The sequence below is a fragment of the Mycobacterium neumannii genome (assembly GCF_002245615.1).
GTDB classification, from domain to species: Bacteria; Actinomycetota; Actinomycetes; order Mycobacteriales; family Mycobacteriaceae; genus Mycobacterium; species Mycobacterium neumannii_A.
In genome coordinates, this window is record NZ_NKCO01000030.1 from 1 (window position 1) to 56,208 (window position 56,208).

Genomic DNA, 56,208 nt, shown 5'->3' on the forward strand with positions numbered 1-56,208 from the left:
TGGGCCTCGCCTGCGGGGCAGACAACCGCAGCGTCAACGAGGACGGCGGCTGGACCACCCGAATGAACGAGCGCTGCGAGGTCGAATGGCTTCCGCCGCCCGAACTGGACACCGGCCAGGCGCGGCTGAACTACTACCACCGCCCCGAACGGCTCCTGCGACCCGACGACCAACTCTCGACGCCCTCCACCGACCCGGCCGACACCCCGGATCAAGACACGGCATCGGACGCCCAGCCCGCCGACGAAGACCAAGTGGTCGACGACGAGGGGCATGCGGTAGCACCCGGCGACGACAACGAGATAGCCGACGAAGTCGCAAACCCGCACTCGAATGCTGAGCCCGCCGACGACAACCAGGTCACCGAAGCCGAATCGGGCGCCGCGGTGTCAACTGCCGGATCCACTGAGCCCGGCGGACCGGCACCCCCAGGAGACCAGGCCGCCTGACGGCCAAAGCGAGAAAGCCCCAGCATGCGCCTCGGATCATCAGAGGGCGCGAAATGAAGATGCCTCTGATGCAGGCCAAGGAACGACGAAACCCGCCCCGGCCAATGGCCGAAGCGGGCTTTCAATCGAGTGGAGCTAAGGGGACTCGAACCCCTGACCCCCACACTGCCAGTGTGGTGCGCTACCAGCTGCGCCATAGCCCCTGAAGTCGTGCCCATCGAAGTTACACCACCTGCCGGAAGCGCTCAAAATCGCTGGTTACGGCACTTCCCCGCCAGCCTCGGGGCCGATTGCCCGCGCCGGCGTGTGCTCGGCGGGCCGGGGCCGCGTCTCCGGCGCGAACACCCATCCCAGCGCGGCCAGCCCCAGGATCGCCCCGCTGACCACGAACGCCGCGCCGAACGAGGTCTGCTCGGCGATCTGGCCCACCACAAGCGATCCGATGATCGAACCCAGGTCGGCCATCATCTGGAAGACCGCGACCGCGGTACCCCCACGCGCCTTGTTCCCCACGATGTCGGCCACCGCGGCCTGCTGCGGCGAGACGAAGATGCCCGTCGCCGCACCCGTGATGTACGCCGCGACCAGGAAGATCGGCAGCGACGTCGTGAAGCCCACGAGAATCGTCGACACCGCCGACACCGTCAGCCCGACGATCAGCAGCTTGCGCCTGCCGATCCGGTCGGACAGATACCCGCTGGGAATTACCACTGAGACGTTGCCGATCGCGAACGTCGCCAGCGCCAGGCCCGCCGCACCCGCCCCGTGGCCGAGGCCCTCGACCACAAACAGTGGCACCAGCGCGATGCGCAACCCGAACGCCGCCCACCCCGTGCTGAAGTTCGAGAACAACGCCGCGCGGTAGGCGCGGTGGCGCAGCACCTGACGTATCGAGACCGCCGCCTCCGCCGTCTGCTCCGGCGCCGCCAGCGTGCTGCCGCGTAGGCTGACGAACACCACGCCCGCCGCGACCATCAGCGCCGCACCGTAAATCACAAACGGCGCCGCCAACCCGAAACCCGCTGTGAGGCTGCCCAGCACCGGACCGCCGACCGAGCCGACCAAAAACCCCGTCGAGAACAGGCCCGCCACCCGTCCGCGCGCGTTCTCCGGTGAGATCCGGATCATCAGCCCCAGCGACGACACCGTGAACATCGCCGAGCCCAATCCGCCCAGCGAGCGGAACGCCAGCAGCTGCCAGTACGTCTGCGCGAACGCGCACGCCCCGGTCGACAACGCGACGATGATCAGGCCGCTGATGTAGACCCGACGCTCCCCCAGCCGCTGCACGAGCAAGCCGGCGGGCGGCGCGGCGATCAACCGCATCAACGCGAATGCCGTGATGACGAACGTGGCCGCGCTGATGCTCACCCCGAAGTGACGGGCGTACTGCGGCAGCACGGGCGCCACCACCCCGTAACCGAGCGCCACCACGACGTTGGCGCCGACGAGCAGCCAGACCTCGCGCGGGAGCTTCGGCTTGGCCTCCGTCTCGTTGGCCCCAGCCTGGTTGGCCCCAGCCTGGTCGGCCCCCGCCGCATCGGGCCCCGTCGAGCTGTCGCCCTCGGGTTCAGAACTCACCCGATGACCCTATTGACCACCTCGCGCGCCGCTTCCTGCACCTCCGCCAGATGCTCGGGCCCCTTGAACGACTCGGCGTAGATTTTGTAGACGTCCTCGGTGCCCGACGGCCGCGCCGCGAACCACGCGTTCTCCGTCGTCACCTTCAACCCGCCCAGCGGTGCCCCGTTGCCCGGCGCCGTCGTCAACTTCGCGGTGATCGGTTCACCGGCCAGCTCGGTCGCCGAGACCTGCTCCGCCGACAGCTTGGACAGCCGCGCCTTCTGCTCACGGTCGGCCGGCGCGTCGACGCGCGCATACGTTGGGGCGCCGTACTTCTCGGCTAGCTTGCCGTAGCGCTGCGACGGCGTCTCACCCGTCACCGCCAAGATCTCCGAAGCCAGCAGCGCCAGGATGATGCCGTCCTTGTCGGTCGTCCACACCGACCCGTCGTGGCGCAGAAACGACGCCCCCGCGCTCTCCTCACCGCCGAAACCGATTGTCCCGCTCAGCAACCCGTCGACGAACCACTTGAAACCGACCGGTACCTCGACCAGTTCGCGACCCAGCCCGGCGACCACCCGGTCGATGATCGACGAACTGACCACCGTCTTGCCGACCGCGGTCGACGCCGGCCATGACGGCCGGTGCGAGAACAGGTAATCGATCGCGACCGCCAGGTAGTGGTTGGGGTTGAGCAGCCCACCGTCTGGGGTGACGATTCCGTGCCGGTCGGAGTCCGCGTCGTTTCCGGTCCCGATTTGGTACCGGTCTCGGTGGGCGATCAGCGATGCCATCGCGTTCGGCGAGCTGCAGTCCATCCGGATCTTGCCGTCGGTGTCCAGCGTCATGAACCGCCACGTCGCGTCGACCAGCGGGTTGACCACCGTCAGATCGAGGTTGTGGCGTTCGGCGATCGCGCCCCAGTATTCGACGCTCGCGCCGCCGAGCGGGTCGGCGCCGATGCGGATCTTCTCGGCGCTGATCGCGTGCAGGTCGACGACGTTGGGAAGATCCGCGACGTAGGCGTCGAGGTAGTCGTGGCGCTGCGCGCTCTGCAGCGCCCGCGCCAGCGGCACCCGCTTGACCCCTTTGAGCCCGTCACGCAGCAGTTCGTTGGCCCGTTTGGCGATCGCACCCGTGGCGTCGGTGTCGGCGGGCCCGCCGTGGGGCGGGTTGTACTTGAATCCGCCATCCCGAGGCGGGTTGTGCGACGGCGTGACGACGATCCCGTCGGCCAGGCCACCCTCGCGACCCCGGTTGAACGTGAGGATCGCGTGGCTGACCGCCGGTGTCGGCGTGTACCGATCGGCCGAATCGATCATCGCCACAACGTCATTGGCTGCCAGCACCTCCAACGCCGACGCCCAGGCCGGTTCGGACAGCGCATGGGTGTCGCGGCCGATGAACAGCGGACCGGTGGTGCCCTGTGCGGCGCGGTACTCGACGATCGCCTGCGTCGTGGCCACGATGTGCGCCTCGTTGAACGCCGCATCAAGGCTGGAACCTCGATGCCCGGACGTGCCGAACGCCACCTGCTGATCGACGTTCTCGGGGTCCGGTTCTCGGGTGTAGTACGCCGTCACCACCGAAGCGATGTCGATGAGGTCCTCGGGCTGGGCCGGCTTTCCGGCTCGGGGGTGGGGCGCCATGTACCCGATTCTGCTCCTTGTCGCCATGCGGCGTGCTCGGGTGCGGCCATACTTTGGCTTGTGCTTGGTTACGACGGCCGCGAGGTGCTCGCCGTGTTCGTCGGCGGTGCGCTGGGCACCCTGGCCCGTGCCGCGATCGAGACGCTCCTTACGCCCGAACCCGGGCACTGGCCCTGGCCGACGTTCGCCGTCAACATCGTCGGCGCGTTCGTCCTGGGATACGTGGCCACGCGACTCCCAGACGACAGCTACCGCCGCCCACTGCTGGGCACCGGTTTCTGCGGCGGACTGACCACCTTCTCGACCATGCAGGTCGAGATCCTCAGGATGATCGAGCGCGATCATTTCGTGCTGGCGGCCGGATATGCGTCGGCCAGCATCGTCGCCGGTCTCGCCGCGGCCTGGGTGGCATCGGAATGGGCACGACGATGACGGTCGCGGTGTGGCTGGGCGTCGCGGTCCTCGGCGGGGTCGGAGCGGTGCTGCGCTTCCTCGTCGATCGCACGGTGTCACACCGGCTGAGCGGGGCATTCCCATCGGGCATTTTCGTGGTCAACATCTCCGGCGCGCTGGTGCTCGGCCTGCTCGCCGGCCCCGAACTGGGCCCTACCGCCGCACTGCTGGCCGGTGTCGCGCTCCTAGGCGCGTACACGACGTTCTCGACCTGGATGCTGCAGACCCTTGAACTCGGCGCGGACCGCCGCATCGGACTCGCGATCGCGAACATCGTCGTCAGCCTGGCGCTGGGCATCGCGGCCGCGGCGTTGGGAATGTGGATCGGGACAAGGCTGTGAGATTGTCCGCGAGCAGCGCGGGTAAGCCTAGCCTTACCTGATCCGACGTAGTACCGTCGCGTGCCGTGAACCCGTCTACTCCAGAAGCCGTCAGCGTCGCGCTGGCCGAGATCCTGCGCGACGACATGAACGTCGACGTCCGACGAGTCACCCGCGACTCCCGCCTGATCGACGACGTCGGCCTCGACTCGGTCGCGTTCGCGGTGGGGATGGTGGCCATCGAAGACCGGCTGGGCGTGGCGCTGAGCGAAGAGGACCTGCTCAGCTGCGACACGGTCGGCGATCTGGAAGCGGCCATCCTGGCCAAATCGGCTGCCGCATCCACGAACTCGTGACTGAGCTCTCCGCAGCCCTGTCGGCGGCGATGTCGGGGGCCTCGACGACGTTGTCCGTCCTCGACGCGGAAGCCGGCTCGTGGGCACACCATCCGTGGCAGGAGGTCCACGCGCGTGCCGAGAACGTGGCCGAGCGGATCGCCGACGACGAAGCGACAGCCGTCGGCCTGGTCGGTGAACCCACCGTCGAGTTCGTCGCAGCCATTCCCGGCGCGTTCTTCGCCGGCGCCGGGTTGTCGATCCTGCCCGGGCCCATCCGGCGCGCCGACCCCGAACAGTGGGCGCAGACCACGCTGGACCGGTTCGCCTCCATCGGCGTGACGTCGGTGTTCAGCCACGGTGACGAACTGGCGCTGTTGAGCAAGCACGCGGACACGATCGCCGTTCACGACCTCCTCGAGGTCGGCCACCCGCACCGCTCCACGTCCTTTCGCGGCCCGGACACCGCAGACGTCGCGATCCTGCAGGGGACCGCGGGGTCGACGGGAACGCCTCGCACGGCACAGATTTCGCCCGCCGCGTCGCTGGCCAACCTGCGCGGGCTGATCGAGAGGGTCAACGTCAACGACCGGTCCCGACTGCACAGTTGGTTGCCGATCTACCACGACATGGGGTTGGCCTTCCTGCTGACCGCGACGCTCGGGCAGGCCGACCTGTGGCAGGCGCCCACGTCGGCATTCGCCGCTTCCCCGTTCAACTGGCTTCAGTGGCTGATGGAAACCAAAGCCACGATGACCGCGGCGCCGAACATGGCCTTCAACCTCATCGGCAAGTACGCGGGCCTCGTCAAGGACCTCGACCTCAGTCACCTCGGTTTCACGCTCAACGGCGGAGAACCGGTGGACTGCGCAGGCTACCAACGCTTCGCCGACGAAATGGCACGCTTCGGGTTCAACCCCAATTCCCTCGCCCCGTCCTACGGGCTGGCCGAATCCACTTGTGCGGTCAGCGTTCCCCAACCGTTCACCGGCCTTCGCGTCGACGACGTACAGGTCATCAGCGACGGCAGCGAGACCACGCGCCGCTTCGCGATCCTCGGTCACGCTATCCCGGGCATGGAGATCCGCATCAACATCGACGCCGAGCACACCACCGAGGTGACCGGTCGCGAGGTCGGTGAGGTCGAGGTCCGCGGCACGTCGCTGATGACGGGATACGTCGGCGAGCCCCCGATCGACCGGAACTCGTGGCTGCCCACCGGAGATCTCGGCTATCTCACCGACGACGGGCTGGTCGTCTGTGGCCGGGCCAAGGAGCTCATCACGGTGGCCGGTCGCAACGTGTTCCCCAATGAGATCGAGCGCATCGCCGCCGAGATCGACGGTGTCCGTGACGGTTGCGTGGTGGCCGTCGGAACCGGCGAGTCCTCGGCGCGGCCAGGGTTGGTGATCGCCGCGGAGTTCAAGGGCGACGACGAGCCCGGTGCCCGCAGCCAGATCGTGGCCCGCGTCGCGTCGCACTGCGGCGTGGTGCCCGCCGATGTGGTGTTCCTCAAACCCGGTGCGCTGCCCCGCACCTCGTCGGGCAAGCTTCGCCGGCTCGAAGTCAAGCGCACGTTGGAGGGAGCAAGCCGATGACGGCCACCGCCGACGCACCGGACGCACCGCCGCTCGAAGACTACCGCGACCTGCTCGAGCGGGTCTTCGACAATCGCGTCACCGCGTGGACGGCGGAAGCCGAAGAGACGGAACGGTTCCCGCGCAAACTCATCGAGTATCTCGGCGAGTCGGACGTGTTCGCCGCCAAGTGGCCGCCGGGACAACAGTATCCCGACGTCGCGAAGGTCATCGAGCTCGCCCGCAAGCTGGGTTGGCTGGGCTCGGCGGGCATCGGGGTCGGCGTGGGACTGCACGATTCCGCGATCGCGATCCTGCGTCGCTTCGGCAAGTCGGATTACCTGAAGGAGATCGCCGAGCAGGCGATCCGCGGCGAGGCCGTGCTGTGCATCGGCGCCTCCGAGCAGTCGGGCGGATCCGACCTGCAGATCGTCGGCACCGAAGTGCGTTCTGTCCGCGACGGTTTCGAGGTCAAGGGCATCAAGAAGTTCGTCTCGCTGTCCCCGATCGCCGACCACGTCATGTGCGTGGCCCGCAACGTCGACCACGATCCCAACAGCAAGCACGGCAGCGTCGTGGTGATCGCGGTGCCGCTGGCCCAGTGCGAGATCCAGACGCCGTACCGCAAGGTCGGCGCCGGTCCCCTCGACACGGCCGCCGTGCACATCGACACCTGGGTGCCCGCCGACGCTCTGGTCGCCCGCGCCGGCATCGGCCTGGCCGCCATCTCCTGGGGGCTGGCCCAGGAGCGGATGTCGGTGGCGGGGCTGGTGTCGACGTCAGTACAGCGGGTCATCGGAATCACGCAGGCGCGCATGATGGTTCGCAAGCAGTTCGGCAACAGCCTGTGGGAGCATCAGGCGCTGCGGCTGCGGATGGCCGACCTGCAGGCACGCGTCGACATGCTGCGCTACGCACTTGACGGGGTCGCCGCGACCGGAAAGCTCGACCTTCGCACCGCCGCCGCGATGAAGGTCAACGCCGCCCGCCTCGGCGAAGAGGTGATGAATGAGTGCATGCACCTCTTCGGCGGGTCCGGCTATCTCCTCGAGGAGACTCCGCTCGGAAGATGGTGGCGGGACATGAAACTGGCGCGCGTCGGCGGGGGCACCGACGAGGTGCTGTGGGAGTTGGTCGCGGCCGGGATGAAGCCCGACCACGACGGCTACGCCGAGTTCAACCAGCTGCCCTGAAACCGCTCGGGCGGGCGACCGTCGGCGCTACGCGCGCGGCAGTGCGTACAGCGCCATGCGCCGGTTCGACATGTCGTGCTCCCCGAGGAACTCGCAGCCGGCGTGTTCGCAGACATCGCGTGCGCCCTTGTTCCGGTGGTCCGGATCGAACATGATGCGGCGGCACTGCGGGTCGAGCTCGAAGATGTTGGCGGTCAACCGCGGTAACAGGATCGGCGCGATACCGCGGTTGACGAAGCGCAATTCCGCGATCGCCGCGTGCATCCCGATGTCGTGAGGTTCGGCGTCATATCGCCGAGCGATCGAATCCTTGGCGGCCCGGTACAACTCGACGTAGACGAAGGGTTGCCCTCGGAACGAGCCGACGAACGGCCTGGAGTACTCGCCTGCCAACTGTGCGCTCAGATACCGGTGCCACCGCTCGGGGGGCCAGTCGTACTCCCAGGCCTCGACAAGGTGCGGGCGGTTCATCCACTCCGAGATCATCTCCGCATCCGCGTCCGGATCGGCCAGCCGGACGAAGTACGGCTCGGCGAGCACCGGCGTGGGTGGTGCCGCGACCTCACGTACCGCATCGGAAACGTCGGTCAGCTCCCGCGGAAGGACGGGCGTGGGTGCATCGTCGATCTCGGTCATCGCCCGCCGAGCCTACCGGAACGACTAAGGCAAGACTTACCTTCCCCGCCTGGACTTCTGCCCCTCAGTTGAAGAGGTCGTCGAGGGCCCGCTGTTCGAGTTCGGTCCACCGGTGCACGTTGTCCCGGACCTCGGCGACGGCTTCCTCGTCGAGATGCCGGGCCCCGTCCGGCGTGATCCGGCAGAGGTCCATCGGCCCACCGACGCTCGGGGACGTCGCGTCCAGCGCGTCGAGCACCCGCAACGCGGCCACCAGGCCGTAGTCCACGCTGCGTTCGCCCATCTCGAAGTGCGCCAGAAGCGCATGGGCCTGCTGAGCCATCGGCGATCCGCTGCCCACCGCGTGGAAACCGATCTCCTCGTAGCGGCCGATCAACCCGTGTGGATCGATGTCGACGATGAACGGGTCTCCGTTCGCGTAGCCTGCGGCGAGAACGTAGGTGGCCGGGGTTGCGCCGGGCTTACCCGCAGGCACGTCTTCGATGAAGTTCGCGTAGTGGTGCTTGAGCACCGGCAGGACTCGACCTTGCAGGGCATGGCCGATGTCGGGCGCTTCCACGATCGCGTCCGGTTCGTTGTCGAAGATCTGCTCGAGGTCGTAAAGCACCGCACGCGACCCGCTGCCGCCCCACGCGGCGCGTTTTCCGAGCGGGTGCAGCTTCTGAGCCGGATAGCTCAGTCCGCGTTCGGGGTCGGTGATCTGCGAGTCCGAGGCCATCGCGATCCCGTCGGCGCAGCGGATGGCGAGTACGACGGTCATCGCGGCAGTTTCGACGGCATGCGCCGATCGTCTCACGCCGCCCGGGTCAGTAGGTCGCGCAGGACGGCCGCATGGCTTCCGTCGACGTCGCGGGTTGCGGTCGTGAGCACCACCGGACCTTCGGCCGCCAGGCCGCGCAGTTCGTCGAGCGCCTGCGCAGCCTCCTCGGTTTCCAGTTCGGCCGTGTAGCGGGCGACGAACTCGTCGAACCGTTCCTGCCGGTGCGCATACCAGCGCCGCAGCTCGGTCGACGGCGCCACCGCCCGCAGCCACTGCCCGACCCGCGGATCGTCCTTGCGGATTCCTCGCGGCCACAGCCGGTCCACCAGAACCCGGGTGCCGTCGTGCTCCCCCGGCGGGTCATAGACCCGTGCAACCTCGACGCTTGGCCGGCCACCCATGCGGTGAGATGGTAGGGGCATGGCGGTGGACCGAGTGGCGGATCTGCAGCGATGGCAGGACTCCGGTGCCATCTGGGAAGTGCGGACGCGACGCGAAGGCAGTGTGACGGTCGCGCTGCTGCGCTGCGACGGCGGCGAGGAGGTCGACGTGTTCACCTCCGAGGACCCGCAGCTGCTCGCGTTCATCGGCGAGCGTCGAAGCAGTGAAGACTGACGTCATCGACGCTGTGCGCGGATCAGGTCGGTGAACGCGGCGGCCGCGGCGTCCACGCCGTCGAGGTCCTCGGTAGCGATGAGGTCCAGCAGCAGGCCGCGGGCCACTGCGAGGCCGAGCCGCATCATCGCCGGGTCGGCCGTGCCACTCAGATCTTGCGAGAGCCAATCCTCGACCGCGGCAGGCAGCATCCGCGTGAACGGTTGCTCGCCCTGCACTCCCCGCGCGTAGCACTCGAAGAACAGCCGTTCGAACGGGCGGAGATCGGGCCTTCGCAGATTGGCCCACATCGCCGCGATGGCCTCGGCGGGATCGGCCGGCAAGTCGTGGGTCAGCGCCATCTGGCGTCGCTCGACCTCGCCGACGATCGCCAACAGCAGTTCGTCACGCGACCCGAAGTGGTGCAGCAGCATGCGATGACTGGTGCCGACCGCGGCGGCGAGATCACGAAGCGACCGGTCACCGATGCCGTTGCGCGCGACCTCCGCGACGAGCCCGTCGAGCAGTTCCTGCCGACGCCGAGCGTCAGGCGGACGGGCCATCGAGCCGGTGCAGCTGCTCGCAGCGTGCCTTCAAACCCTCGGCTTCGAGGTCGAGGTAGCGCTTCGTCATCGACCGCATCAGCAACCCGACCAGAGCCCCGACCGGGCCTCGTTGTTCGAGCCGTTGATGGATACGCGTACGCGCTTGCGAGTCGGCGCTGACGGGGCTGACGTGGTGGCGGGCCACCGTGAGCCCGCCCGGCGAGCGCTGCACCCATGTCCACGAGGCACCGGGCGTCACCTCGGTGACCTCCCAGACCAACTTCGGCATTCGCGGTTGCTTGATCTCGAACCTGTTGCCGACGGCCAACTCTCGGCTGTCCAACGCCACAAGGCGGGTCACCGAGGCGGTCCACTCCGGCCAGCGCTCGACATCGCTGAACACGTCCCATACGACGGCGGCGGGTGCGTCGATCTCGGCGCCACACTCAGTAATCATGTACCAAATGGTACATTCATTGCGTCACCGTGGGAAGTGCGTATCCGCGCGTGCGGCAAGATTGCCTGGACATGACCCTCAACGACCGCCCCCCGACCCGTCGGTGGCACATCCTCCGGCTCGTGCTGTTCGCGGCGTTCCTGCTCGGGTTGTTCTATCTGGTCGCCGTTTCCGGCGTGGTCGACGTCGACCATGTCCGCCGCACAGTGGCCTCCACGGGCCCCATCGCACCGCTGGTCTACGTCGTGGTGTCGGGGCTGCTGGGCGCGGTGTTCGTGCCCGGGCCGATCCTCGCCGCCGCCAGCGGAGTGTTGTTCGGCCCGGTCGTGGGCACGTTCGCCACCCTCGGCGCGACGGTCACTACCGCGTGCGTCACCAGCCTGATCGGCAGGCGGGCCGGACGCGACAGCGCGCGCGCACTCCTCGGCGAGGCGCGAGCAAAAAGGCTCGACGATCTCATCGCGCGGGGCGGGCTGTGGGCCGTCGTCGGCCAGCGCTTCGTTCCGGGCATCTCCGACGCGCTCGCGTCCTATGCCTTCGGCGCGTTCGGAGTTCCGTTGTGGCAGATGGCCGTCGGCGCGTTCATCGGGTCCGTCCCGCGCGCGTTCGTGTACACCGCGCTGGGGGCCTCGATCGCGGATCTGTCGTCTCCGCTGGCGTTCACGGCGATCGCGGTGTGGTGCGTCACCGCCGTCGCCGGTGCGTTCGCCGCACACCGGGGCGTGCGGAGTTGGCGCAGACGGGATCGGCGCAGCGACGACGAACCGGCGCCCGAAGCGGGAGACTCCTAGTCCGGAAGCGTCGCGCTGCCCGGCGGCGGGGCGAGCTGCCAGGTGTCGCAGGCCATCGCGAGCATCGCGTAGGTGCCGACGACGAAAATCAACTCCATCGCCTGGTGGGTACCGAGTTCGTCGACGAGACGACGCCATCTGTCGGGTGCGGCCCGGCCGCGGGCGAGCAACTCGTCGGTTGTCTCGAGCACCAGCCGGTCCACTCCGTCGAACTCAGCGTTACCGCGGGCGATCCGGGCGATCTCGTCGTCCGACAAGCCGCCCGCCTTGGCGATCTTCACGTGCTCGCCCCAGAAGAACGACGAGCGCCGCGCATGGGCGAGCCGCAACACCGCCAGCTCGCGTAGCCGCAGCGGCAGCTCGCCGCGCTGCAGCAGAAATGCGTTGTAGCCGAGGAACTTCCGCGCCATCTTCGGGTGCCGGACCAGCACGCCGATGATGTCGAAGTTGAGCGGATCCCTGGGTTCTCCCGAGCCGGCCCGCGGAACGTCGTCGCCTGGAACCCCCATCAGCGCGCCGACAGCCTCGTATTCGTCGTCGCCCCACTCCTCGGCGGTCAGCGGCGTCAGCAGTGGATGGCCGATCGCGTCTTGGGTCATGTCACCTCTCATCGTCTTGGCGGTGCAACTCCGCGAGTGCGTGAATCTGCTCGAGGTAGTGCTCGAGCGACCGGTGGACGAATCGCGCGGACACGGTCGTCGTGCCCGCATCCGCCATCTCGCGCAGGGTCTTTCGCGTCGCGTCGGGGTCATCGACCGGGTCGAGCGGGCGGTCGGCGGCGAGCACGACCTCGAAGCCGGGCGGTATCTCGCGCGCCTTGAGCCACTCCCCCGCGGTCGCGACCGAGATGCCGAACGGCGCCCAGCCTTCGGCGAGCGTGAGTGCCCGCCGTAGCGACCGTTTGGTCCGGCCGCCCACCCAGATCGGCATATGGGGCTGCAGTGCGCACGGGTCGACGATGAGCCCGCCGAACGAGTAGTACTCGCCGTCGTAGGAGGGCTCGTTGCTCGCCAGCGCGGCGCGCAAGGCGCGCAGGGCGTCGTCGGCGCGCGGGCCGCGATCCTCGAACGGCGCGCCAAGGAGGTCGAACTCCTCCTTGAGTGAGCCGACACCGACCCCGAGGATGAGACGCCCACGGCTGACGTGATCCAGTGTGCCGTAACGCTTCACGATGGCCAGCGGATGGTGGTATCCCAGCACCAGGGTCATCGTGGCGAGCCGGATCCGTTCAGTGCGGGCGGCTACGAAACCGAGGGTCGCCAGCGGGTCCCAGTACCTGGCACCGCGCCGCCCGGCCTCCGATGCCGGGATTCCGATGTGCTCGCTGCAGGTCAGGTGGTGGTAACCGAGCCTGTCGGCCGCTTCGGCGACGCGGCCGATGTCCTCGACTCCTGCGTCGCGCTCCCACGTCAACGCCGCCCCGGCGACGTTGGTGACGACCGGTGTCGCGATGCCCAGCTTCAATTCAGTGGCTCTTCGCCCGCCAGGATGGTCCGGTGCATCAGGCGACCGCTGTCGGCGGCGTAGGGCAGGGCGCGGTGCATGGTGCCGGTGTTGTCCCAAATCAGCAGGTCGCCGACTTCCCACTCGTGGCGATACACGTATTGCGGTTGGGTGGCCCAATCACGAAGGCGGGCAAGCAGAGCGCGGCTCTGTTCGACGGGCATGCCGACCACGTAGTCGGCTGTCGCGCCGAGCAGCAGCGACTTGCGGCCCGACTGGTGCGTCCACACGATGGGGCACGCCTTGGTCGGGGACTTCTGCCAGAACGCGATCTCGTCGTAGCTCATCTCGGGTGTGACATAGTACTGAGATCGCTCGGCGCTGTGCACGACCCGAAGGTCGGCGATCAGATCCTTGTCGGCCTGCGGCAGATCGTCGTATGCGGCGTAGGTGTTGCAGAACTCCGTATCGCCCCCGGTTTCAGAGAGTTTCACGGCTCGGAGCAACGTCGCCAAATTCGGGTAGGGCTGCAGGGAGCCGTCGAAGTGCCAGAACAGCGAGCCCTTCAGGTATTTCGCGCGTTGGTTGACGTTCTCGTCGAGCGAGATCTTATAGATCCCCTCCTCGCCCTCGTTGGCCACCACGGTGCCCAACGTTGCGGCGATCGCGACCTGTTGCTCGTCGCTGATCTGCAACCCGCGGAAGAACACCACGCCGCGTTGTTCCAGTGTGTCCCTGATCTTCTCGGCGGCGCGGCCGCTCAGCAGGGTGTCGAGATCAGTTCTGATCTCGCTGCCGATCCTCGGGGTCAGGTCGGCGACGTCCAGTTGTGCGGAGGTCAGGCTCACTCAGCTCACCCTCGTCAGTATCGTGTTGGCCGAATGTTTGACTCGCGGTTGGTTCCACAGCTCGACTGCGAGTGAGACCGTGATCAGCGAGTAGAGCAGGTTGCGCAGGTTGGCGACGTCCTCGGGCAGCGGCTCGGCGTAGTCGAACTTGTCGACGTAGGCAAGAGCTTCCTCGGCGTAGGGGAAGATCTCGTCGTAGAAGGCCCGGATCTGTTCCATGGAACTGTTGACCCGCTTGACGTAGCGCGCGTGGCCGTCCTCGATGGCCCATTCCGGCACGAGGTGCTCGAGGTGCGAAAACCCCGGCGGCAGAGTCGTGTTCATCGCATCGCCTTCTGCTCTTCGCCGGCCTCGACGTAATCGCCAACGACTTTGTGGAAGTGGCGAAGCAGGATCTCCTCGTCGTTCATCGTGAAGTGGGTGAGCGCGCCGCTGTTCAGCATGGCCTGCAGACCCTCCGACGGGCTGGCGTCCTCGAGGATGATGTCGTTGAGGAACGTGACCGTCAGCTCCTGGCCCAGCCGCTCCCTGTGCGTTCTCGGCGGCTGGTAATAGGCCTCGGTTTCGAAGATGTGCGAGTGCGGCCCGGTGGGCCAGTGCGTGTGGACGGTGAATCCGGACGCACCGAAGATCAGCACGAAGTTCGGGAAGAACTGGAACGAGTCGAAGCCGTACTTCTCCGACCGTGTGGGGTTGATACCGGCAGGCATCGGCCCGCGGTCGGCCTTCTTGTTCCACGGCCCGGCCGCGCTGGCCTCGAAGACGCACTCGATCGGCTTGGAGTACGGCGTCTTGCGGGATGGTTCACCGGAGAACGAGAACATCCGGTGCGGGCCTTTGAGCCGGTAGGCCAAAGCGTCGGTGAACGGATTCGGTTGGTCGAACGCGTCGCGGGCCTCGGCGGTGACCGCGCCGAACGATGACGCGTGCAGGTACGGCCCGTGATAGCTCTCGGCGAACCCGTCGAGGAAGATCTTCCAGTTGCACTGCAGTTCGGCCTTGAGCTTGTAGACCTGATGCGGGCCGGCGAACGGGTACCCCTCGATCTCGTGCGCCAACTCGCCCAGGAAATCGCGGACCGTCTCGGTGTTGTGCGGGTCGAGGTTGATGAAGATGAAGCCCTCCCACACCTCGCACTGGATGGCGGGCACCCGGCAGCTGTCCGCGTCGAAGTCGAGCAGCAGATCCTTGCGGGTGGCCGAGTGCAGTGAGCCGTCGAGCTTGTAGCGCCATCCGTGAAAGCGGCAGTACAGCAGCGGTGCGCGACCTTCGACCTCCTGGAACGGGTCGTCCTCCCACAGCATCTTGTTGCCCCGGTGCGGGCAGATGTTGTGAAACGCCCGGACCACGCCGTCCTTGCCCCGCACGATGATCACCGAGGTGTTGAGGAACGTCAGCTCACGGGTGAAGTAACTGCCCGACTTGGGCACACGCTCGATGCGGCCCATGTAGAGCCACGTCTTCTTGAAGACGTGCTCGCGTTCCTTTTCGTAGAACTCCTCGGAAACGCAGTCCTGAAGCGACACCGGACCACGACCCAGCTCGGGGTAGGCGTCGGTCCAGTGTCCGCTCGCGGGTTTGGTCACCAGGCTGTCGTGACTCAACGGTCTCTCCTGCGTCGGGCTGAAGACGGTAGGGGTGAAGGTACCGCCGCCGATATGGCCGAAACAGACCCGCGAGCGCAACACCCTGTTGCATATTTGGAACACCGCAGAGGGAAAGAACGCTAGAGCCATGGAACAGAACCTGCCCTTCGACGTCGACGCCCTGCTGATCTTCGGCAAGGTGGTGGAGAACCGAAGCCTGTCGAAGGCGGCCGCACTGTTGGGAATGCCGAAGTCGACCGTCAGCCGCAAGCTGACCAGGCTGGAGTCCGACCTGGGCATCAAACTGCTGCGCAAGAACACCCACCAGCTCACCGTCACCGATCTCGGCGAGCAGGTGTACGCCCACGCGGCCAACATCCTGACCGAGGCCAACGGTGTCCGCGCGCTCGTCGAGGGCAGCAGACAGGAGCCGCAGGGCGAACTGCGGGTGGCGATCCCCGTCTTCGTCGGCATCGACTACGCCTCCCGCGTCGGTGCGGCGTTCCTGCAGCACTATCCGAATTCGCAGCTGGACATCCGGCTGGTCGACCGGGTGGTTGACCCAGTCCGCGACGGGTTCGACGTGGTGTTCAGCACCGGACCGCTACAGGACTCCACGCTGATCGCGCGCAAGGTCTTCGACCTCGAGCTGTTCTTGTGCGCGTCACCGGATTTCCTTGCGCGCCTGCCCGAACCGGTCCGCGACCCCGCACAGTTGAACACGCTTCCGTTCATCGACTTCGGCTTCGGCGGACCTCGCAAGCTGACGGTCACCGCAAAGGCCGGCCTGCGCGAGCTGACACCGCCAGTCCGGGCGCGCGCCAACAACTTTCAGGTGTGTAAGCAGTACATCATGCAGGGCCTCGGGATCGGTGCGATGCCCACCCAGATCATCTGCACCAACGAGCTGCGCGAGGGCACCCTCGTCCCGGTGTTACCCGAGTGGCGCCTCGAGTCGCTCGACGTGCACATGATCTATCCGTTCGAGTTGTCCTTCTCCACCCTCATCAGCGCGTTCTACGCGACGGCATGCGAGATCATCGTCGAGAACACCGCGCGCCAGTAACGGCCGTCGCCGGCGCGCCGCCGGTCACACTTCGCCGCCCGTGACGGCCTCGAGCGGCACCAGATCCAGCGGTTTGCGTTTACGCCGGTCACAGCCGGGTAGCCCCGCACCCAACTGGGTTGGGAGTGGGCATGCTGATGGTCGCCGGCGCCACGGAAACGGGCGCGAGTTGTGGCAGTGAAGCCGTGCTGGCTCGCTCGGCGATCATGCGGGGGTTGGCGCCCGCGGACAAGGCGGCTCTGATCGACCGATTCGACTACGCCCGGTTCGGGCAGGGTGAGTGCATATATCCCGAAGGCCAACCCGATCACCGGCTCTACGTCGTCATCGAGGGCAAGGTCAAGATCGGCTGGCGGTCGGCGGAGTTCCCCGAGAAACTGCTCGCCGTCCTGGGCCCCTCGGAGATCTTCGGCGCCGAGTCGATGTTCGACTGCGCGCCTCGCACCGGTTCGGCCACGGCGCTCACCGCGGTGCTCGTCGCCGTCATCGACCGTGATGCGTTGCACGACTGCCTCGATGGCAACCCGCACATCACCGAGCAGCTGATGCGCCTTCTGGCGCGAAACCTACGACGCGCCGAAGACCTGATCACCGACCTGAACTTCACCGACGTTCCCGGCCGGATCGCCAAACAACTCCTTCACCTCGCGCAGCGATTCGGTGTCCGACAGGACCGGCAGTTGCGCCTCGACCACGGTCTCACTCAAGCGGAGATCGCCCAATTGGTCGGCGCGTCAAGGGAATCGGTCAACAAGGTGTTGTCGGAGTTCGTCCAGCGCGGCTGGATCACCGTCTGCGGTAAGAGCCTGGTGATTCACCAGACCGAACTCCTCGCCCGCCGGGCACGCTGACGCGCGAGCAAACTTTTTCGCGGCCGGGGGCGTTGTAACGACCGTCGGTGGGTAACTACAAAGGCATGGACCCCGACACGTTGGTGGCGATGGCAGGTTTGACGGCGCTGGGCGCCGCGGTGTTCACAGGCGCGGTTTGGGACAGCCCGCTCGTCTCTGCACCCGCCCGGCTCGGCAGGCAGCAGCGACCGTATGGCAAGCACGCCATGCCCGTCAGCACACCCAGAAAAGCGCGAGAGTTCGCCGGTTGACCACGGGAGCGCCCGTCGACGGTTACGCTGGGCAAAGGTCCCCGATAGGCGAGGTTTCGACGAACCGTCCGAAAGGGTAAACCGCAGCAGCCACAGGTTCAGATCCGAGCCGTGTGATCCATACGGCAGGGTCGGAAGTTAGGAGCCTGTGTGGTGTCAGAGGCGATTTCTGAGTACGCAGACGTGACGGAGATGTTCCGCCGCGTCAAAGCGCTGGACGAAGGATCACTTCCCTACCGGCGCCAGCGCGAGGCGATCGTCGACCGGACGTTGCCGCTGGCCGACCATGTCGCCCGGCGCTACCGCAACCGCGGTGAGCCGATCGACGACCTGGTGCAGGCGGCGCGGGTCGGCCTGGTCAACGCGGTCAACCGCTTCGACCCCGACAACGGCGCCGACTTCCTGTCCTTCGCGATCCCGACCATCATGGGCGAGGTACGCCGCCACTTCCGCGACTACGGCTGGGCGGTCAAGGTTCCGCGCAGGCTCAAGGACCTCCAGGGGCAGTTGGTGAAGGCCCGCGCGGAGTTGGCGCAGAACATCGGGCGCGCGCCGACGCCGTCCGAAGTCGCAGCCCACCTCGGCATCGAACGCGAAGCAGTGATGGAAGCGACGATCGCCAGCAGCAACTACTCCACGCTGTCGACCGACGTCCAGGCCTCGGCCGACGACGAGTTCCGCTCGGTCGGTGACACCCTCGGCGACATCGATCCGAATATCGACAAGGTGGTCGATCTCGAGACCGTACGGCCGTTGATCGCCGCGCTACCCGAGCGCGAAAAGACCGTGTTGGTGCTGCGCTTCTTCGAGAGCATGACGCAGACCCAGATCGCCGAACGGATGGGCTATTCGCAGATGCATGTGTCGCGCCTGCTCGCACAGGCACTTCGCAGGCTCCGTGAGCAGGTCCGTGAACCCGGCACCAACGGTGTGGAGGCCGAGACGACCGCACGGCGGCGACGCCGGTCTCCCGTCGCGACGGCGCCTAACCTCAAGCGTGGCGCCTGAGTCGCATCCGCGCGGCGCGAAGGCGGGTGCGAAATACGGTCTCGCCGTTCAGTTCTCGGCGCGTTGGGGCCGACGCAGCGCGCCCCACAGCCCGACCCCGATGCCGATGACCGCGCCGCCGAGGCCGATCACCCGCTGGGAGCGTCTCATCTCGTGGTGCACGCTCGAGCCACCCAGCAGGTCGGCCGCGTCGGCGCCGCCCGAGGCCAGGAACCAGCCTCTGGTGTCGCGGCCTCGCAGCGCGGATGCCAGCAGCAGCCCGCCGATGAGCGCGTCGCGATAACCCATTGAGCGCAGCAGCAACTGCGTCGTCGGCACCGGCTCGTCCGGATCGCCCCACAGCCGGTTGGCCCGAAGGGGATCGACCAGAAACGACACACCGGAGGCGAATCGGATGCTGCCAGCGACGAGCGCGGCGCGGTCGTAAGACATGGCCGCAGCCTAAGCCGCGGTCGTGTGCGACGACCTGGTTTTGCGGCCGAGTGGTACTCAGCCGACCGTGAACAGCTCGAGCTGAATGTTGTCGGGGTCGCGAAACACCACGGTCGCAAACGGAAACGGCTCATCGGCCGCACGGACACCGGAGTGTTCGATGCCGAATTCGTCGAGCCGTCGCGTCCACGCGTCCAACTCGTCTCGTGACGCCACGTTCAACGCCACGTGGTCCAAACCGGTTCGGGCTTCGTCGAATTGGTTTCCGTCGTTGCCGGTGTTGGTGTGCAGCCCGATCACGACGCCGGACCGCGGGTCGATCAGCAGTTCGCCGTATCCCGTGTCCTCGCGTTCGTAGTGGGGGAACTTCATCGGCAACCGGTCCGCCCCGAGCAGCCGTTGGTACCACGCCAGGCTGGCCTCGAGGTCGGTCACCGTGATGGAGATGTGGTGGATGCCGGTGATACCCGGGACGTCGTCGCTCATTCCGATCTCCTGTTCGTTTCGCGCCGGCTCCAGTCTGCCGTCACACCACCGTAGGCAGAAGCGTCAAATCACCTGCCGTGGGTTGCGAAGAACTGCCCGCTCGACTGGGAGGCGTCGAACGGGGCGAAGAAGCCGCCGGGCCAGACGTGGCCTCCGCCGTCGATCTGGACGAACACCACCTCGGTTCCGCCGGCACATCCGGCGGCGACGAACCGGTGGACGTTGCCGTGCGTCTCCTCGACCGGTGCGGGGCAGCCGTCGATCTCACGCCACCGCTGCGCCATCGCCGGCGCCGACACGATGTCGCTGGGCCCGCCGCGGCCCACCATCGGGCCGCCGGTGAACGGCACCACGGGGTCGGCGGTTCCGTGCACCGCCAACACCGACACCGGCTGCGACGGTGCGCAGGGGAAACCTGAGGCCAGCGTGCCCGCGACCGGTGCCGCGGCGGCGAAGACGTCGGCGCGTTCGCACGCCAGCCGCGAGGCCATGAAGCCGCCCGCCGAGGTTCCGGTCACGAAGACGTGGCCGGCGTCGACGCCGTACTCCTCGCGCAGCCGTTCGGCGAGCGCGACCAGGAACCCGACGTCGTCGACGCCCTGGCGGTCCGGTACCGAGGCGCCGCGGCCGTCGGCCCAACTCATATCGACGCCGTCGGGATAGGCGACGACGAACCCGTACTGATCGGCGATCGCGTTGTAGTTGGTGGCTCCGGACTGCGCCGGTCCGGTCATCCCCGCGCCGTGCAGGTTGAGCACGAGCCCGGCGGGGCGGTCGAGCCCAGGCGGGGCGTGCACGGTGTAGGTGCGGTTCAGCCCGCCGATTGCCAACGCGCCCGCCGCATCGCCTCCCGGGAACGCCGAAGCCTGTCCCCCGCCGAAGCCGAACAGCAGACACAGCGCCGCGAGCACGATCGCCGTTCGTGTGAGCAGCGAGGCCGCGGGCCCGCCGCGATGAGCACCTCTCAGATGAGCCGATAGCCCCGCCATCGTTCGTCCCCCCTGTCGAACTGCAGTCACCCCGCGAGAACGTAAACCACCGTCGCTTGCCGTGTTCACCTTTTATCCCGGGTCGGCCATATGCATGCGTTTGGCCGCAAAGTCGCCGGGTATTTCGTGCGGAACCTTGTCCCGGATGCCTATCGACGACCGGACAGTTTTGGTTACGTCACAGCTCACGTCGAGTCCCGCGGTCGCGCGCCTTCATCAATGGCCCGCGACGGTTGCGAGGTCGCTCACCGCAGCACTTCGGTTTCATCGCGGACCGCGCCGCCGAGGAGGTCGGCGTCTCGGCCGGCGCGAAGTCGACGCATACCGTCGCTCCGATGCGGACATGCTCGACGGCCACGCCTGCGATGCCGCCATCCTGATCGACGAAAACCAAAGCGTTCAAATGCATTTCCTGCGGGACGCGGTGCGCAAGCGCTGACGTCAGCGACGCGTCGCTGCCCGGGCCCCCAGATACAACGCCGCGCCCACCGCGATCAGGATCGCGGCAAAGAGCCAGACCTTGGCCGTCTGTTGGGTCAGCAGCAGCACACAGGACGCCACCCCCAGCACCGGCACGGCCGTCCAGACCCGGAAATGCGGGTGATCGACCGGGTCGCGGCGGAGCACCAGCACCGCGATGTTCGTCGAGATGAAGACGATCAACAGCAGCAGCACCACGGTTTCGGCGAGCGTCGACAAATCGCCGAGCAGGCTCAGCACCATGGCGACCGCGGTGGTCGCGACGATCGCCGTCCACGGTGTGCGCCTCTTCGGCAGCACGCGACCGAGCACGCTGGGCAGCAGGCCGTGTTCGGCCATGCCGTAGGTGAGCCTGCTGGCCATGATCATCGTCAGCAGCGCGCCGTTGGCGACGGCGACGAGCGCGATCGCGCTGAAGACCCAGTCGGGAACGCCGACGTCGGCCGCCGCGACCACGTCGAGCAACGGTCCCGAAGACTTCGCGACGTCCTCGGCGGGCAGGGCGATCGCGCTCGCCACACCGACCAGCGCGTAGAGCACGCCCGCGGTGATGAGCGCGCCGAACAGCGCGGTTGGATACACCTTGCTCGGATTACGAATCTCCTCGGCCACGTTCGCCGATGTCTCGAAGCCGACGAACGAGTAGTACGCGACGATCGCTCCGCTCAGAATCGCCAACGCCGGCGTGGCGCCCTCGGGAAACTCGGTCACGCGGCTGACATCACCGCGCCCGGCACCGACCATCATCGACACGGCGATCACGACGATCAGCAGACCGGTCAGCTCGATCACCGTCATCACGACGTTGCTCTTGACCGACTCGCTGATCCCCCGCGCGTTGAGGCATCCGATCAGTGCCAGGAACACGATGGCCGCCGGTACGGCCGGAACATCGATGAACGTCGTGAGATAGTCGCCGGCGAACGCGAGCGACAGACCGGCTGCGCTGGTCACCCCCGCGGCGAGCATGCAGAAGCCCACCAGGAACGAGATCACCGGTCGACCGAACGCCCGCTCCGCGAAAACCGCCGCACCGCCCGCCTTCGGATACTTGGTCACCAGTTCGGCGTAGGAGCCGGCGGTCAGCAACGCGAGCAGCAGCGCCAGCAGAAGCGGCGCCCACAGCGCACCGCCGACATCGCCGGCGAGAACGCCCATCAGCGCGTAGATCCCGGCGCCGAGCACGTCGCCGAGGATGAACAGAAACAGCAGCGGCCCGGTGATCTTGCGTTTGAGCTTGCCCTCCGTCGTCTCGTCGGGTTCGCCGGTGTGCGCTTCGGCCGGGGAGGTCATGCCGGTCTTGATACCCCACGCGACCGGTAAACATTCCGCACCCCCGTGTGGCTTGTGTGTGGAAACGATCGCTCAGAGCGATCGAGAACACTCAAAATCGCAGGGATGGGAAGTTGCGACACGGTCACAGGTGAGTACCTATCCGCGCACCAAGATCACAGCAGTCACTTTCGTCACTAACGTCACATCCGCCCATCGCTGACGTCTCATCGGCGCCCGCCTCCGAAAGGTGTGACATGTCGCCGCCTCCGCGCATCGCCTCGTTGTCGGTGGCGTCCGCAACCGTGATCGCCCTGAGCGCCGTGCTCGGCGTCGCCCCTTCGGCCACGGCGGAACCGTGCACCGGTGCCGCTGCGGCCGCGCAACCGCCTGCCGCGCCGAACACCGAAGCGACGCCGGCGCTACCGGGTGGCCCGCCGGTCGGCCACCGGCCTCGCAACACCAACGACGAAGCGCCGTTGCCGCGACTCGGCCGACTGCCCGCCGAGATCCTCCAGTCACTTTCTCCGCAGTCGGCGACCGTCGACCAGCAGGCCGCCGTCCGCCCCACGCCACCGCAGCCCGTGGCGGATCAGCCTGTCGCGCAGCAGGTTCCCGCTGCCGCCCCCGAGCCGCCTCCGCCGCCCGCACCGCCGGGGACGACGCTCGTCGGGTGGGTCACCGGCCCCGAGAGCCCGAACAACACGATCGGACGGTTCGCGATCACCGGCACCGACCTCGGAATCATGTGGGACAACGGCGATGCCGGCAATCGTCAGGTTCTGATGGCGTTCGGTGACACCTACGGCTACTGCAGCGTGCGGGGAAAGCAGTGGCGCTACAACGCGTTGTTGCGCACCCAGGACGGGGCGCTGTCGAAGACGGTCGCCGTGCCCGACGGCGCGCTCGCCAACCGTTACTCCGGTTCCCCGCTGTGGGCGCCCGGCCTGTCCAAGCAGATCATCAACAGCACCAAGTGGGCGCCGAACGAGAAGGGCATCATTCCGACCGCGGGCGTCGCGGTGGGCGGCAACCAGTTCGTGAACTTCATGTCGATCAAGAGCTGGGACGCCGACGGCCGGTGGACGACCAATTTCTCGGCCATCGCGGTCTCCCCCGACAACGGCGAGCACTGGGGCGTCTACCCCGGCACGGTGCGCGCCGCGCGCGAAGGCGACGTCCCGGATGCGCGTTACGTACGGGGCAACGAGAACTTCCAGCAGGGCGCGTTTCTCAAGCCGGGCGCGGATGATCCCTACCTGTACACGTTCGGGACGCCGGCGGGCAGAGGCGGCGCGGCGTTCATCGCGCGCATCCCGCAGGGAGCGGTGCCTGACCTCAACCGCTACGAGTACTGGAACGCCGACCAAAACGCCTGGGTACCACGGGATCCGGGAGCAGCCACGGTGGTGATCCCCGGTCCGGTCGGAGAGATGTCGGCCCAGTACAACACCCACCTCAAGCAGTACCTGGTGCTGTACTGCAACGGCGCCAACGACGTGGTGGCCAGGATGGCACCCACTCCGCAGGGACCGTATGGTCCCGAGCAGTTGTTGGTTCGGTCCTGGGATGTCCCCGGCGGCATCTACGCGCCGTTCTTGCATCCGTGGTCGACCGGCAAGGAGTTGTACTTCAACGTGTCGCTGTGGTCGGCCTACAACGTCATGCTGATGCGCACGGTGCTTCCGTGACATCGTCGTAACCGATCAGTTGCCCTCTGCCGCTTGCACGTCGGCCACCGACGTCAGCCCGCTGATCGTCAGTACCGGCATCAGGATCGGGTTGGCGACGATCCTGCGGATCTGCGGCGCGTTTTCGAACAGCGCGTTGATCGCGCCGCTGTCGAGATATTCGATCGCGGTCAAATCGACCGTCAACCGCCCCGTCTCCTGGTTTCGCCTGCCGACGGCGTCGGCGATGGCCTCGGTGAACGTGTCGATATTGCTCAGGTCGAGTTCGCCTGCCGCGCTCAGCACCACGGTGCCGTCGACCCGACGGGCGGTGCGCACGGTGAGTGGTGCGGGCATCAGGCGATCCTGGCGTGCAAGTCGATCGTCGTACCGGAATCGCCCGTCTCGATCGTGACGTCGTTCATCAGCGCCCGCATCAGCGCGATTCCGCGGCCGCGGTGAGACGCGGGATCGGCGACTGGCACTTTCCACACCCCGGTGTCGGCGATGGTCAGGTGAAGCCGGTCCGCAAGCACGGTCGCGCGCAGACGAACGGCACCACCGGGACGGTCACGGTGCCCATGCTCGACCGCGTTGGCGAGCGCCTCCCCGGTGGCGATCAATACGTCGAGAGTCTGGCTCGGGTCAACCCCCGCCCGCACCAACCACTTCCGCAACTCGCTGCGCGTGCCTGCCAATTCAGCGGGATCGGCGCTGAATTCGATTTCCAGCGGCGCCGGTTGCCGGTACAGCATGAGTGCGACGTCGTCCTGATATCCGTGGATGGGTGTCAGCTGCGTCATGATCTCATCGGCCAGGGCGTCCAGCGCTGTGGCGGAATGGCTTTCGAGCACGTCGACGGCCCGGCCGATGCCCTTGTCCAGAGATTCGCGCCGACGCTCCACCAGTCCGTCGGTGTAGAGCAACAACGTCGCGCGGGGCGGCATGACCTGCCGGCCCTCCGGACGAATGTGATCGAAGGGCAACCCGAGCGGGGTGACCGAGGCGTCGTCGAGCAGTCGGCTCGTGCCGTCGGCAAGCACCATGACCGGAGGTGGGTGGCCGGCACTGGAGTACAGAAGTTCACCGGTGTCCGGATCGAGCACGGCGCAGAATGCCGTCGTGCACCGTGCGCCGGGCAACCGGGCGGCGAATCGGTCGAGGGCCGTCAGGGCCGCGGCCGGTCCGGGGTGTTCGAGAAGCAGTGCCCGACAGGCGCTTCGCAGCTGCCCCATCACCGTGGCGGCGGTCAATCCGTGCCCGACACAATCGCCGACGATCAACGCGATCCGGCCGTCGTCCAGATCGACGACGTCGTACCAGTCACCACCCACCTGCAGCGGGCGGGTGGCCGGCCGGTACCGCACGGCGAAGCCGCTCGAAACGGTGGGGCCGAGAATCGCGTGCTGCAGCGCGAGTGCGGTTTCGCGCTGCTGGTCGAGAAGGTGTACGCGCTGCAACCCCTGGCCGAGCCTGCCTGCCAAGACCGCCAGCAGCGTCTTGTCTTCGGGCGTGAACGGTCGGCGCTCGGGCAACTCGAGGTAGACGACCAGCACCCCGCGCGGATGCTGCAGGGCGATGCGCGCGGACCCGGTGTCCGACGCGTCGGCAACCAGTGAGTCTGCGGAGCGCAGCGAGGTGATCGCCAGCTTTGTGGCCGCGGGCAGGTCGCGCCACTGGGCCGGCTCGCCGGAACAGACCAATCCTGTCGGATCGATCGTCGTGGCGCCGTCGACCGGAAACGTCAGGGCCAGGACGCGGTGCGCTCGCCACACCTCACGCAGCACGTCGGCTGCCGTGCGCACCGCGTCGTCGAGCGTATCCGCCTGCGCCAGTTGCTGGTTGAGCGCTGCCAGCGCCGCCTCCCGCTGCACCGTGTAGTGCTCGGCGGTGACGTCGCGGAAGGTGCCGACGATCACGGGCCTGCCGGTGTCGATCTCCTCGATCTGGTTGTAGGTGAGAGTCACCCACAGACGGTGCCCGTCGCGGTGCGTAACCGGAACCGTGTGCCTGCCATGCGGTTCACGCAGAATCTGTGACAACAGCTGGTTGGCTTGGTGATGCGCTTCTGGATCCGACTCCGCCGTCGGCCACCACGGTTGTACGGGTTCATACGGCAGTTCCTCGACGCCGTAGCCGAGGATGTCGGTGAACGCCGCATTGATTTCGATCACCGCGCCGCGCTCGTCGGCCACGAAGAACGCCTCCTGCAGCGAGTCGATCAGCGCGGTGCGCCATCGGGCGTGATGATTGCGGATCCTTGCGAGTTTGACGTTCGCGCGCACGCGCGCCAGCAGTTCGGCGGCGGCGAACGGCTTGACGAGATAGTCGTCGGCGCCGGCCTGCAAACCCTCGATGGCGGCTTCCTGTCCGGCGCGGGCGGACAACATCAGCACCGGTACGGCCGCGGTGCGCGGGTCTGACCGCAAGGCGGCGACCAGTTGGAGACCGTCCAGACGCGGCATCATGACGTCGCTGACCACCATGTCGGGCAGCTCCGTGCGGACCGCGTCCAGCGCTTGCTGACCGTCGGTGACGGCATCGACGAGGTATCCGTCGTTGCGCAGCATCCGGGCGACGTAATCACGCATGTCGGCGTTGTCGTCGGCGATGAGCACCCGCGGTGTGGTGCCCGGAACCGGAGGCGAAGTGGGTGAGCCGGGCAGCTCCGAGGGCACATCGGGGGCAGGCCCTTCGCAGTCGGCGGGCAGCCACCGCAGCGCCTCCTGGAGGTAGGGCTCGGCACCTGCGGCCGCTGTCTGCGTGTCATCCGCGGAGAAGAGCGCCGCGGCCGGTAGATGCGCGGTGCCGAAGTGCAGGCGGATCGCGAACGTGGTGCCGACACCTTCGCTGCTCTCGGCGGTGATGCTGCCGCCATGGAGTTCGACCAGTTCCTTGACCAAGGCCAGGCCGATCCCGCTGCCCTCATTCGACCGCGCCCGCACGTTCTCGATCCGGTGGAACCGTTCGAACAACCGGGGTATCTCCGCGGCGGCAATTCCGGCTCCGGTATCGGAGACGGTCACCACCGCGTCGTCGCCGTCGCGGGTCGCGTTGACCGAAATGCCACCGGTGAAGGTGAATTTCAGCGCGTTCGACAGCAGGTTGAAGATGACCTTCTCCCACATGTCGCGGTCGATGTATACCGTTTCGCCGAGAGGAGGACAGTCGACGGTGAACGTGAGGCCGGCACGCTCGATCGCCGATCGGAAGACGCTGGCGAGTTCGGCGGTGACGGACGCGAGCTCGACCGGGGCGAAGCTCGCCCGCATGCGGCCGGCTTCGATACGCGAGAAGTCGAGCAGCGTGTTGACCAGTTTGGCCAGCCGTAACCCGTTGCGCCACACGATGTCCAGCTCCTCGCGAGCCAGAGCGTCGAGGTCGGCGCCGCGGGTCCGCAGTTCGGCGACCGGATCGAGGATCAACGTCAGCGGGGTCCGGAACTCGTGGCTGATGTTGGAGAAGAACGCCGTTTTGGCACGGTCGAGTTCGGCGAGCTCTTCTGCGCGCTGCTGCTGAGCCTGGTAGTTGCGCGCACTGCCGACGCCCGCGGCGACATGGCCCGCCACGAGCGACACGAAGCCGCGGTAGGTGTCGTCGAGCGGACGGTAGCGGTTGAGCGCGGCGACCAGGAAACCGATCGGGGAACCGCCCTGTTGTTGCAGTGGGACGATCAGCGCATGTGTCGGTGGGTCGCGCCAATCACCGGTCGGCAGGTCCACATACCTGTCGTCGTCGAGCGCGAGCAACGTCGTCTCACCGCGCGCAGGTTTGTCGAGCGGCCAACTGCCATCGCTGTCTGCGGGCACCCACGTCGATGCGATCGGATGGTCGGCGATGTCCCCGGTGGATCCGGCAAGACGGGCACCGTCGTCGGCGTCGAACAGATAGATCAACGTGAACGGCAGGTCACGCAGGTTCTGACCCAGCTGGCGTTCGGCGAACGCCATGATCTCTTCTTCGGTACGCACCGCGCTCGGGTCCGATCCGAGGTCGCGCAACGTCGCCATCTGGCGCTCGCTGATCACCTTCTGGGTGTCCTCGCTGACCACACACAGCATGCCCACGACCAGCCCTTCGTCGTCGCGCAGCGGGCTGTAGGAAAAGGTGTGGTAGGTCTCCTCCTGATAACCGGAGCGCTCGAGGAACAGGAGCAGTGCCGAGTCCCAGGTCGCCTCTCCGGTGGAGAGCACGAGATCGATTCGCGGGCCGATATCGGGCCAGATCTCGGCCCACACCTCGCGCGCCGGCCGGCCGAGGGCCCAGGGATACTTGCGGCCCAACGTGTCCCGTCGGTAGGCGGCATTGCAGAAGAACGTCAGATCGGGCCCCCACGCCATCCACATCGGGAATCGCGAGGACAGCAGGATGTTGACCGCGGTTCGCAGGCTCTGCGGCCAGCCGTCCGGCGTCCCCAGGGGTGTGGCGGCCCACCGAACCTCCGCCAGATCGGGACCGACCTCGCCGTCGGCATCGAAAACTGTGGTCAACCGATTCTGCGGCCCCCTCGGGTCACTCATGCGTCGACCGCATCGGCCACGGATCCGTACGGCCGCAGAACCTTGTCGAGCTTGGTGACCTCAATGGGGCGGACCACCTCGGGGTTGGCGGCCACCAACCGCACTGTCACCCCCGCCGCCAAGCCCTTCTCGTAACACTCGAGGACGGCGTTCAGGCCCGCACTGCCGAAGTAGCCGACCCGGGACAGTTCGACGATCAGCAACTTGGCTGGATGCTCGTCGGCGGCCTCGACCGCGCGGTCAAGGTGTGGCTGCAGCGATCCGACGCTGTTCGAGTCGATCTCGCCTGCTACCGACACCACCACCGCGGTGTCGCGCTGGTCCAGGCTCACCTCTAATTGCTCCACGTCATCCCACCCGTCAGTGGCGGAGCGGTGCGCGCGTCTGATCCGTCATGCCTTGGTGATACCCCGGCGGCGACTTCAGTTACCACGCGCATCCACGGCCCTCGATCACCTACTCGGCGCGGGTGTGCGCGGTAAGCAGCAGATGGTCGAACTGCCTTCGCAGGTCGTCCCGCTGGGGATCGATCGTGCCGAGTTCGGCGACGATCTGCGCGGCCAGGGAGCGCAACTTCGTGTTGGTGTGCTGTGAGCGCCACATCAGCAACTCGAACGCGGCTTCGGCGTCGATGCAGTAGACGAGCATCAGGGCGCCCTTGGCTTGCTCGATCGCCGCTCTGGCCTCGAACAGCTCGGGCAGCGAGTCACTCAACGCTTGGCGGCGGGTCTGGGCGAACGTGTCGGTCAGGTCGATGTAGTAGCCCTCGGTGCCGACCACCGCACCCTTGTCGTCGAGCATCCGGTCGCCGATCACGATGACGGTATGCAACCTGCCAGCGGTGTCGATGAACCGGTGGCGGCTGGAGAACGAGCCACCCAGGTGCAGGGCGTGGTCGAGTAGGTCCTGAACGTGCTGTCGGTCGTCGGGATGTTTGTGCGACAGCAGAAGTTCGGTTGTCGGCACGACGGTGCCCGGTTCGTACCCGTGCATCCGCGCCACTTCGTCCGACCACTCCCAGCGCTGCCCGACGAACCAGAACCGGAACGAGCCGACATTGCGGTCCGCAATAGCCCAAGCCGAGGTAGACGGTAGTGGGCTGTCCGCCACGTCGGGGTTCGACATCTGCCCATCATGGCACCACAGACCCCGAAGAAGGAGCGCGTTCGGAAAGCTCTATGACTCCGGTTCTGCTCGGTCGCGGACACTGGTTCCCACCGCCGCCCGCTCCGGGAACACGGCGGCCATCCTGCGCTGCGATGCCGGAGTGAGCACCCTCTGCGGCCACCAGAACCAACGGCCGAGCAGGGCGGCGATGGACGGCGTCATGAACGCGCGCACGATGAGGGTGTCGAACAACAGACCCAACGCGATCGTGCTGCCGACCTGGGCGATGCTGCGCAGATCGCCGACGACGAACGAGGCCATCGTCGCGGCGAACACCAGGCCCGCCGAAGTGACGACCTTCCCCGAACCGGCCATCGCACGGATGATCGCGACTTTGAACCCGTGGTGCAGTTCCTCCTTGAACCGGGAAACCAGCAGCAGGTTGTAATCCGAGCCGACGGCCAACAACAGGATCACCGACATCACCAACACGATCCAGTGCAGCTTGATGCCCAGCAGGTGTTGCCAGACGAGCACAGACAGTCCGAACGACGTGCCCAGCGAAAGCAGAACCGTTCCGACGATCACCGCAGCGGCCACCACCGCCCGTGTGATGATCAGCATGATGATGAAGATCAATGCCGCAGCGGACAATCCGGCGATCATAAGGTCGTAGTTGGAGCCGTCGCGCATGTCCTTGTACGTTGCCGCGGTTCCGCCGAGGTAGATGGTGGACCCCTCCAACGGGGTGCCCTTGATGGCTTCCTTGGCCGCGAGCTTGATCGCGTCGATGTGGTCGATGCCTTCTGGGGTGGCGGGATCGCCCTCATGCTCGATGATGAAGCGCACCGACCTACCGTCCGGTGAAATGAAGTTTTCCATGCCGCGCTGGAAGTCCTTGTTCTCGAACGCTTCTGGCGGCAGGTAGAACGAGTCGTCGTTCATCGATGCGTCGAACGCGTCGCCCATGGCGTGCGAGTTCTCCTGCATCGCGGCCATCTGATCCTGCAGTCCCTTCTGCGAGGAGTGCATGGTCAGCATCATGGTCTTCATCGTCTTCATGGTTTCGATCTGCTGGGGCAGCAGCAGGATCAGCTGAGGCATCAGGCTGTCGAGGTGTTCGAGATCGGGCACGAGGTGCTCGATGTCATCGGTCAGCGTGTCGATGCCGTCGAGGGTGTCGAAGATCGAGCGCAGCGACCAGCAGATCGGAATGTTGAAGCAGTGCGGTTCCCAGTAGAAGTAACTGCGGATGGGTCGGAAGAAGTCGTCGAAATCTGCGATGTGGTCCCGTAATTCGGCAATGTCGACCGTCATCTCCTTGGTCTTTCGCACCATGCTGTGAGTGGTGTCGGCCATCTGCTGCATCAGGCTTGCCATCTTTTCCATTTGGTCGATGGTCGACTGCATCTCGTCGGCCTGGACCAACATGTCGGCCATCCGGTCCTGCAGGTACTTCTGATTGAGCTGGTTGGTCGTGCCCTGCATGCTCAGCAGAAACGGGATAGTGGTGTGCTCGATCGGCTTACCCTGCGGCCGGGTGATGGTCTGCACGCGGGCGATGCCGGGTACGCGAAAGACCCCCTTGGCGATCTTGTCGATCACCAGGAAGTCGGCCGAGTTGCGTAGGTCGTGGTCGCTCTCAACCATCATCAGTTCGGGGTTCATCCGGGCGGCGTCGAAATGCCGGTCGGCGACGTCGTATCCGATGTTCGACGGGGTGTCAGCGGGAAGGAAGTGCCGCCCGTCGTAGTCGACCTTGTATCCGTTCAGCGCCAGCAACCCGACCAGCGACAGGGCGCAGGTCGCGACGAGAACCGGCCCCGGCCACCGCACGACCACGACGCCGACCCGTCGCCATCCGCGGGAGTTGATCGGTCGCTTCGGTTCGAAGAATCCGAACCGGCTACCCACGACGGTGACAGCCGGGCCCAACGTCAAGGCGGCGATCACCGCGACGAGAACGCCCACCGCGCACGGCACCGCCATGGTCTGGAACCACGGCAGCCTGGTGAACTTCAGGCACAACAAGGCGCCGGCGATGGTCAGACCGGAGCCCAACACCACGTGGGCAGTGCCGTGAAACATGGTGTAGTAGGCGGTTTCCTTGTCCTCGCCGGCCTGGCGGGCCTCTTGATACCGGCCGATCAGGAAGATCGCGTAGTCGGTCCCCGCGGCGATGGCGATCAGGGTCAGCAGGCTGGTGGCGAATGTCGAGAGCCCGATCAGTCCGGTGTTGCCGAGGAAGGCGACGATGCCACGGGAGGCGCCGAGTTCGACGAACACCATGAACAGGATCAGCACCATGGTGGCGATCGAGCGGTAGACGATCAGCAGCATCACCGCGATGACGATCAGCGTTGCGACAGTTGCTTTGACGGCTCCCTTGTCACCCGCGACGCGCTGGTCGGCGTTCAACGCCGCTCCGCCGGTGACGTACGCCCTGATTCCCTGCGGGGCAGGGACTTCCGTGATGATGTCGCGGACCGCTTGGATCGATTCGTTCGCGATCGTCTCGCCGATGTTCCCGCGCAGATAGATTTGCACATACGCCGACTTGCCGTCGGCGCTCTGCGCCCCCGCCGCGGTCAGCGGGTCGCTCCAGAAATCGGCGACGTGCTCGACGTGTTCTGGGTCGGCGCGGAACCTCTGGATCAACTCGTCGTAGTAGCGGTGTGCTTGTGCGCCGAGCGGTTTGTCACCCTCCAGGATGACCATCGCGTTGCTATCGGAGTCGAACTCCTGGAAGTTCGCGCCGATGCGCTGCATCGCGATGAAAGCCGGCGCGTCGTGGGCGTTCATCGAGACGGTGTTGGCCTCGCCGACCTTCTCCAACGACGGGACGAACACGTTGGTTACCGCGGTCAGCACCAGCCAGCCGATGATGATCGGCACCGAGAGCACCCGGATGGCATGCGCGATGCGCGATCGTTCGGCCTGCGTTCCGGACGGACTGCGGGCTGGTCGAATTGCGGTCATCCCATGACCCTTCGGTGGCGCGCGTGTCGCAGGCCGACCGTGTCCCCATGACCCTGTCCACCGTGCGTGTCGTATATCTAGCCTGTCGAACTATCGGCTGTCAATCTTTGAAGACCAGCTCGTGGCCGGTTTCTGGGAGGACGCGGTGTCACCGGTTTGCCTGGGTGGGTCGGCGGCGGTGCGAGGCAGGGCCACCGCAACGCTCGCAGTCAAGTGAGGTGACGGAAGAAGCTCAGGCCTAGCTCTTTGCCCACCATGAGCACTTGCGCGGAAGGATGCGGCTCGGGCGAATTCCTTGCGCTAAGGTCGCCGGAAGCCCCGGCGACCTGAGAGTCGACTTCCAGCAACTTATCCACCCGACCTTCAGCAGACTTTTGCTCTGATGTGTCACAGGTCACGGCGTCCGCGGAGAGGTAGCCCTGGACGGTGGCTCGCTCTCGTGTAAGTTTCCTTACGATCACTGCGTGCATGTGCAAGTACCGTGCGTCATCTGCAATATGCCGAGTTATGGCGAGTCTGTGACAGCGCAGGACCGGCCAGCATAGTCCACCCTGTTTAGTAGTACGAATCACTTGCCTCTTAGGTTAGGCTCAGCTAATCTTCAGCTGCCATTTGGCAAATTCACAGGCACAACAGGAGAAAACGTGCAACTAGCAGTTCAGGCCGGTCCGCCGGTTCAGGACCTCCCACCCAGTTACTCGCCATCGAGTCGGCGCAACTCCAAGCTGTTGGTTGCTGGCGTCGCAATGGCAAGTGCCAGCGTGATCGCGGTCAGCCCGGTAGCCCCCCCGATGCCCACTGTTCAGGATGTCCAGGAGCGCGTCGCGCACGCCGCGGTCCAGCTCACGGCGGCCAGCAATCCGCTCCTCGTGTGGGGACAGGCCATCGCCGACACGTTCGGTAGCCTGGAGACGCTGACCGGAGACTCCGCCGGCGCGACGGAAAACCTCTTGAGGCAGCTGAGCACCGGCTACATCTTCCGCGAGACCGCCAATGTCCTGATTCAGAACACCCTGAACCCGGGTCCTCTGCTGAATGAGGTTCTCAACTTCAATTCGAAGTACGGACCCACCATCGAGACGGCGATCTCGGGGACCATCGAGGCGATGCGGCTGGCGGCTGAACAGCTTCCCGGTGTGATCAGCGAGTCACTGACCTACCTGTCGCAGGGACAGTTCTTCGAGGCTTTCTCGAAGGTCAACGGCTGGTTCGTGCTCAGGTTCCTGGCCGGAATGCGGCCGCTGATCCCGATCCTCTCCATCCCCTCGCAGTTCGTGGGGGCGCTGCCCGGCGCGGAGAAGTTGCCTGCACTGCTCGATGTCGTCTCTGAATTCGCGCTCACCAAGGCGATTTTCGAACCGATCGTCGGCTCGATCGTGCAGTCGACCGAGATTTTCGACGCCACACGCGAAGCGTTGGCCGCAGGCAACATCGCCGACGCCGTCACCAACCTGGTGAACCTCCCGGTGCTGGCGCTCAGCGCTCTGGTCAACGGATTCCAGCCCGCCGCCTCCCCCTCGGAGTGGCAGGGTCTGCTCGACCGTGGTCTGTTCACCTATCTCGCGGTCACGCTGCCCAGCCAGATCGCCAACGCGATCGCGCCTCCGGCCCCTGCTGCGTCGACCCTGAGCGCGCCGGGTGGCCCGGGCGAGTTCAGCTTCGGTGGTGACACACTCGCGATCAGCCTCGCCAACGACGGCGAAGGCGAAGGCACCGAGGAAGGCGAAGGTACCGGCGAAAGCACGGGCGAAGCCGCCAAGGAAGCCAAAGGCACCGAGGAGGGCACCGACGAAGCCACCGAGGAAGCCGAAGGCACCGAGGAGAGCGCCGAGGAGGGCACTGAGGTGAGCACCGGCGCCGAGAAAGGCTCGGACGCTGGTGAGGATGCCGGCGACAGCACCACCGACGCCGAGAGCACCACGGGCTCGAACACCAACACCGGCAGCAACACCTCGGGCATCAGCACCAGCCGGAGCGGCAGCACCGGCAGCACCAGCGGTTCCGGCACCACCACCGGTGCCGGCAGCACGACCGGCTCCGGCAGCACCGGTTCGACCGGCAGCACCGGTTCGATCGGCAGCGCCGGCTCGACAGACAGCACCGGCTCCGGCAGCACCGGCACCGGCTCCGGCAGCACCGGCTCGGCCAACGGCTCCGGCAGCACGGGCTCCGGCTCGGGCAGCGGTTCCGGGTCGGGCAGCGGTTCCGGGTCGGGCAGCGGTTCCGGCAGCAACTAAGTAGGTACGACGATGACGGCCCCCTCGGCAACGAGGGGGCCGTCTCTCGTCTGCGGCTGATCCGGGATCAGCGAGCGCCGCGCACAAGGCGCCCCGGCCGGGCGCCCGTGTCGACGCCGTCGCGGCGCGTCACCACGCCGCTGACGATCGTCGCGGTGTAACCGGAGGCGCCCTGCACCAACCGCTGTCCCCCCGCAGGCAGGTCATAGGCCATCCGCGCGGGATGCAATGTCAGCGCATCCATGTCGATGACATTGACGTCGGCCTTCTTGCCTACCTCGATGACGCCGCGATCGGTCAGCCCGAACAGCTGCGCGGTGTCGTGAGACTGTTTGCGCACCACGTATTCCAGCGGAAGCTTGTCACCGCGGTGGCGGTCTCGCGCCCAGTGCGTGAGAAGGAACGTGGGATACGACGCGTCGCAGATCATGCCGCAATGTGCGCCGCCGTCGGACAACCCGACCACACCCGCCGGATGCAGCAGCATCTCCCGGATCGCGTCGTGGTTGCCGTAGAAATAGTTGTAGAACGGCAGCATCAGCATCGCCGTTGCGTCGTCCTCGAGCATCAGGTCGTACAACGTGGTCAGCGGGTCCTCACCGCGGTCGCTGGCGATCTTGTCCACGGTGCGTTCGACCGTCGGTTCGTAGTCGGGCGGATCGCCCAGCGCATAGATGCGACCCAGCGAGTACTGCACGAGCGCGAACATGTTGTCGAACAACACATTCGGATCGGGCGGCAAGTCCTCCTCGGCCAGGATCGCGGCCTTGACCGCCGGGTCCGCCAGGCGCGCGGCCAACTCTTCGCGGCTGCATTCGGCCTTCAGCTTGCGGAAGGTCGGCCGGTGGGTGAAGGCGTGATGGCCCGGGAAGCCGAACAGCATCCCGAACGGGCGCGCGGCGATCTGCGGATAGAGTTCACTGCCTGACGCATGGGCCACGGCCGAGATGTCGAGCTGTTCGCGCCACAGGTCCGGCGCCGCATCGACCTGGATCATCCCGAACGAGATGGGTCGGTCAATCTCGGCGGCGAGACGCTTCATCCATTCCAGTTCCTTCTTGGGCGCGATGATGTCCTCGCCCGCGACCCCCTGCGGCGCCAGCTCGAACACGGCCCGCCCGCCGGCGGCCATGGCGCGGCCGAGGCCGAACAGTTCGTCTTCGGCGGCGAAGGTGCCCGGAACCGGTTCACCGTCGATGGCCCGGTGCCCCAGCGTGCGCGACGTCGAGAAGCCCAGCGCACCGGCCTCGATGCCCTGCTGCACGAGGCGGGCCATCGCCGCGATGTCCTCCGGTGAGGCGGGCTCGTTGCGGGCTCCGCGCTCCCCCATCGCATACGCGCGCACCGCGCCGTGGGCGATCTGGCTGCCCACATCGATGGCGAAGTCCTGCTTTTCGACGACATCGAGGTATTCGGGATAACTCTCCCACCCCCACGAGATGCCCTCGGTGAGCGCGGTGCCCGGGATGTCTTCGACGCCCTCCATCAACCCGATCAGCCATTCCTCGTGGCCTGGCCGCACCGGTGCGAACCCGACGCCGCAATTGCCGGTCACCACGGTGGTCACCCCGTGGCCGCTGGAGGGCTCGAGCAAGCTGTCCCAGCTGACCTGCCCGTCGTAATGGGTGTGGATGTCGACGAAGCCCGGTGCGACGACTTTCCCGGTGGCATCCATCGTCTCGGCGGCTTCGCCCTCCAGCGGAGCGTCGCCGTGTCCGCGGCGACGGACTTCGACGATCCTGCCGTCCCTGATGCCGATGTCGGCGGTGTACCGGTCCGCTCCTGTGCCGTCGACGACGGTTCCGCCGGTGATTTTCAGGTCGAACACGATTACTCCTCCGCATCCGGATGTCAGCCGCTAATGTCGGGCACTGTAACACCGTTACAGAAGCTTCGCGGCGACTTCGGAGAGGACCGTTCGTGACACACACAGCGCAAGAAGTCCGACGCGAAGATGCGATCGGCACCCCGCCCGCGCGGCCCACCCTGGTGCCCGCCGAGCGGTACTATTCGCCCGCATTCGCTGCTCTCGAGATCGAACGCATGTGGCCCAAGGTGTGGCAACTGGCCTGCACGACTGATCACGTCGCCGAGCCTGGCGACTACTTCGAATATCGCTGCGGCCCATACTCCGTGCTGATCGTCTGCGGCGACGACAGCGTTCTGCGGGCGTTTCAGAACGTCTGCCGGCATCGCGGCAACTCACTGTGCTCCGGGGCGGGCTCGGGTCTGCGCGAGCTGCGGTGCGGGTACCACGGCTGGACGTGGGATCTCGGCGGATCGCTGCGGCGGGTACCGAACCGCAAGGGGTTCGGCGCATTACACATGTCCGAGCTGCCGCTGGTGCCGGTCGCCGTCGACACCTGGGAACGGCTGGTCTTCGTCAACCTCGATGTCGACGCGATGCCGCTGCTCGACTACCTCGAGGCGATGCCCGCCGATGTGGAATGGTGCAGGCTGGCCGACTTCCGCTGCTACGCCACGATGACGATCGACGTCGACGCCAACTGGAAGACGATCGTCGACGGCTACAGCGAGACCTACCACATTCAAACCCTGCACCCTGAGTTGCATCGCTGCATGGACGATGTCTACGCCCCACAGACGATCTGGGGACACACGGGCAAATCCGAACAGCTGTACGGGGTGCCGAGCCCCCACTTGAAACAGTCGGTCAGCGACGACGAGGTGTGGGACGCGTACGTGTGCACGCAGGGCGCATTGATGGGCGTCGAGGAGGGCACCCCGCTGCCCGACGACCGCGAAGCCGGCGCGTCGGTCGCCGATGTCATCGCCGCCCGCACACGCGCATTCGCCGCATCCCGGGGTGTCGACCTGCAATGGGCGGACACCGAGCAGATCATGCGGCTGCACCAGTACAACGTGTTCCCGAACATGACGCTGCTGATGAATGCCGACCACCTGACGGTGATGACGTCACATCCGGGATCCGATCCGGACCGCGGCGAATTGGTGATGCTGCTGTGGACACGGATGGCGCCAGGCTCGCCACGTACCAAGCCCGTCGACGTGCGCATGAAGGCCGAAGACGCCCACCCCGGACTGGTTCTCACCCAGGACATCTCGGTGTTGGCGGGTCTACAGCGGGGCCTGCACCAGCCGGGCTTGAAGCACCTGACGCTGTCCAACGAGGAGCGCCGCGTGATCAACATGCACCGCAACCTCGAGCGCTACCTCGACCTGCCCGAGCCCGAACGGATGACCGGGGGTGAGCCCGGTGGCGACACGACGGACGGCCGCTAGGGGCCAGGAGGCGGTCAACGCAGAGGTCATCCTCGACGCCGCCGCCAGGATGATCGAACTGCACGGGGTGGACGGCTTCACCATGCGCGGGCTGGCCGAGCAGCTCGGGGTGGCGGTGACCTCGATCTACTGGCACGTCGGCGGCCGCGACAAGCTGTTCGACAGTCTCGTGGACCGGCTGCTCGACGAGATGGCACATCTGCCCACCGACGGTGACAACCCGGTCGACCGCATCGCGTCACTCGCGCATGCTCAACGCCGGGCTCTGATCAGTCGACAACATCTGCTCGCCATCGCCCACGAACGTGACCAGACGCCTCGGCTGTTCCTGCCGGTCCAGCAGGCGCTGGCGGCCCACCTCGCCGAGCTCGGCGTGACGGGCCAGGACGCCGCCCTGGTGCTGCGCGCGGTGGAGGTGCATGTCATTTCGTCTGCGGTGATGCAGTTTTCGGCGGTGCGCGGTGAGAAACATGACGAGGAGGACCCGTCGCTGTGGACCGATGACTGGCCCGACCGTGCCCTCGTGCAAGCGCTGCAGTCACCCACCGACTATGACGCGGTGTTCGCCTACGGCCTCGAAGCGCTGCTGGCCCCCCTGCGGCGCTGAACGACTATGCCGGGGTGTAGCGCAGCATCGTCACGTCGTGCTCGGGGTAGTCGAAGAACACGGGTTTGACCCGCATCCCGACTCTCAAGTCGCCGGGTTCGACGTCGACCAGCTCGGTGGAAAACCGCGGTCCCTCATCCCATTCGACGATCGCCAGCAGCTGAGGCACCGCATCGGCGAAGTGCGGCCCGACGGGCCGGCGCGCCACCGTGTACGAGTACAGCGTGCCCATCCCGGAGATCGCGCGCCACTCGAGGTCGTCGGCGAGGGTCTTCGGCGCTCGGACCCTCGGATAGAACACGTACACATCCGATGACGGCGAATACTGGATCCGAATGCGGTGCTGGGCCAGCGCATCCCAAAAAGGCGCAGTGGTCGGGGTTTTCACCGGCATGGGCCGCTCGAAGGTAGTCACGGGTCAGTCTCCCTCGAGGATCAGGGCGGTCTGCTCGGACAGGATTCCGCCGTTACCGGACACGAACGCGCGATTGCAGTCGGACAACTGTGCGGCGTCGGCCCGGCCCATGATCTGGCGCGTCGCATCGCAGACGTGGTGCATTCCGCCCGCGAGACCGGCCTGGCCGAAACCGAGTTGGCCACCGGCGGTGTTGAGCGGGAAGTCCCCGCGGAACGTGAGGTCGTGGTCGGCGACGAACTGCATGCCCTTGCCCTTCTCGCAGAACCCGGCGTCCTCCAGCGACAGCAGCACGGTGATCGTGTAGCAGTCGTAGATCGAGACCATGTCCATATCGGTGCGGGTCAGATCGGTCATGCCGAAAGCGGTCGCGGTGGCCTCCGCCATCGGGGTGTGCAGGAGATCGGCCGCGTACGTGGGGGTCTTGAACGGGACGTGCTCGCCGAAACCCTTGATCCACACCGGCCTGTTCCGCGCTCGCCTGGCGATGTCCGCGCTCGCGACGACCACCGCTGCGCCGCCCACACACGGCATCACGATCTCGAGCATGTGCAACGGGTCGGCGATGATCGGGCTGTTCAGCACGTCGTCGACGGTTAGTGGTTTGTCCTTCCAGATCGCGCCTTCGGTGTGATTGGCGTTGACCCGTTGATCGACGACGATCTTGGCCATCGCCCGCTCGTCGTAGCCGTACACCGCTCCGTAGCGGGTGGCTACCTGACCGTACGGCCCGTTCTGCCCCAGGTTGCCGTACGGGATCTCGAATTCGGCCTGCGGAGAACCGTACTGATTGCTCGACGAACCGAAGAACACGGCGTCCACCAACGGCTTCGGCTTCTTCTCCGACATCGGCGTGATGTAGCGCGCAGGCAGCGCACACAGCACCACGTCGCACAAGCCGAGCTCGACCGCCGCGGCCGCCCGCCACACCATCGCCGCCGCGCTCGCCCCGCCGAGGTCGACGAGCTCGGCGAAGTTGGCTCGCACGCCCAGGTATTCGGCGATCGTGGACGGTACGAAGATCTCCGACTCGGCCAGGTGTGAGGTGACGATGCCGTTGACGAGTTCCCCTGAGAGCCCGGCGTCCTGCAGCGCAGCCGAGGCCAGCTCCGCCCACTGCTCGAGGGTGAACGGCGCCGGGGTCGCCTTGTTGAACCGCTCGGGCGGCAGTTCGACGTAGCCGACGATCGCGGCTTCACCACGTAGTCCCATGGGTGTCCTTCTTCAGTTGATCACTTGCGCGGGAGCCCGAGGATCATCTGGGCGATGATGTTGAGCTGAATCTCCTTGGTGCCGCCTCCGATCAGCTCGGCGGGCACTCGCAGATACGGCTGTACGACGTCGGATTCGGCGGCCATCGCCGATCGGCCCGCCGAGCCGAGGGTTGCCGGGAACGTGCGTCGCAGAAGCACGTTCATCGCAACCTTGGCGATGCTGGACGCCGCGCCCGAAGCCTGCCCGTCGAGCAGCCGGATGGTCTCGCGCACACCGAGTGCTTTGATCGCGTTGGCGTAGGCGTCGAGTTCCCCCAGCTCGCGCAGCGCGTCCTCGCGCGGCCTGTCGGGTGCCGCGGCGCTTCGACGCAGTGGCGCTGCCCGGTCGTACTGCACGTAACCACTGATGGCCGAACGCTCTTCGGCCATGGTGGCGATGGCCAGCGCCCACCCCCCGGTCGGCTCGCCGAGCAGCATCCCGTCGGGGACGAAGACGTCGTCGAGGAAGACCTCGTTGAACTCCTGTTCCCCGCTGGCCTGCTTGATCGGCTGGACTTCGATCCCGGGTGAGCGCATATCGATGATGAAGTAGCCGATGCCGCGGTGTTTCGGGGCCGTCGGATCGGTCCGGGCAAGTAGCGCTCCGTAGTCGGCCCGGTGCGCCGATGAGGTCCAGATCTTGTGCCCGTGGATGCGCCATCCGCCGTCGACCTTGGTCGCCCGCGTGGCCAATGCGGCGAGATCCGAACCCGCACCCGGCTCGCTGAACAGCTGGCACCACGCCAGTTCGCCGCGCTGGGTGGGCGTGATGAGCTGCTGCTGCAGCTCTTTGGAGCCGGCCTTGATCAGTGAGGGCAGGATCCACTCGGCGATTCCCAGCGACGGTCGTACCACCGAGGGCCGCTTGCCGAACTCCTCGTCGATGATCAGTTGTTGCAGCGGGCTGGCGTCGATTCCCCAGGGCGGCGGCCAGTGCGGGGCGATCAATCCCGCATCGGCGATGGCGGTGCGCTGCGCGCCCGTGGCGAAGTGCTCGTAGTCGCCTTGACGCCCCGGGCCATCGTTGCTCAGCGCCGCGGCCTCCTCGAGGGTCTCGGCGATCCGAGCCCGGAACGCGGATTCGGCATCACCGAGGTCGACCGAGAAATCGCGTTCACCAGTGGCGGCCAGTTCACCCAGCCGCTTGGCCCAGCGATTCCTCTCCCCGATCGACGCGGACAGGCTGGTGGCCCGCCGCCAGTAGAGGTGCAGGTCGTGTTCCCAGGTGAAGCCGATGGCGCCGAACATCGTCAGCGTGTCCAGGGCAAGGTCCGGGCACGGCGCGACGGCCATCAGCGCAGCGCCGGCCGCGGCCATCGCGTGTTGGTCGATCGGTTCGGACGCCGCGCGCACCGCATCCCAGGTCGCCGCGCTGGCCAACTCGCTGTTGACCAGAAGCATTGCGGCGCTGTGCTGCAGCGCCTGGAACGTGCCGATGAGCTTGCCGAACTGTTCGCGCGTGCGCAGATGCGCGGTGGCGGCTTCCACACACCACTGCGTGATGCCGACGGCCACGCTCGCTGTCAGCGCGGTGGCAAGGTACTCGGCCCGCCGGGCGTCGATACCGTTGAGAACGTCGGTCTTCTCGACCGGATAGTCGGCAAGACGCAACCTGCCGAGGTCGGTCAACAGGTCGGTGCCGCGCACGGATTCGACGGCCGCCGCGGGATGCGTCGTATCGATGGCGAGCCAGATGTGGTCCCCGCGGTCGCCGACGGCACAAACCAAAGCCGTTGTCGCCGCACAAATCCCCGCGATCAGGTCCGAGTCGCCGTTGATCGACCACCGGTGCCCGTCGTCGCGGGCAGTGAACGTCGAGTCGCCGGGCAACGCCAACGCGGCCGCGTCGCCGTCGGCGAGGCGGGTCAGCAACGCTGTGGTCGAAGGGGTCGGTTCGGCCAACAGGGCGACCGCGCCCGTCGCCACGGTCGGCAGCAGCGGTCCGGGAAGCGATGTCCTGCCCGCCGCCTCGAGCACGCAGGCGGCGTCGAGCAGGGCGCCGCCCTGACCGCCGTAGCTCTCGGGCAGGTGCACGGCGTGAAATCCGTTGGTGACGAACTCCTCCCACCAAGACGGCAGGCGGCCCTGCGCAAGCAGGTCGAAGGATTCGCGGGTGCCCGACACCGGGGCGCGCCGCACCGCGAACTGCGCGACCGACTCGCTGAGTTCCCGTTGTTCGGGGGTCAGGGCCAGGCTCACACGGACCCCCTGCCGGACCGGCGTGATGTTCGGAAGAACTGCGCGGCCGCCGCGATCGCGTCGGGCGTCGGCGACGGCTCCCAGCCCAACTCGCGTACCGCCTTCGAGTGGTCCATTACAGACATGATGTTCATCAGCCGGATGTTCAGCGGTGTCAACAAGGTGTCACGGCCGCGGAGCCGGGCGATCCAGCTGCTCGGGTAGCTCGCGGCTGCCATCAGTGCGATCGGCACGCCGCGTCGTGGGGGCTCGACTCCCACTGCGCCACAACCGGCTTCGAAGATCTCCCGCGCGGTCATCCACCGCTCGGAGACGATGTAGCGCTCACCGATCCGGCCGCGCTCACCCGCGAGGATCATCGCCCGCGCGGCATCCTCGATGCCGACGGTCTCGCTCTCGAAACCGTCGATGTAGAACGGCAGCTTGCCGCGCACGGCCGCCGACAGCAGCGCCCCGTGCGGGGTCGGCAGCCAATCCCCCGGCCCGTAGGTGTTCGAGACGCACATCGCGACGGCGGGAAGACCCTTCTCGGCGCTGTAGCGCAGCACCATCTGCTCGGCCTGCACCCGGCTGCGGACGTAGTCGCCGCCGATGTCGAGCCAGTTGTGAGCGGTGGTTTCGTCGACGGGGCCGTCGCTGGAGCGGCCGATGGTGGCGATCGAACTGGTGAACACGAAGCGGTGAAGTCCCGCGTCGACGGCGACATCCAGCACGGCTTGTAAGCCGTCGACATTGGTGCGCCACATCGGCGTGGGGTCGAGCAGCCACGGACGCGCGTCGACGACGCAGTAGTACACGACATCGCATCCACGCATCGCGGAGCGCACGCCCTCCGCGTCGAAGATGTCGCCGCGCCGGATGTCGACCGGCAAGCCGTCGATGCCGCGGGTCGAACTGGTCGGACGAAGCAGCACGCGCACGTCGTCGCCGCGGGCGACCAGTTGCTTGGTGACGTGGGAACCCAAGAAGCCGCTGGCGCCGATGACGAGCTTCTTGGGCGTCACCGGTGGCCGGCCAATCGCGTCCCTCTCCACTCCCACGAGACGCAACGTCTCGTCTTGCCAAAGATTATGCATCCTGTCACCATCTGTAAAGCCGACCCCCTCAGATGCGGAGTCAACCGATGGTCACCGAGGCGAAAGCGCCCCGCCGCCGCAGCGAGCGCTCCCGCACGGCGATCATTTCGGCCACCAAGGAACTGCTACTCCAGCGCGGGTTCGACGGGCTGAGCATCGAGGCGGTCGCGGCGCGCGCCGGTGTCGGCAAGCAGACGATCTACCGGTGGTGGCCGAGCCGCCCGGCTCTCGTCGCCGATGTGCTGCTCGAGGATGCGGACAAGATCCTGCGGCCCGTCGGGCACACCGGCGACCTCGTGGCTGACCTGAGCCGATGGTCGGCCAGCCTCGCGGCCACGCTCACGGGCGAGCGCGGCAACGCCATGCTGCGCATCCTCACCGTCGCGGGAATGGAGCATGAGGACACCAAGGCACGCATGCAGGCGGGCTTCAGCGACCCATTGCACGAGGGCGTCAGAGCGCGGTTGTCGGCCGACGGGATCGATGACGCCACATCGCAGGCGGCGGCCGACGCCATCGTCGGCGGGATCGTCTACGCGATCCTCACCGAGGGGCGGTCGTTTCGCCGGAGCCGGGCCGAGGCGATCACTCGGACCGTCATCGCCGGGGTATGCCGATGACCCTGGCTCCCAATGTTTTTCGTGTCTCTACTAACGACGGCGTGACGATCGTCGCAGACCGCATCGGCGATCCGGCCGCGCCGGCTGTGGTGTTCTTGCACGGCGGCGGACAAACCCGGCGGTCATGGGGCCGAGCGGCAGCCGCGGTCGCCGAACGCGGGTGGCAGGCCGTCACCGTCGACTTCCGCGGACACGGCGAGTCCGACTGGTCGGCCGACGGCGACTATCGCGTCACTACGTTCGCCGGGGACGTGCTCGAAGTGCTCGGCGAGCTCCCCGACCGGCCCGTCATCGTCGGCGCTTCCCTTGGTGGGTTCACCGCGATGCTGCTCGCCGGTGAACTCTCGCCCGGTACGGTGCGCGCGATCGTCCTCGTCGACATCGTGCCGGATATGAACGAGTCCGGCGCGTCACGAATCCACGACTTCATGGCCGAGAAGATGACGTCGGGCTTCGCATCGCTCGACGAGGTCGCCGACATGATCCAGCAGTACAACCCCCACCGGCCCAGGCCGGCCGACCTCAACGGCTTGAAGACGAACCTGCGCGAACGCGACGGTCGCTGGTACTGGCACTGGGATCCGAAGTTCATCGACGGCACCGCCGCGTTGCCGCCGATCGAAGTGACCGAAGTGGACCGGATGCACGCCGCGGTCGACGCGATTCTGCGCAACGGGGTTCCGATGCTGCTCGTGCGCGGGCAGCGCAGTGACCTGGTGACCGAAGAGCGCGCCCGGGAGTTTCTCGGCCGCTTCCCCGACGTCGACTTCGTCGATGTCGGCGGCGCCGGACACATGGTGGCCGGAGATCGTAACGACGCCTTCGCCGAGGCCGTGGTGAACTTCGTCATTCGCCACACTTAGGGTTGCTCTCACGAAAGTACCTACCCAGCCGCCTGTTTCGCGCGTCAGCACCCTCATCGGCGCGGCAGGCAGCCGTGGATATATGGCTGATCGAGAGAGCCGCCTGCCACGCGCTACTGCCGAACGTCCCCCCAAGAGTTTTCCTACAGTCGCACCTTGACCCGTTAGCCCCTCTAAGAGCAAGATTTGCGGGTGATCGAGTTGAATGAGCAGCAGATCCTGGATCAGATCGCCGCCCGTCTGGCGGGGTCTTATCCCAGCGTTCCGGCGGATGCGGTGACGAGCCTGGTCCGCGAACAGCATGCCCGCTTCGCGGATCGTCCCATCCGCGACTTCATCCCGTTGTTCGTCGAGCGACAGGCACGTGCCGAACTCGAGCGAATCGAGCGCCCTGCCGCGCGAGTCTGATTTCCACGGCCACCGTTCCGACCTCCTCTGGGAAGCGTCGAATCAGCTCCCCTCGGCACTACCGTGTTTGACTGACCGCCACTTCCGTGTACGCGAAAGGCCGCAATGACAGAGAACAGGGTCGGCCGGGTTGCCGGCAAGGTCGCGTTCATCACCGGCGCCGCCCGCGGTCAGGGGCGCGAACACGCGGTCCGGCTCGCCGAGGAGGGGGCCGACGTCATCGCCGTCGACGTCTGCGATGACATCGACGCCGCCGGATATCCCGGTCCCACCGAGGCAGACCTCGCCGACACGGCAACGCTGGTCGAGAAATCGGGCCGCCGCATCGTGACCGCCAAGGCAGATGTGCGCGACCTCTCGAGCCTTCAGACGGCTCTCGAGCGCGGGGTCGGTGAACTCGGACCGCTCGACATCGTCGTCGCCAACGCCGGCATCAGCGCCGATCCAGCGCCCGCCGCGATGATCCGGGAATCCGCGTGGCAGACGATGTTCGACATCAACGTGACCGGCGTCTGGCACACCGTGAAAGCCGCACTGCCGCACATGACCAACGGCGGTGGCTCGATCATCCTGGTCAGTTCGATGTTGGGGCTTCGCGGCGGCGGCTACATGGCCCACTACGCGTCGGCCAAGCACGCTGTCGTCGGATTGATGAACTCGCTGGCCAACGAGCTTGCACCGCAATGGATCAGAGTTAACTCGATCCACCCCGGCAACATCCTGACACCGATGATCGACAACGACCATTTCCGCCGCACGGTCCGGCCCGACCTCAGCGATCCAACGATGGAGGACGCCACGCAGGTCATCGGACACTTCCACATGCTCCCGAAACCGGTGATCGAGGCGCGGGCCGTCAGCAATGCCGTGCTGTTTCTCGCCTCCGACGAATCGCAGTACATCACCGGGGCGGCGTTACCCGTCGACGCCGGCGCCGTAGCCAAGTTCTGACTTTTCGGTGGCGGCTATTTGGACTTGGTGGCGTTGAACCTCTGGAACCGCCACAGGTACGACGGCAGCCGCCGAGCGGGCACGGATTTCGGCCAGTCCCGCGACCGGAAGTAGGCGTCTGAACCGCCATCGACGAAAATAATGCTGCCGCAGAGGAAGTCGGCGGAGTCCGACAGCATGAACAACATCCAGTCGGCGAGCTGGGCGGGATCTCCGAAACCTCCGACAGGCACCGGGAAAGCGTTGACCGCCTTGGCCTCGCGCGGTGTGGCCAGTTGCTTCTCCAACAGCGGCGTCATGATGGCGCCGGGGGCGAGGGCGTTGAGCCGGATGCCCGCGCCCGCCCACTGTGGTGTCACCGCGGTGCGCCGGACCCATTGGGAGACCGCGATTTTCGAGGCGGCATAGCCGAGCGATGGCGCGGCAGGCCCGAGCAGCTTCAGGGAGCGCACCGCTTTGTCGGTATCGCCGTCCAAGAGCGCACGCACTGTGCGTCGCGGCACCGCGGGGGTGGTGGTTGTCGAATTGCTGCCGATCACCACGATTTTGGCTCGCTCGGTGGCGGCCAGAGCGGGGCGCCACGCCTGCAGCAGGTCGACCACGCCGCGATAGTTGACCTCGAATATCCGCCGCGTGCTGTCCTTGCCGGGTGTCGGCCCGATCCCCGCGGCCAACACGGCACCGTCCAGTCGGTTCGACCTGGCGAGCACCTGATCAGCGGCGCTCTGTCGCCCGTCGGCGGTCGACAGGTCGGCCTCGATGTCGCCTTCTTTGACGTCGACAGCGATGACGGTGTGCCCCTGCGCTCTCAGCTTGGTGGCGGCTTGCTGACCCATGCCGGACGCGGCCCCGGTGACTACATACACACCCATCTCGACCATCCCCTGCCATCGACCGCTTCTCGTTCACCCAATGTCGACGGGCAGCGTAGCGGTGAGCACAGTCCTGCCTTCCTCGAGGTCGCTCTCCTGCGCTCTGAAGGCCGCTGGTTTTGCGATCTTTGATTGCGGGGTTTGCACTGGCTCTCCGGGGGCACAGATGTGTCATGAGCCATGATCCGTATTCCTCTACGGACAGAATCAGCTCGGCGATCTGGGTGGGCATCGCGATCGGGATGTCGGCGTTTGTCTTGCTGACGACGATCCTCGCCGCGGGTTGAACTTATTGGGATCGGTAGTCCCGGTCCCCGGCTGTACTTCGGTCACGACGAAGCCATCCCGGCGACGTGATGACGAAAAGGAACAGCAATGAATATCGTGCCCGCCCGCGTCGAAGAGCAGGTCAGTCGCGTCGACCGGACGTACAGCCTGGTGATCGGAATCTCTGCGGGGCTGACTGCGCTCTGGTCGCTCTACCGCGTGCTCTGGCTCTTCTACACGGCTGCGACGTTCTCCAGCATCGGATGGTCACCGGTGTCGCTGGTGGTGCCGTTGGTGCTGTGGCTGGTGATCGGTGTCGCCGCGGGATATGTCGCAGTCGCATTCCTGATCCGGTACGCCAAACAGCCTTGACCACGTTCGAAAGGGGGCCGCAGCGATGCGGCCCCCTTCGGTGTATGCGGAGCCGTTGTGCGACCGTGCCCGTCGGCGGTAGCCATCGCGTGAAGGCGGGCCCGACTCGCCCACACGCGTGCGAAGCGCTGTGCGGCAGGCTAATTCACGCTCAGTTCTGATTCGTCGCCGTCGTCGATGTCGGGACAGTCTGCGCTGTCGTCGTCGTCGATGTCGGGACAGTCTGCGCTGTCCTCGTCGTCTCCGTCGTCGGGGATGAGGTAGCGGTTGGGGTGGTGGTAGTTGTTGACGCGGGCTTGGCCGGTGTCGAGCTGGGGCGGAGGACGCCATGCGGTGCGCCCGTCTTTGCGTTTGTAGGTGCGCCAGCCGCCGGGTTTGACCCGCCGATTATCGGGGCCACACGCCAGAGTCAGCTCGTCGATGTCAGTCTGACCGCCAGCGGCCCAATCGTTGTCCCCATGATGGACCTGGCAGTGGTAAGCCGGGGCCGTGCAACCGGGCCGGGTGCAGCCCCGATCCCTGGCGAACAGCGCCAGCCGCTGGGCCTTGGACGCCAAACGGTTAGCCCGCCCCAAGTACAGAATTTCTTCGGTGTGGTCATCGAAGATCGCCAGATAGTGGTGCGCGGAGGAGGCCTGTTTGATCACCTCGCTCATCGGCAACAGCGACCCCCCGCCGGTGAGCCCGTGGCCGGTGCCCGATTCGAGCTCTTTGAGCTTGGCGGTGATCAGCAGCGTCGCCGGCAAGCCGTTATGGCTGCCCAACGTGCCCGAGGCGAGCAACTTCCGGCACATGGCATTGAGCGCATCGTGGTTGCGCTGCCCGACCGTGCGCCGATCAGCGGCCACCGTCTCCGCCGACGCGTCCGCCTGCGCCGAGGGATCCTGATCCGCACATCGCTGACCGTCCTCGCCCTCGGTTTCGCCGTCGGGGTGGCAGCGCCAGGAGCCGCCCACACCGCCAGCACCGCCTCCAACGCCGCCCGGGTGGCCGGATCAAGCAGTCCACGTAGCTCACTCATCCCATCAAGGCGCTGCCGACCCAGACGCAACCAGCGCTGCGCCGCGCGCAACTCATCGGAGAAATCCCCATCGGGGTTCAAATACGCCGCCAGCCGCTGGGCGGCCGCGCGCAATTCCTCAGGTGTGTGCTTGGTGGCCAGCTGCGCCAGCTGCCCTTCGGCGGCCTCGCGCACGTCAAACGGCGTCGAGGCCGGCACCTGCTTGTCAAAGAACCGCCGGATGACCCGCACATGCTCGGCACCCACCAGGCCCTGCTCCACAGCCGCGGCGGTGTGGGCCAGCACCGGTTCGAGTGTCTCGCCGGTCATCGCCCGCCGCGGCGCCAACTCTTTGGCCTCGGCCACCCGCCGATGCGCCTCGGCCTTGGAAAGGCGCAACAACACCGCCAACGCCCCGGCCACGCTGTTTTCCCCCAACTCCTCGATCGGCGCACGCCCCAGCCCGGCCACCATGCTGTGGCTCACTGCCGCTTGACGCCGGGTGAACGTCTCCACTGCACGATCAACCTCAACTGCTCAGCGGTGCCCAACGTGTCGAACGACTCAGCAATCAACGCGGTCAGCTCGCGGTCCATCGCCGCGATGCGCTGGGTGACCTGCTCCGCCGACATACTCGAACACTAGTTCGACCCACCGACAACCCCGACCCATTTGTGACCACAGAAACCAAAGAGACACAAGTGATTTCCCGAGCGCTATCGGGCGGTGAGCCCCTTGCGGGTGAAGGGTTCAGCTTCGCCGCGGTCGACCGCCTCATCGTGCTTGGCGGCCGCGCGATCGAGCAGCTCGATGAGCGCATCTTCGTCACGAACCAGCTGCCGGTACTTGGGACCGAGCGCGAGGATCTGGTCACGCTCACGAAGAAGCGCCTTGAAGATGCGTTCGCGTTCGGCGGCGCTGCGGGTGTACTCGGAATCGAGATAGGCCCGAGCGTGCCGGCGAGCGTTGGCGATCGCCGTCTGGGCCGTTCCCCTCTTACTGAACAGCGATGCGACGACGGTGACGACGAGGACTCCGATGATCACCGAGAGCGAGAGGGCGGTGCTGACTTCGACGACCGTGACGGGTTCTCCGTCGTTGATGAACGGCACGTTGTTCTCGTGCAGCGCATGCAGGATCAGCTTCACACCGATGAACGCCAGGATCGCCGCGAGACCGTACGAAAGGTAGATCAACCGGTCGAGCAGGCCGTCGATGAGGAAGTACAGCTGCCGAAGGCCCAACAACGAGAACGCCGTCGCGGTGAAGACGATGTAGACGTTCTGGGTCAGACCGAAGATCGCCGGGATCGAGTCGAGAGCGAAAAGGATGTCGGTGCCGCCGATGGCAACCATGACCAGCAGCATCGGCGTCATCGCGCGCTTGCCGTCCACCGTCGTGAACAGCTTGTCGCCGTCGTAGTGCTCGGTGGTGTGAAAGAGCTTCCGCGCCAGCCGAATGATGAAGTTGTCGGCGGTCTCCGAGTCGCTGTTGTTCGGTGCCAGCATGTTGCCCGCGGTGATCAGAAGGATCAACCCGAACGCATAAAAGACCCAGGCGAAGGTGTTGATCAGCGCAGCGCCGAGGAAGATGAAGCCGGTCCGCGCGATCAACGAGAACACGATGCCGAACAGCAGCACCTTCTGCTGGTCCTCGCGCGGCACGCGGAAGCTGCTGATGATGATCAGGAAGACGAAGAGGTTGTCGACCGACAGCGCTTTCTCGGTGATATACCCCGCGAAATACTCGCCACCGGGGTCGACGCCCCCGAAGATCAACACACCGATCCCGAACAGCACCGCGATCCCGACGTACAACGCCGACCAGATCGCCGCCTCTTTGAGGGTCGGGACATGAGCCTTGCGTACATGGAAGAAGAAGTCGAACGCCAAGAGTCCGACGATGGCGACGATCGTCAGCGCCCACACCCACCCGGGTACAACCATGCGTTACTCGCTATCCCTTACCGGAACCGACTGCCCCTAGTGGTGCCCGCAATGGCCGGTTCGAACCCTCGACCGGGCGAGCACCGCCCCGCCGGGCGCGACGAACCCACACATTACGGTTGGTCGAGCACAGCTACCACGATAGACAGGAGAACGTCGGAGATGACGATTCTGGACCGCTTCCGACTCGACGACAAGGTCGTCGTCATCACCGGCGCATCGTCCGGGCTTGGAGTGTCGTTCGCCGAGGCGGTTGCACAAGCCGGTGCGGATGTGGTGCTGGCTGCCCGGCGTGCCGAAAAGCTGGAAACCACAGCAGAACTCGTCAGGGCCGCCGGCAAACGCGCTCTCAACGTCCAGACCGACGTCGCCGACCCCGATCAGTGCACGGCGCTCGTCGAGGCGGCAATGCGGGAGTTCGGCCGCGTCGATGTGTTGGTGAACAACGCCGGAGTCGGCACCGCCGTGCCTGCCACTCGGGAAACGCCTGAAGAGTTCCGCAAGGTCGTCGATGTCAACCTCAACGGCTCGTACTGGGCCGCCCAAGCGTGTGGGCGGGTGATGCAGCCGGGCAGTTCGATCATCAACATCTCCAGCGTCTTGGGTCTGACCACCGCGGCGCTCCCCCAGGCCGCCTACAGCGCCAGCAAGGCCGCGATCGTCGGCCTCACCCGCGACCTCGCCCAACAGTGGGGCGAGCGCAAGGGAATCCGCGTCAACGCCCTGGCACCGGGCTTCTTCAAGTCCGAGATGACCGACGAGTACAAGCCGGGCTATTTGGACCGCACCCTGGCCGACCGCGTCGTGTTCAAGCGCTTGGGTGAGCCGCACGAGCTGTCGGCCGCCGTCGTCTGGCTCGCATCCGAGGCCGGTGGCTACGTCACCGGTCAGACCATCGTGGTGGACGGTGGCGTCACGATCACGTAGGCGTCGCGCAACCACGTAGGCGTCTTGCAACGCTTCGCGTTCGCTTCGGTCACGAAACGCGTACAGGACCGCCAGCCCCGCAGTGTCGGTGATTCCATTGACCCCAGCGGCTCGCGGATGACGAGCCGGAAGGTTGCTTATGGGTTCGCTCGGACTGCCGTTTTGGGTGGCTCTGCTGGTCGTGGTCGCGGCCCTGGGCACCTTGTGCGGATTCGCCGCGTCGACGGCCATGCGGCGGAGCAAGCGACATACGCGGCGCATCTTTCTTCTGGGCGCTTTGTGTGGATTCCTGGCCGGCGCGACCGTCTTCGGACGGCACCACGTCTTCGCCGGAACCCGCGCCGTCCTTCGGCGCGCCTGGACCCAGTCGTTGACCCGGCTTTGCCTTCCTTCGCCGCCGCCTCGACGGCGCCGGCTCCCGACAGGCCGCTAAGCCGCCTCGGCGTGTCGTCGCTTCCGCTCCCATGGCCACGTCATCAGTGCCCACGCGGCGACGATGATCGCCACTTCGACCGCCAGATACATCGGCCACGGCCCGAACACATCCAACAGCGACGCTGTCGGGGGCTTCCTGTTCAGATAGCCATAATTCGTGCCGACGATCGCGTTGAAGGTGAAGGTCGCCGCTGCCCAGATCAGGGTCACGACGATGGTGAAGCGGTAGCTGCGCCATCGCGGGCGATTCCCCCGTCCCCACGTGAGGTAGATGGCCGCCCAGACCGCGAAGACGTGAAGCACGAAGAACGTGAGAAACAGGTGATGCGGGAAATCCGGTGCGCCCTCGCGGGGAGTTCCCACGTCGGGCGTCAGCAACGCCTGCGAACTCAGGAGCAGACACCAGTAGTACGTCAGCGCGAAAGCCCAATGTCGTTGTGACCAAAGCGCATAGGCGGCCGTGAGTTCGGCGATGTCGCACAGTTGGATCGGTATGGACGTCTGGATGTCGGGTCGGATCACCTTGTAGACCAACGCCACCACGAACGCCGCGACGATCAGCAACGCGAATACGCGTGAGAACACCCGCGCCTGCGCTTCGGTCTGTCTACGGCCCAACCAGATCAGCAGTGCCGCGCCTACCGCGAAGATCGCGAGGACCACCAGGTGTGATGGCCCGTACGCCTCGAACTGTCTTTGCGCGTAGTACAACTCGGTCATTTCCTACTCGTTCAGCGGGGTTTGGGGGCCGGTTGCGTGTCGGTGTACAGGTCCAGCGCTCGGGCGGTCACCGTGGCGAGTTCTCCTTGTAGGTTCGAAAGCGGTCTGCTGCCGCGGATGTGGATGACGTTCGTCAGCAGGATCACATACGTGTCAGAAGCAGGATCTATCCACATCGACGTCCCGGTGAAACCCGTATGCCCGAAGCTGCCGACGGGAAAGAGCAGTCCGCGTGGTTTCGAATGGCCCGTGTCGATATCCCAACCGAGCCCGCGCAGGTTTTGACCCGGTATCGCCGGATAGTTCGGGGCGAGAAGCGGATTCGGGTTGGGTGCTGCGGCGATGTCCTCTCGGGCGGCTTCGTTGGCCGCTTCGACCTGTCCGGGTGAGTGCCCCGGTTGCTGCGGCGTCGTCATCAGCCGAAGAGTTTCCTGCGTCAACGGAAACGCACTGGGACGGCCCGCCAATCGGTCCAGCAGCGCCTGCGCGTAGAGGCCGATGTCACGTGCGGTCGAGAACACCCCGGCATGCCCGGCGACGCCACCCATGCGCCGTGCTGTCGGATCGTGGACCGTGCCTCGCAGCGGGAAGTCGAGATCGGGGTTGGCGCCCGGTTGGGCTCTGCCTTCCTCGTCGAGGGCGGTCGGCGCGATCCGGGCCAAAACGTCGGTGTTCCAGGCATCGTCGGGACAGCCGGTCGGAGCAGGCGGCTCCGATGTGGGTGCCCACGCGACCGCGGCCCCTCTGATCTTGTGCGGGCCGCACGTCTTGGCCGGAGGGAGGTAGCGGGTGTCCTCCATGCCGAGGGGCGCGAACACGTTCCGCTGGACGTAGACGTCTTCTGATTGGCCGGTGATCTGTTCGATTAGCGCCCCGAGCAGGATGAAGTTGATATCGGAGTAGCGGAACACTTCTCCTGGCTCGAATTGCAGCGGCGTGGCGAGCGCGCGGCGGATTCCTTCTGCGCTGTCGGGGGCGGCCAGGCCCCACGGATCCCGCAGGTCGATATCGCCGGCGATGCCCGAAGTGTGGGTGAGCAACATGCGCAGCGTCACCTGGGCCCGCTGCGGATCGCGCGCACTGTTGAAGGCAGGCAGATAGTTCTGCACCGGTTCGTCGAGTCCGACCTTGTTTTGTTCGTAGAGCTGCAAGACGGCGGTCGCCGTAGCGAGGCTCTTGGTCAGGGACGCAACGTCGAAGATCGTGTCCTCGGTCATCGGCTCGGCAGGTGCCGGGGCACCGTCGAGCCCGGGTTCGCCCGACAGCTTCCGTGAGCCGTACGCGTGGTGGACGACGAGCTCGCCGCGGTGTCCGACCGCGACCACCGCGCCGGGCAATTCGTGGGCGGCAATCGCGGTGTTGATCAACTCGTCGATCGGCGCCAGCCCGGGCGCCGGGATGGTCGGGGTGGGCGTTGCGGCCGACGGGGGCGGCGGTGTCGCCGGCGCACTGGAATCGGCCGGCGGATGATCGACCCCGCCACCGCACGCCGCAGACGCTGTCAGAGCGAGGACGATTGTGGCGATGGAAAGCCACCTCGACAAGGACCGCTTGCCGTGCATGGCGAGTCGGTCTGCGGGCATGGCCACCCCGTCCGGTCGAAGGTGCGGGTGCGACGCCGCCGTGTCCAGCTGCGTATCGGTCATCAGCATAGGGCGGGGGCGTTTCGGTACCGAGGAATCAGGCACAGAGAAATCAATCGACCGGCACCCGTGCGTCGTCAATGTTGTTAGCATCGCGCCGTGCAGGACTCCCCGAGGTCACCCGGTCGTGGCGGAGGGAATTCTCCTTCCCGACGCGATCTCCTCAAGTATGCCGTCGCGGCGCCGCCGCTGTTCTTCCTCGGGGCAGCGGCAGCGACGATTTCGGGTCCGAGTGCGTCGGCGGCGCCGCTGCGTCTCGTCGACTTCGCGCACCGCAAGGTCCCGGCCGATCAGCTCAAGGCGGCGGGCTTCGACGGGGCGCTCGTTTACGTCTCCGAACTGCGGCCCGGCGCGGACTTCGACTTCAAACCGGTGACGCGCGAGTATGCCGACTCGCTGCGGGCCGAGGGGTTGCACGTCGTCAGCTGCTACCAGTACGGCAAGCCCGGCTGGCCCACGCCGTCCGATTACACACGCGGATACGACGGTGGTGTCGCGGACGCCCTGACCGCGCAGCGATTGCACATTGCCGCGGGCGGTCCTCATTCGGCACCCATTTTCTTCAGCGTTGACGAGGACATCGACGCTGAGACGTGGGAGAACGTCGCGCTCGAGTGGTACCGCGGAATCAATTCGGTGCTGGGGGTGGATCGCACGGGCCTCTACGGCCACGCGCGGGCGTGCTCGTGGGCGATCGGCGACGGCGTCGTCGGCCGCTCGACCAGCGACGGACATTGGTGGGTGTGGCAGACCAAGGCCTGGTCAGCTGGTGAGCGCGAGCCCCGGGCCGTGCTCTATCAGGCCGTGGTGATCGGCCCGTCCGAGCCCGGCGTGCCCATCGGAGACACCCACGTGGACGTCGACGAGGTCCTCGCACCCGACTTCGGCCAGTGGGATCTGGACCGAAGCTGACCGTGCCCGTTACCAGAGCGTTTCGCCGTCGTTGCGATGAAATCGGCGCGGGAGTGTTCGTCGCGAGACCGCATTTAATACTCTGCTGACATGCCGGAGCGCTCACCGGCCGGGGGGACGGTCATCAAGCTGATTTTGTGCTGCACGCTGGCCGGGGTGTTGGTGGCGGCGCTGATGTTCCCGTTCGCGGGCGGATTCGGCCTGTTGTCCAACCGAGCCTCCGACGTCGTCGCCAACGGGTCGGCGCAGCTGGTGGAGGAAGACGTCCCCCAGGTGACGACGATGGTCGACGCCGCAGGGAAGCCGATCGCCTGGCTCTACAGCCAGCGCCGGTTCGAGGTGAAGAGCGAGCAGATCGCCAACACCATGAAGCTGGCCATCGTCTCGATCGAGGACAAGCGGTTCGCCGAACACGCGGGCGTCGACTGGCAAGGCACACTCACCGGGCTGTCGGGTTATCTGTCGGGCAACCTCGACACCCGCGGCGGTTCGACGATCGAGCAGCAGTACGTCAAGAACTTCCAGTTGCTGGTGACCGCGCAGACCAACGCCGAGAGGCGCGCCGCGGTCGAGCTGACTCCGGCGCGCAAGCTCCGCGAGATGCGGATGGCGTTGACGCTGGACAAGACGTTCACCAAGGCGGAGATCCTCACGCGCTACTTGAACCTCGTGGGGTTCGGAAACGGGGCGTTCGGTGTTCAGGACGCCGCGCAGACCTACTTCGGGATCAACGCCTCGCGGTTGAATTGGCAGCAGGCGGCGCTGTTGGCCGGTTTGGTCCAGTCGCCCACCTCGCTGGATCCCTACGTCAACCCTCAGGGGGCCCTGCAGCGCCGGAACCTGGTGTTGGACACCATGATCGAACTCCTCCCCCAGCACACCGACGAACTGCGAGCCGCCAAGTCCGCGCC

At 66.5% G+C, this 56,208-nt stretch carries 57 protein-coding genes, 1 tRNA gene and 1 pseudogene (1 of these 59 only partly in view); 25 read left to right on the top strand and 34 right to left on the bottom strand.

What is annotated here, in order from left to right; all coding sequences use genetic code 11:
- A pseudogene (locus CEX88_RS23505) lies at positions 1–449 on the top strand (HNH endonuclease signature motif containing protein); the annotation flags it as partial.
- 130 nt (positions 450–579) lie between these two features.
- Here the strand turns inward: CEX88_RS23505 and CEX88_RS23510 are convergent.
- The 3 genes from CEX88_RS23510 to pgm form a co-directional block, all read right to left on the bottom strand.
- A tRNA-Ala gene (locus tag CEX88_RS23510) sits at positions 580–652 on the bottom strand.
- 55 nt (positions 653–707) lie between these two features.
- On the bottom strand, positions 708–2,030 hold the full coding sequence (locus tag CEX88_RS23515; RefSeq protein WP_094295340.1) for an MFS transporter: 1,323 nt from the start codon (positions 2,028–2,030) through the stop codon (positions 708–710).
- The gene (gene pgm / locus CEX88_RS23520; protein ID WP_094295341.1) at positions 2,027–3,661 is read right to left on the bottom strand and encodes a phosphoglucomutase (alpha-D-glucose-1,6-bisphosphate-dependent); all 1,635 of its coding nucleotides are present in this window, start codon (positions 3,659–3,661) and stop codon (positions 2,027–2,029) included. The genes CEX88_RS23515 and pgm overlap by 4 nt, the downstream gene beginning before the upstream one ends.
- A gap of 60 nt (positions 3,662–3,721) precedes the next feature.
- Between pgm and crcB (CEX88_RS23525) the strand changes: the two genes are divergently transcribed.
- From crcB (CEX88_RS23525) to mbtN, 5 genes are all read left to right on the top strand, one after another.
- The gene (crcB, locus tag CEX88_RS23525) at positions 3,722–4,093 is read left to right on the top strand and encodes a fluoride efflux transporter CrcB (protein ID WP_066844653.1); all 372 of its coding nucleotides are present in this window, start codon (positions 3,722–3,724) and stop codon (positions 4,091–4,093) included.
- Complete coding sequence (gene crcB / locus CEX88_RS23530; protein WP_066844650.1) at positions 4,078–4,455, top strand: fluoride efflux transporter CrcB; 378 nt, start codon at positions 4,078–4,080, stop codon at positions 4,453–4,455. Before crcB (CEX88_RS23525) ends, crcB (CEX88_RS23530) begins: the two co-directional genes overlap by 16 nt.
- A 65-nt stretch (positions 4,456–4,520) precedes the next feature.
- Complete coding sequence (locus tag CEX88_RS23535; RefSeq protein WP_082693853.1) at positions 4,521–4,790, top strand: acyl carrier protein; 270 nt, start codon at positions 4,521–4,523, stop codon at positions 4,788–4,790.
- Positions 4,787–6,367, top strand: coding sequence for a long-chain-fatty acid--ACP ligase MbtM (mbtM, locus tag CEX88_RS23540; protein WP_082961706.1), 1,581 nt, complete (start codon positions 4,787–4,789; stop codon positions 6,365–6,367). Before CEX88_RS23535 ends, mbtM begins: the two co-directional genes overlap by 4 nt.
- Positions 6,364–7,539, top strand: coding sequence for a mycobactin biosynthesis acyl-ACP dehydrogenase MbtN (gene mbtN, locus CEX88_RS23545; protein WP_094295342.1), 1,176 nt, complete (start codon positions 6,364–6,366; stop codon positions 7,537–7,539). Before mbtM ends, mbtN begins: the two co-directional genes overlap by 4 nt.
- Positions 7,540–7,566: 27 nt before the next feature.
- Here mbtN and CEX88_RS23550 read toward each other — a convergent pair whose 3' ends face one another.
- From CEX88_RS23550 to CEX88_RS23560, 3 genes are all read right to left on the bottom strand, one after another.
- Positions 7,567–8,175, bottom strand: coding sequence for a GNAT family N-acetyltransferase (locus tag CEX88_RS23550; protein WP_094295343.1), 609 nt, complete (start codon positions 8,173–8,175; stop codon positions 7,567–7,569).
- A gap of 64 nt (positions 8,176–8,239) precedes the next feature.
- Positions 8,240–8,935: a proteasome protein gene (locus tag CEX88_RS23555; RefSeq protein WP_094295344.1), complete on the bottom strand. Its 696-nt coding sequence runs from the start codon at positions 8,933–8,935 to the stop codon at positions 8,240–8,242.
- A 32-nt stretch (positions 8,936–8,967) separates the two neighbouring features.
- On the bottom strand, positions 8,968–9,336 hold the full coding sequence (locus tag CEX88_RS23560; protein ID WP_094295345.1) for a DUF488 domain-containing protein: 369 nt from the start codon (positions 9,334–9,336) through the stop codon (positions 8,968–8,970).
- A gap of 19 nt (positions 9,337–9,355) precedes the next feature.
- Between CEX88_RS23560 and CEX88_RS23565 the strand changes: the two genes are divergently transcribed.
- Positions 9,356–9,550 (top strand): hypothetical protein, encoded by a 195-nt coding sequence (locus CEX88_RS23565; RefSeq protein ID WP_094295346.1) that lies wholly within the window; start codon positions 9,356–9,358, stop codon positions 9,548–9,550.
- Positions 9,551–9,552: 2 nt separating this feature from the next.
- Here CEX88_RS23565 and CEX88_RS23570 read toward each other — a convergent pair whose 3' ends face one another.
- Positions 9,553–10,092: a TetR/AcrR family transcriptional regulator gene (locus CEX88_RS23570; RefSeq protein WP_094295347.1), complete on the bottom strand. Its 540-nt coding sequence runs from the start codon at positions 10,090–10,092 to the stop codon at positions 9,553–9,555.
- A complete protein-coding gene (locus CEX88_RS23575; RefSeq protein WP_094295348.1) occupies positions 10,076–10,531 on the bottom strand; it encodes an SRPBCC family protein in 456 nt (151 codons plus the stop codon). The genes CEX88_RS23570 and CEX88_RS23575 overlap by 17 nt, the downstream gene beginning before the upstream one ends.
- Before the next feature lie 71 nt (positions 10,532–10,602).
- Between CEX88_RS23575 and CEX88_RS23580 the strand changes: the two genes are divergently transcribed.
- On the top strand, positions 10,603–11,322 hold the full coding sequence (locus CEX88_RS23580; protein ID WP_094295349.1) for a TVP38/TMEM64 family protein: 720 nt from the start codon (positions 10,603–10,605) through the stop codon (positions 11,320–11,322).
- On the opposite strand, the gene CEX88_RS23585 is transcribed toward CEX88_RS23580, so the two are convergent.
- From CEX88_RS23585 to CEX88_RS23605, 5 genes are read right to left on the bottom strand one after another with little or no spacing between them, the layout of a single operon-like run.
- On the bottom strand, positions 11,319–11,921 hold the full coding sequence (locus CEX88_RS23585; RefSeq protein ID WP_094295350.1) for a carboxymuconolactone decarboxylase family protein: 603 nt from the start codon (positions 11,919–11,921) through the stop codon (positions 11,319–11,321). The two genes, CEX88_RS23580 and CEX88_RS23585, sit on opposite strands and share 4 nt — an antisense overlap.
- A gap of 1 nt (position 11,922) precedes the next feature.
- A complete protein-coding gene (locus CEX88_RS23590; RefSeq protein ID WP_094295351.1) occupies positions 11,923–12,786 on the bottom strand; it encodes a TIGR03619 family F420-dependent LLM class oxidoreductase in 864 nt (287 codons plus the stop codon).
- Complete coding sequence (locus tag CEX88_RS23595; RefSeq protein ID WP_094295352.1) at positions 12,783–13,613, bottom strand: TauD/TfdA dioxygenase family protein; 831 nt, start codon at positions 13,611–13,613, stop codon at positions 12,783–12,785. The genes CEX88_RS23590 and CEX88_RS23595 overlap by 4 nt, the downstream gene beginning before the upstream one ends.
- Positions 13,614–13,937, bottom strand: coding sequence for a hypothetical protein (locus CEX88_RS23600; protein WP_094295353.1), 324 nt, complete (start codon positions 13,935–13,937; stop codon positions 13,614–13,616).
- On the bottom strand, positions 13,934–15,217 hold the full coding sequence (locus tag CEX88_RS23605) for an aromatic ring-hydroxylating oxygenase subunit alpha (RefSeq protein ID WP_094295384.1): 1,284 nt from the start codon (positions 15,215–15,217) through the stop codon (positions 13,934–13,936). Before CEX88_RS23605 ends, CEX88_RS23600 begins: the two co-directional genes overlap by 4 nt.
- Positions 15,218–15,347: 130 nt before the next feature.
- Here CEX88_RS23605 and CEX88_RS23610 point away from each other — a divergent pair, with 130 nt between their 5' ends.
- The 4 genes from CEX88_RS23610 (at position 15,348) to CEX88_RS23625 (ending at position 18,375) form a co-directional block, all read left to right on the top strand.
- Positions 15,348–16,265: a LysR family transcriptional regulator gene (locus CEX88_RS23610; RefSeq protein WP_094295354.1), complete on the top strand. Its 918-nt coding sequence runs from the start codon at positions 15,348–15,350 to the stop codon at positions 16,263–16,265.
- 137 nt (positions 16,266–16,402) lie between these two features.
- Complete coding sequence (locus tag CEX88_RS23615) at positions 16,403–17,116, top strand: Crp/Fnr family transcriptional regulator (protein ID WP_094295385.1); 714 nt, start codon at positions 16,403–16,405, stop codon at positions 17,114–17,116.
- Positions 17,117–17,163: 47 nt separating this feature from the next.
- Positions 17,164–17,367 carry a hypothetical protein gene (locus CEX88_RS23620; protein WP_126315883.1) on the top strand — a complete coding sequence of 68 codons (204 nt, stop codon included), beginning with the start codon at positions 17,164–17,166 and terminating at the stop codon, positions 17,365–17,367.
- 153 nt (positions 17,368–17,520) lie between these two features.
- Positions 17,521–18,375 carry a SigB/SigF/SigG family RNA polymerase sigma factor gene (locus CEX88_RS23625; protein ID WP_094295386.1) on the top strand — a complete coding sequence of 285 codons (855 nt, stop codon included), beginning with the start codon at positions 17,521–17,523 and terminating at the stop codon, positions 18,373–18,375.
- A 48-nt stretch (positions 18,376–18,423) separates the two neighbouring features.
- Here the strand turns inward: CEX88_RS23625 and CEX88_RS23630 are convergent, their stop codons facing one another.
- From CEX88_RS23630 to CEX88_RS23640, 3 genes are all read right to left on the bottom strand, one after another.
- Complete coding sequence (locus CEX88_RS23630; RefSeq protein ID WP_094295355.1) at positions 18,424–18,807, bottom strand: DUF4267 domain-containing protein; 384 nt, start codon at positions 18,805–18,807, stop codon at positions 18,424–18,426.
- Positions 18,808–18,864: 57 nt separating this feature from the next.
- Positions 18,865–19,293 (bottom strand): VOC family protein, encoded by a 429-nt coding sequence (locus tag CEX88_RS23635; RefSeq protein ID WP_094295356.1) that lies wholly within the window; start codon positions 19,291–19,293, stop codon positions 18,865–18,867.
- Between the two features lie 68 nt (positions 19,294–19,361).
- Positions 19,362–20,282 (bottom strand): extracellular catalytic domain type 1 short-chain-length polyhydroxyalkanoate depolymerase, encoded by a 921-nt coding sequence (locus CEX88_RS23640; RefSeq protein ID WP_094295357.1) that lies wholly within the window; start codon positions 20,280–20,282, stop codon positions 19,362–19,364.
- Between the two features lie 145 nt (positions 20,283–20,427).
- Here CEX88_RS23640 and CEX88_RS25955 point away from each other — a divergent pair, with 145 nt between their 5' ends.
- Entirely contained in the window at positions 20,428–20,721 is a 294-nt protein-coding gene (locus CEX88_RS25955; RefSeq protein ID WP_126315884.1) for a hypothetical protein, read from the top strand.
- A 2-nt stretch (positions 20,722–20,723) separates the two neighbouring features.
- Here the strand turns inward: CEX88_RS25955 and CEX88_RS23645 are convergent, their stop codons facing one another.
- Positions 20,724–22,055: an APC family permease gene (locus tag CEX88_RS23645; protein ID WP_094295358.1), complete on the bottom strand. Its 1,332-nt coding sequence runs from the start codon at positions 22,053–22,055 to the stop codon at positions 20,724–20,726.
- Between the two features lie 236 nt (positions 22,056–22,291).
- On the opposite strand from CEX88_RS23645, the gene CEX88_RS23650 reads away from it, so the two are divergent.
- The gene (locus CEX88_RS23650) at positions 22,292–23,725 is read left to right on the top strand and encodes a DUF4185 domain-containing protein (protein ID WP_094295359.1); all 1,434 of its coding nucleotides are present in this window, start codon (positions 22,292–22,294) and stop codon (positions 23,723–23,725) included.
- Between the two features lie 15 nt (positions 23,726–23,740).
- On the opposite strand, the gene CEX88_RS23655 is transcribed toward CEX88_RS23650, so the two are convergent.
- The 5 genes from CEX88_RS23655 to CEX88_RS23675 all read right to left on the bottom strand — a co-directional run bounded on the left by CEX88_RS23655 (position 23,741) and on the right by CEX88_RS23675 (position 32,310).
- Positions 23,741–24,061 (bottom strand): STAS domain-containing protein, encoded by a 321-nt coding sequence (locus CEX88_RS23655; protein ID WP_094295360.1) that lies wholly within the window; start codon positions 24,059–24,061, stop codon positions 23,741–23,743.
- Complete coding sequence (locus CEX88_RS23660) at positions 24,061–28,224, bottom strand: SpoIIE family protein phosphatase (RefSeq protein WP_094295361.1); 4,164 nt, start codon at positions 28,222–28,224, stop codon at positions 24,061–24,063. Before CEX88_RS23660 ends, CEX88_RS23655 begins: the two co-directional genes overlap by 1 nt.
- Entirely contained in the window at positions 28,221–28,556 is a 336-nt protein-coding gene (locus CEX88_RS23665; protein ID WP_238382174.1) for an STAS domain-containing protein, read from the bottom strand. Before CEX88_RS23665 ends, CEX88_RS23660 begins: the two co-directional genes overlap by 4 nt.
- Before the next feature lie 124 nt (positions 28,557–28,680).
- Positions 28,681–29,349, bottom strand: a complete 669-nt coding sequence (locus CEX88_RS23670) for a PAS and ANTAR domain-containing protein (RefSeq protein ID WP_094295363.1) — start codon at positions 29,347–29,349, stop codon at positions 28,681–28,683.
- A 51-nt stretch (positions 29,350–29,400) separates the two neighbouring features.
- Entirely contained in the window at positions 29,401–32,310 is a 2,910-nt protein-coding gene (locus CEX88_RS23675; RefSeq protein ID WP_094295364.1) for an MMPL/RND family transporter, read from the bottom strand.
- Positions 32,311–33,056: 746 nt separating this feature from the next.
- Here CEX88_RS23675 and CEX88_RS23685 point away from each other — a divergent pair.
- A complete protein-coding gene (locus CEX88_RS23685; protein ID WP_094295366.1) occupies positions 33,057–34,547 on the top strand; it encodes a hypothetical protein in 1,491 nt (496 codons plus the stop codon).
- Between the two features lie 67 nt (positions 34,548–34,614).
- Here CEX88_RS23685 and CEX88_RS23690 read toward each other — a convergent pair whose 3' ends face one another.
- Positions 34,615–36,375 (bottom strand): N-acyl-D-amino-acid deacylase family protein, encoded by a 1,761-nt coding sequence (locus CEX88_RS23690; protein WP_094295367.1) that lies wholly within the window; start codon positions 36,373–36,375, stop codon positions 34,615–34,617.
- Between the two features lie 92 nt (positions 36,376–36,467).
- On the opposite strand from CEX88_RS23690, the gene CEX88_RS23695 reads away from it, so the two are divergent.
- Positions 36,468–37,811 (top strand): aromatic ring-hydroxylating oxygenase subunit alpha, encoded by a 1,344-nt coding sequence (locus CEX88_RS23695; RefSeq protein WP_238382175.1) that lies wholly within the window; start codon positions 36,468–36,470, stop codon positions 37,809–37,811.
- Positions 37,786–38,418, top strand: coding sequence for a TetR/AcrR family transcriptional regulator (locus tag CEX88_RS23700; protein ID WP_094295387.1), 633 nt, complete (start codon positions 37,786–37,788; stop codon positions 38,416–38,418). Before CEX88_RS23695 ends, CEX88_RS23700 begins: the two co-directional genes overlap by 26 nt.
- A 4-nt stretch (positions 38,419–38,422) precedes the next feature.
- On the opposite strand, the gene CEX88_RS23705 is transcribed toward CEX88_RS23700, so the two are convergent.
- From CEX88_RS23705 to CEX88_RS23720, 4 genes are read right to left on the bottom strand one after another with little or no spacing between them, the layout of a single operon-like run.
- Positions 38,423–38,833: a Zn-ribbon domain-containing OB-fold protein gene (locus CEX88_RS23705; RefSeq protein WP_094295369.1), complete on the bottom strand. Its 411-nt coding sequence runs from the start codon at positions 38,831–38,833 to the stop codon at positions 38,423–38,425.
- Positions 38,834–38,836: 3 nt separating this feature from the next.
- Positions 38,837–40,045 carry a thiolase family protein gene (locus CEX88_RS23710; RefSeq protein ID WP_094295370.1) on the bottom strand — a complete coding sequence of 403 codons (1,209 nt, stop codon included), beginning with the start codon at positions 40,043–40,045 and terminating at the stop codon, positions 38,837–38,839.
- A 20-nt stretch (positions 40,046–40,065) separates the two neighbouring features.
- Positions 40,066–42,285 carry an acyl-CoA dehydrogenase family protein gene (locus tag CEX88_RS23715; protein ID WP_094295371.1) on the bottom strand — a complete coding sequence of 740 codons (2,220 nt, stop codon included), beginning with the start codon at positions 42,283–42,285 and terminating at the stop codon, positions 40,066–40,068.
- A complete protein-coding gene (locus CEX88_RS23720; protein WP_094295372.1) occupies positions 42,282–43,289 on the bottom strand; it encodes an NAD-dependent epimerase/dehydratase family protein in 1,008 nt (335 codons plus the stop codon). The genes CEX88_RS23715 and CEX88_RS23720 overlap by 4 nt, the downstream gene beginning before the upstream one ends.
- 119 nt (positions 43,290–43,408) lie before the next feature.
- On the opposite strand from CEX88_RS23720, the gene CEX88_RS23725 reads away from it, so the two are divergent.
- From CEX88_RS23725 to CEX88_RS23740, 4 genes are all read left to right on the top strand, one after another.
- Positions 43,409–43,981, top strand: a complete 573-nt coding sequence (locus CEX88_RS23725) for a TetR/AcrR family transcriptional regulator (protein WP_094295373.1) — start codon at positions 43,409–43,411, stop codon at positions 43,979–43,981.
- A complete protein-coding gene (locus tag CEX88_RS23730) occupies positions 43,978–44,844 on the top strand; it encodes an alpha/beta fold hydrolase (protein WP_094295388.1) in 867 nt (288 codons plus the stop codon). The genes CEX88_RS23725 and CEX88_RS23730 overlap by 4 nt, the downstream gene beginning before the upstream one ends.
- Before the next feature lie 192 nt (positions 44,845–45,036).
- Positions 45,037–45,252, top strand: a complete 216-nt coding sequence (locus CEX88_RS23735; RefSeq protein WP_094295374.1) for a three-helix bundle dimerization domain-containing protein — start codon at positions 45,037–45,039, stop codon at positions 45,250–45,252.
- Positions 45,253–45,357: 105 nt separating this feature from the next.
- Positions 45,358–46,203: a mycofactocin-coupled SDR family oxidoreductase gene (locus tag CEX88_RS23740; RefSeq protein ID WP_094295375.1), complete on the top strand. Its 846-nt coding sequence runs from the start codon at positions 45,358–45,360 to the stop codon at positions 46,201–46,203.
- 14 nt (positions 46,204–46,217) lie between these two features.
- Here CEX88_RS23740 and CEX88_RS23745 read toward each other — a convergent pair whose 3' ends face one another.
- Entirely contained in the window at positions 46,218–47,075 is an 858-nt protein-coding gene (locus CEX88_RS23745) for an SDR family oxidoreductase (RefSeq protein WP_094295389.1), read from the bottom strand.
- Between the two features lie 375 nt (positions 47,076–47,450).
- On the opposite strand from CEX88_RS23745, the gene CEX88_RS23750 reads away from it, so the two are divergent.
- A complete protein-coding gene (locus CEX88_RS23750; RefSeq protein ID WP_094295376.1) occupies positions 47,451–47,714 on the top strand; it encodes a hypothetical protein in 264 nt (87 codons plus the stop codon).
- Between the two features lie 140 nt (positions 47,715–47,854).
- On the opposite strand, the gene CEX88_RS26435 is transcribed toward CEX88_RS23750, so the two are convergent.
- From CEX88_RS26435 to CEX88_RS23765, 4 genes are all read right to left on the bottom strand, one after another.
- Positions 47,855–48,508: an HNH endonuclease signature motif containing protein gene (locus tag CEX88_RS26435; protein WP_420799245.1), complete on the bottom strand. Its 654-nt coding sequence runs from the start codon at positions 48,506–48,508 to the stop codon at positions 47,855–47,857.
- Complete coding sequence (locus CEX88_RS26440; protein WP_094295378.1) at positions 48,442–49,200, bottom strand: DUF222 domain-containing protein; 759 nt, start codon at positions 49,198–49,200, stop codon at positions 48,442–48,444. Before CEX88_RS26440 ends, CEX88_RS26435 begins: the two co-directional genes overlap by 67 nt.
- A complete protein-coding gene (locus CEX88_RS26445; RefSeq protein ID WP_238382176.1) occupies positions 49,197–49,346 on the bottom strand; it encodes a hypothetical protein in 150 nt (49 codons plus the stop codon). The genes CEX88_RS26440 and CEX88_RS26445 overlap by 4 nt, the downstream gene beginning before the upstream one ends.
- 84 nt (positions 49,347–49,430) lie before the next feature.
- Entirely contained in the window at positions 49,431–50,660 is a 1,230-nt protein-coding gene (locus tag CEX88_RS23765; RefSeq protein WP_094295379.1) for a TerC family protein, read from the bottom strand.
- A 162-nt stretch (positions 50,661–50,822) separates the two neighbouring features.
- On the opposite strand from CEX88_RS23765, the gene CEX88_RS23770 reads away from it, so the two are divergent.
- Positions 50,823–51,587 (top strand): SDR family NAD(P)-dependent oxidoreductase, encoded by a 765-nt coding sequence (locus CEX88_RS23770; RefSeq protein WP_094295380.1) that lies wholly within the window; start codon positions 50,823–50,825, stop codon positions 51,585–51,587.
- Between the two features lie 429 nt (positions 51,588–52,016).
- Here the strand turns inward: CEX88_RS23770 and CEX88_RS23780 are convergent, their stop codons facing one another.
- Both CEX88_RS23780 and CEX88_RS23785 read right to left on the bottom strand, forming a co-directional pair.
- Positions 52,017–52,742 (bottom strand): YwaF family protein, encoded by a 726-nt coding sequence (locus tag CEX88_RS23780; protein WP_068197079.1) that lies wholly within the window; start codon positions 52,740–52,742, stop codon positions 52,017–52,019.
- 11 nt (positions 52,743–52,753) lie between these two features.
- Complete coding sequence (locus CEX88_RS23785) at positions 52,754–54,304, bottom strand: serine hydrolase domain-containing protein (protein ID WP_094295390.1); 1,551 nt, start codon at positions 54,302–54,304, stop codon at positions 52,754–52,756.
- 180 nt (positions 54,305–54,484) lie between these two features.
- Between CEX88_RS23785 and CEX88_RS23790 the strand changes: the two genes are divergently transcribed.
- Together CEX88_RS23790 and ponA2 are read left to right on the top strand one after the other, a co-directional pair.
- The gene (locus tag CEX88_RS23790) at positions 54,485–55,297 is read left to right on the top strand and encodes a DUF1906 domain-containing protein (protein ID WP_066844552.1); all 813 of its coding nucleotides are present in this window, start codon (positions 54,485–54,487) and stop codon (positions 55,295–55,297) included.
- A gap of 90 nt (positions 55,298–55,387) precedes the next feature.
- Positions 55,388–56,208 carry part of the coding region annotated (gene ponA2 / locus CEX88_RS23795) for a transglycosylase/D,D-transpeptidase PonA2 (RefSeq protein WP_094295382.1) on the top strand (this coding region is incomplete at its 3' end). The annotated region continues 1,590 nt past the right edge of the window, so 821 of the 2,411 annotated nt are shown.

Bases quoted from the DNA above. Each gene is read 5' to 3' on its own strand.
- pgm (WP_094295341.1), bottom strand. From the start codon at position 3,661: ATGGCGCCCCACCCCCGAGCCGGAAAGCCGGCCCAGCCCGAGGACCTC.
- crcB (WP_066844650.1), top strand. From the start codon at position 4,078: ATGGGCACGACGATGACGGTCGCGGTGTGGCTGGGCGTCGCGGTCCTC.
- mbtN (WP_094295342.1), top strand. From the start codon at position 6,364: ATGACGGCCACCGCCGACGCACCGGACGCACCGCCGCTCGAAGACTAC.
- CEX88_RS23550 (WP_094295343.1), bottom strand. From the start codon at position 8,175: ATGACCGAGATCGACGATGCACCCACGCCCGTCCTTCCGCGGGAGCTG.
- CEX88_RS23555 (WP_094295344.1), bottom strand. From the start codon at position 8,935: ATGACCGTCGTACTCGCCATCCGCTGCGCCGACGGGATCGCGATGGCC.
- CEX88_RS23560 (WP_094295345.1), bottom strand. From the start codon at position 9,336: ATGGGTGGCCGGCCAAGCGTCGAGGTTGCACGGGTCTATGACCCGCCG.
- CEX88_RS23565 (WP_094295346.1), top strand. From the start codon at position 9,356: ATGGCGGTGGACCGAGTGGCGGATCTGCAGCGATGGCAGGACTCCGGT.
- CEX88_RS23570 (WP_094295347.1), bottom strand. From the start codon at position 10,092: ATGGCCCGTCCGCCTGACGCTCGGCGTCGGCAGGAACTGCTCGACGGG.
- CEX88_RS23575 (WP_094295348.1), bottom strand. From the start codon at position 10,531: ATGATTACTGAGTGTGGCGCCGAGATCGACGCACCCGCCGCCGTCGTA.
- CEX88_RS23580 (WP_094295349.1), top strand. From the start codon at position 10,603: ATGACCCTCAACGACCGCCCCCCGACCCGTCGGTGGCACATCCTCCGG.
- CEX88_RS23585 (WP_094295350.1), bottom strand. From the start codon at position 11,921: ATGACCCAAGACGCGATCGGCCATCCACTGCTGACGCCGCTGACCGCC.
- CEX88_RS23600 (WP_094295353.1), bottom strand. From the start codon at position 13,937: ATGAACACGACTCTGCCGCCGGGGTTTTCGCACCTCGAGCACCTCGTG.
- CEX88_RS23610 (WP_094295354.1), top strand. From the start codon at position 15,348: ATGGAACAGAACCTGCCCTTCGACGTCGACGCCCTGCTGATCTTCGGC.
- CEX88_RS23615 (WP_094295385.1), top strand. From the start codon at position 16,403: ATGGTCGCCGGCGCCACGGAAACGGGCGCGAGTTGTGGCAGTGAAGCC.
- CEX88_RS23630 (WP_094295355.1), bottom strand. From the start codon at position 18,807: ATGTCTTACGACCGCGCCGCGCTCGTCGCTGGCAGCATCCGATTCGCC.
- CEX88_RS23635 (WP_094295356.1), bottom strand. From the start codon at position 19,293: ATGAGCGACGACGTCCCGGGTATCACCGGCATCCACCACATCTCCATC.
- CEX88_RS23640 (WP_094295357.1), bottom strand. From the start codon at position 20,282: ATGGCGGGGCTATCGGCTCATCTGAGAGGTGCTCATCGCGGCGGGCCC.
- CEX88_RS25955 (WP_126315884.1), top strand. From the start codon at position 20,428: ATGCCTATCGACGACCGGACAGTTTTGGTTACGTCACAGCTCACGTCG.
- CEX88_RS23645 (WP_094295358.1), bottom strand. From the start codon at position 22,055: ATGACCTCCCCGGCCGAAGCGCACACCGGCGAACCCGACGAGACGACG.
- CEX88_RS23650 (WP_094295359.1), top strand. From the start codon at position 22,292: ATGTCGCCGCCTCCGCGCATCGCCTCGTTGTCGGTGGCGTCCGCAACC.
- CEX88_RS23655 (WP_094295360.1), bottom strand. From the start codon at position 24,061: ATGCCCGCACCACTCACCGTGCGCACCGCCCGTCGGGTCGACGGCACC.
- CEX88_RS23660 (WP_094295361.1), bottom strand. From the start codon at position 28,224: ATGAGTGACCCGAGGGGGCCGCAGAATCGGTTGACCACAGTTTTCGAT.
- CEX88_RS23670 (WP_094295363.1), bottom strand. From the start codon at position 29,349: ATGTCGAACCCCGACGTGGCGGACAGCCCACTACCGTCTACCTCGGCT.
- CEX88_RS23675 (WP_094295364.1), bottom strand. From the start codon at position 32,310: ATGACCGCAATTCGACCAGCCCGCAGTCCGTCCGGAACGCAGGCCGAA.
- CEX88_RS23685 (WP_094295366.1), top strand. From the start codon at position 33,057: ATGGCAAGTGCCAGCGTGATCGCGGTCAGCCCGGTAGCCCCCCCGATG.
- CEX88_RS23710 (WP_094295370.1), bottom strand. From the start codon at position 40,045: ATGGGACTACGTGGTGAAGCCGCGATCGTCGGCTACGTCGAACTGCCG.
- CEX88_RS23725 (WP_094295373.1), top strand. From the start codon at position 43,409: ATGGTCACCGAGGCGAAAGCGCCCCGCCGCCGCAGCGAGCGCTCCCGC.
- CEX88_RS23730 (WP_094295388.1), top strand. From the start codon at position 43,978: ATGACCCTGGCTCCCAATGTTTTTCGTGTCTCTACTAACGACGGCGTG.
- CEX88_RS23740 (WP_094295375.1), top strand. From the start codon at position 45,358: ATGACAGAGAACAGGGTCGGCCGGGTTGCCGGCAAGGTCGCGTTCATC.
- CEX88_RS23745 (WP_094295389.1), bottom strand. From the start codon at position 47,075: ATGGGTGTGTATGTAGTCACCGGGGCCGCGTCCGGCATGGGTCAGCAA.
- CEX88_RS23750 (WP_094295376.1), top strand. From the start codon at position 47,451: ATGAATATCGTGCCCGCCCGCGTCGAAGAGCAGGTCAGTCGCGTCGAC.
- CEX88_RS26435 (WP_420799245.1), bottom strand. From the start codon at position 48,508: ATGTGCCGGAAGTTGCTCGCCTCGGGCACGTTGGGCAGCCATAACGGC.
- CEX88_RS26445 (WP_238382176.1), bottom strand. From the start codon at position 49,346: ATGTCGGCGGAGCAGGTCACCCAGCGCATCGCGGCGATGGACCGCGAG.
- CEX88_RS23765 (WP_094295379.1), bottom strand. From the start codon at position 50,660: ATGGTTGTACCCGGGTGGGTGTGGGCGCTGACGATCGTCGCCATCGTC.
- CEX88_RS23770 (WP_094295380.1), top strand. From the start codon at position 50,823: ATGACGATTCTGGACCGCTTCCGACTCGACGACAAGGTCGTCGTCATC.
- CEX88_RS23780 (WP_068197079.1), bottom strand. From the start codon at position 52,742: ATGACCGAGTTGTACTACGCGCAAAGACAGTTCGAGGCGTACGGGCCA.
- CEX88_RS23785 (WP_094295390.1), bottom strand. From the start codon at position 54,304: ATGCACGGCAAGCGGTCCTTGTCGAGGTGGCTTTCCATCGCCACAATC.